At 49.7% G+C, this 57,671-nt stretch carries 55 protein-coding genes and 1 other annotated feature (2 of these 56 only partly in view); of the genes, 48 read left to right on the plus strand and 7 right to left on the minus strand.

Going from position 1 to position 57,671, the window contains the following annotated elements:
* From WH45_RS14110 to WH45_RS14240, 27 genes are all read left to right on the plus strand, one after another.
* Nucleotides 1-188, plus strand: the final stretch of a protein-coding gene (locus WH45_RS14110) for a UbiX family flavin prenyltransferase (protein WP_235338376.1). The gene continues 487 nt to the left of window position 1, outside the view; 188 of the gene's 675 nt are visible here — the last part of the coding sequence; its start codon lies off the left edge, out of view; the stop codon is at nucleotides 186-188.
* Nucleotides 181-1,044 carry a menaquinone biosynthesis protein gene (locus WH45_RS14115; protein WP_046215012.1) on the plus strand — a complete coding sequence of 288 codons (864 nt, stop codon included), beginning with the start codon at nucleotides 181-183 and terminating at the stop codon, nucleotides 1,042-1,044. The genes WH45_RS14110 and WH45_RS14115 overlap by 8 nt, the downstream gene beginning before the upstream one ends.
* Nucleotides 1,041-2,015: a polyprenyl synthetase family protein gene (locus tag WH45_RS14120; RefSeq protein WP_046215013.1), complete on the plus strand. Its 975-nt coding sequence runs from the start codon at nucleotides 1,041-1,043 to the stop codon at nucleotides 2,013-2,015. Before WH45_RS14115 ends, WH45_RS14120 begins: the two co-directional genes overlap by 4 nt.
* Nucleotides 2,016-2,318: 303 nt before the next feature.
* A complete protein-coding gene (gene ndk, locus WH45_RS14125) occupies nucleotides 2,319-2,762 on the plus strand; it encodes a nucleoside-diphosphate kinase (protein ID WP_017814395.1) in 444 nt (147 codons plus the stop codon).
* A gap of 50 nt (nucleotides 2,763-2,812) precedes the next feature.
* On the plus strand, nucleotides 2,813-3,613 hold the full coding sequence (locus tag WH45_RS14130) for a CheR family methyltransferase (RefSeq protein ID WP_046215014.1): 801 nt from the start codon (nucleotides 2,813-2,815) through the stop codon (nucleotides 3,611-3,613).
* A 427-nt stretch (nucleotides 3,614-4,040) separates the two neighbouring features.
* The gene (gene aroC / locus WH45_RS14135; RefSeq protein WP_046215015.1) at nucleotides 4,041-5,210 is read left to right on the plus strand and encodes a chorismate synthase; all 1,170 of its coding nucleotides are present in this window, start codon (nucleotides 4,041-4,043) and stop codon (nucleotides 5,208-5,210) included.
* Between the two features lie 8 nt (nucleotides 5,211-5,218).
* A complete protein-coding gene (gene aroB, locus WH45_RS14140; RefSeq protein ID WP_152663567.1) occupies nucleotides 5,219-6,313 on the plus strand; it encodes a 3-dehydroquinate synthase in 1,095 nt (364 codons plus the stop codon).
* A 4-nt stretch (nucleotides 6,314-6,317) separates the two neighbouring features.
* Nucleotides 6,318-6,686, plus strand: a complete 369-nt coding sequence (aroH, locus tag WH45_RS14145; protein WP_046215017.1) for a chorismate mutase — start codon at nucleotides 6,318-6,320, stop codon at nucleotides 6,684-6,686.
* A gap of 802 nt (nucleotides 6,687-7,488) precedes the next feature.
* Entirely contained in the window at nucleotides 7,489-9,057 is a 1,569-nt protein-coding gene (gene trpE, locus WH45_RS14150) for an anthranilate synthase component I (RefSeq protein WP_046215018.1), read from the plus strand.
* Between the two features lie 100 nt (nucleotides 9,058-9,157).
* Nucleotides 9,158-10,198, plus strand: a complete 1,041-nt coding sequence (trpD, locus tag WH45_RS14155) for an anthranilate phosphoribosyltransferase (protein ID WP_046215019.1) — start codon at nucleotides 9,158-9,160, stop codon at nucleotides 10,196-10,198.
* Nucleotides 10,188-11,024, plus strand: a complete 837-nt coding sequence (gene trpC, locus WH45_RS14160; protein ID WP_046215020.1) for an indole-3-glycerol phosphate synthase TrpC — start codon at nucleotides 10,188-10,190, stop codon at nucleotides 11,022-11,024. Before trpD ends, trpC begins: the two co-directional genes overlap by 11 nt.
* Nucleotides 11,025-11,064: 40 nt before the next feature.
* Nucleotides 11,065-11,766 (plus strand): phosphoribosylanthranilate isomerase, encoded by a 702-nt coding sequence (locus tag WH45_RS14165; protein ID WP_268748575.1) that lies wholly within the window; start codon nucleotides 11,065-11,067, stop codon nucleotides 11,764-11,766.
* A complete protein-coding gene (gene trpB, locus WH45_RS14170) occupies nucleotides 11,766-12,962 on the plus strand; it encodes a tryptophan synthase subunit beta (protein WP_046215022.1) in 1,197 nt (398 codons plus the stop codon). The genes WH45_RS14165 and trpB overlap by 1 nt, the downstream gene beginning before the upstream one ends.
* The gene (trpA, locus tag WH45_RS14175) at nucleotides 12,959-13,792 is read left to right on the plus strand and encodes a tryptophan synthase subunit alpha (RefSeq protein WP_046215023.1); all 834 of its coding nucleotides are present in this window, start codon (nucleotides 12,959-12,961) and stop codon (nucleotides 13,790-13,792) included. Before trpB ends, trpA begins: the two co-directional genes overlap by 4 nt.
* Before the next feature lie 286 nt (nucleotides 13,793-14,078).
* Complete coding sequence (hisC, locus tag WH45_RS14180) at nucleotides 14,079-15,176, plus strand: histidinol-phosphate transaminase (RefSeq protein ID WP_046215024.1); 1,098 nt, start codon at nucleotides 14,079-14,081, stop codon at nucleotides 15,174-15,176.
* A gap of 183 nt (nucleotides 15,177-15,359) precedes the next feature.
* On the plus strand, nucleotides 15,360-16,460 hold the full coding sequence (locus WH45_RS14185) for a prephenate dehydrogenase (protein ID WP_046215025.1): 1,101 nt from the start codon (nucleotides 15,360-15,362) through the stop codon (nucleotides 16,458-16,460).
* 368 nt (nucleotides 16,461-16,828) lie between these two features.
* Nucleotides 16,829-17,239 (plus strand): DUF2243 domain-containing protein, encoded by a 411-nt coding sequence (locus WH45_RS14190; RefSeq protein WP_407668029.1) that lies wholly within the window; start codon nucleotides 16,829-16,831, stop codon nucleotides 17,237-17,239.
* Nucleotides 17,240-17,356: 117 nt separating this feature from the next.
* The gene (locus WH45_RS14195; RefSeq protein ID WP_046215027.1) at nucleotides 17,357-18,160 is read left to right on the plus strand and encodes a cytochrome c oxidase assembly protein; all 804 of its coding nucleotides are present in this window, start codon (nucleotides 17,357-17,359) and stop codon (nucleotides 18,158-18,160) included.
* A gap of 942 nt (nucleotides 18,161-19,102) precedes the next feature.
* Nucleotides 19,103-19,699, plus strand: a complete 597-nt coding sequence (locus WH45_RS14200) for an RNA polymerase sigma factor (RefSeq protein WP_046215028.1) — start codon at nucleotides 19,103-19,105, stop codon at nucleotides 19,697-19,699.
* Complete coding sequence (locus WH45_RS14205; RefSeq protein ID WP_046215029.1) at nucleotides 19,696-20,322, plus strand: anti-sigma factor; 627 nt, start codon at nucleotides 19,696-19,698, stop codon at nucleotides 20,320-20,322. Before WH45_RS14200 ends, WH45_RS14205 begins: the two co-directional genes overlap by 4 nt.
* A gap of 151 nt (nucleotides 20,323-20,473) precedes the next feature.
* Nucleotides 20,474-21,049 carry a histidine phosphatase family protein gene (locus tag WH45_RS14210; protein ID WP_046215205.1) on the plus strand — a complete coding sequence of 192 codons (576 nt, stop codon included), beginning with the start codon at nucleotides 20,474-20,476 and terminating at the stop codon, nucleotides 21,047-21,049.
* 240 nt (nucleotides 21,050-21,289) lie between these two features.
* Nucleotides 21,290-21,796 carry a gamma carbonic anhydrase family protein gene (locus WH45_RS14215; protein ID WP_046215030.1) on the plus strand — a complete coding sequence of 169 codons (507 nt, stop codon included), beginning with the start codon at nucleotides 21,290-21,292 and terminating at the stop codon, nucleotides 21,794-21,796.
* Nucleotides 21,797-21,819: 23 nt separating this feature from the next.
* Entirely contained in the window at nucleotides 21,820-22,059 is a 240-nt protein-coding gene (locus WH45_RS14220) for an IDEAL domain-containing protein (protein WP_046215031.1), read from the plus strand.
* Nucleotides 22,060-22,297: 238 nt separating this feature from the next.
* Nucleotides 22,298-22,936 (plus strand): DUF1405 domain-containing protein, encoded by a 639-nt coding sequence (locus WH45_RS14225; protein ID WP_046215032.1) that lies wholly within the window; start codon nucleotides 22,298-22,300, stop codon nucleotides 22,934-22,936.
* A gap of 61 nt (nucleotides 22,937-22,997) precedes the next feature.
* Nucleotides 22,998-23,999, plus strand: a complete 1,002-nt coding sequence (locus tag WH45_RS14230; protein ID WP_082096796.1) for an NAD(P)-dependent alcohol dehydrogenase — start codon at nucleotides 22,998-23,000, stop codon at nucleotides 23,997-23,999.
* A gap of 176 nt (nucleotides 24,000-24,175) precedes the next feature.
* Complete coding sequence (locus WH45_RS14235; protein ID WP_152663558.1) at nucleotides 24,176-24,712, plus strand: sigma-70 family RNA polymerase sigma factor; 537 nt, start codon at nucleotides 24,176-24,178, stop codon at nucleotides 24,710-24,712.
* On the plus strand, nucleotides 24,705-26,267 hold the full coding sequence (locus WH45_RS14240; protein WP_052723786.1) for a DUF4179 domain-containing protein: 1,563 nt from the start codon (nucleotides 24,705-24,707) through the stop codon (nucleotides 26,265-26,267). The genes WH45_RS14235 and WH45_RS14240 overlap by 8 nt, the downstream gene beginning before the upstream one ends.
* Nucleotides 26,268-26,472: 205 nt before the next feature.
* Here the strand turns inward: WH45_RS14240 and WH45_RS14245 are convergent, their stop codons facing one another.
* Entirely contained in the window at nucleotides 26,473-27,348 is an 876-nt protein-coding gene (locus tag WH45_RS14245; RefSeq protein WP_046215034.1) for a YitT family protein, read from the minus strand.
* A 299-nt stretch (nucleotides 27,349-27,647) separates the two neighbouring features.
* Here WH45_RS14245 and WH45_RS14250 point away from each other — a divergent pair, with 299 nt between their 5' ends.
* From WH45_RS14250 to WH45_RS14355, 21 genes are all read left to right on the plus strand, one after another.
* The gene (locus tag WH45_RS14250) at nucleotides 27,648-27,998 is read left to right on the plus strand and encodes a nucleotide pyrophosphohydrolase (protein ID WP_046215035.1); all 351 of its coding nucleotides are present in this window, start codon (nucleotides 27,648-27,650) and stop codon (nucleotides 27,996-27,998) included.
* Between the two features lie 100 nt (nucleotides 27,999-28,098).
* A complete protein-coding gene (gene dapB / locus WH45_RS14255; protein WP_046215036.1) occupies nucleotides 28,099-28,902 on the plus strand; it encodes a 4-hydroxy-tetrahydrodipicolinate reductase in 804 nt (267 codons plus the stop codon).
* A gap of 102 nt (nucleotides 28,903-29,004) precedes the next feature.
* The gene (gene mgsA / locus WH45_RS14260; protein ID WP_046215037.1) at nucleotides 29,005-29,430 is read left to right on the plus strand and encodes a methylglyoxal synthase; all 426 of its coding nucleotides are present in this window, start codon (nucleotides 29,005-29,007) and stop codon (nucleotides 29,428-29,430) included.
* The gene (gene bshB1, locus WH45_RS14265) at nucleotides 29,427-30,128 is read left to right on the plus strand and encodes a bacillithiol biosynthesis deacetylase BshB1 (protein ID WP_046215038.1); all 702 of its coding nucleotides are present in this window, start codon (nucleotides 29,427-29,429) and stop codon (nucleotides 30,126-30,128) included. Before mgsA ends, bshB1 begins: the two co-directional genes overlap by 4 nt.
* Before the next feature lie 134 nt (nucleotides 30,129-30,262).
* The gene (gene bshA / locus WH45_RS14270) at nucleotides 30,263-31,423 is read left to right on the plus strand and encodes an N-acetyl-alpha-D-glucosaminyl L-malate synthase BshA (protein WP_046215039.1); all 1,161 of its coding nucleotides are present in this window, start codon (nucleotides 30,263-30,265) and stop codon (nucleotides 31,421-31,423) included.
* A 12-nt stretch (nucleotides 31,424-31,435) separates the two neighbouring features.
* Nucleotides 31,436-32,701 carry a CCA tRNA nucleotidyltransferase gene (locus WH45_RS14275; protein WP_046215040.1) on the plus strand — a complete coding sequence of 422 codons (1,266 nt, stop codon included), beginning with the start codon at nucleotides 31,436-31,438 and terminating at the stop codon, nucleotides 32,699-32,701.
* Nucleotides 32,698-33,675: a biotin--[acetyl-CoA-carboxylase] ligase gene (locus WH45_RS14280; RefSeq protein ID WP_200897704.1), complete on the plus strand. Its 978-nt coding sequence runs from the start codon at nucleotides 32,698-32,700 to the stop codon at nucleotides 33,673-33,675. Before WH45_RS14275 ends, WH45_RS14280 begins: the two co-directional genes overlap by 4 nt.
* A 654-nt stretch (nucleotides 33,676-34,329) precedes the next feature.
* Nucleotides 34,330-35,202: a 3-methyl-2-oxobutanoate hydroxymethyltransferase gene (gene panB, locus WH45_RS14285; protein ID WP_046215042.1), complete on the plus strand. Its 873-nt coding sequence runs from the start codon at nucleotides 34,330-34,332 to the stop codon at nucleotides 35,200-35,202.
* Nucleotides 35,199-36,104 carry a pantoate--beta-alanine ligase gene (gene panC, locus WH45_RS14290; RefSeq protein WP_046215043.1) on the plus strand — a complete coding sequence of 302 codons (906 nt, stop codon included), beginning with the start codon at nucleotides 35,199-35,201 and terminating at the stop codon, nucleotides 36,102-36,104. Before panB ends, panC begins: the two co-directional genes overlap by 4 nt.
* A complete protein-coding gene (panD, locus tag WH45_RS14295; RefSeq protein ID WP_046215044.1) occupies nucleotides 36,097-36,480 on the plus strand; it encodes an aspartate 1-decarboxylase in 384 nt (127 codons plus the stop codon). Before panC ends, panD begins: the two co-directional genes overlap by 8 nt.
* Nucleotides 36,481-36,984: 504 nt before the next feature.
* Complete coding sequence (gene dinG, locus WH45_RS14300; protein ID WP_046215045.1) at nucleotides 36,985-39,879, plus strand: ATP-dependent DNA helicase DinG; 2,895 nt, start codon at nucleotides 36,985-36,987, stop codon at nucleotides 39,877-39,879.
* A complete protein-coding gene (locus WH45_RS14305) occupies nucleotides 39,876-40,535 on the plus strand; it encodes a redox-sensing transcriptional repressor Rex (RefSeq protein ID WP_046215046.1) in 660 nt (219 codons plus the stop codon). Before dinG ends, WH45_RS14305 begins: the two co-directional genes overlap by 4 nt.
* Nucleotides 40,516-41,823: an amidohydrolase gene (locus WH45_RS14310; RefSeq protein ID WP_046215047.1), complete on the plus strand. Its 1,308-nt coding sequence runs from the start codon at nucleotides 40,516-40,518 to the stop codon at nucleotides 41,821-41,823. The genes WH45_RS14305 and WH45_RS14310 overlap by 20 nt, the downstream gene beginning before the upstream one ends.
* Before the next feature lie 30 nt (nucleotides 41,824-41,853).
* On the plus strand, nucleotides 41,854-42,390 hold the full coding sequence (locus WH45_RS14315) for a cell wall elongation regulator TseB-like domain-containing protein (RefSeq protein ID WP_046215048.1): 537 nt from the start codon (nucleotides 41,854-41,856) through the stop codon (nucleotides 42,388-42,390).
* Nucleotides 42,391-43,091: 701 nt separating this feature from the next.
* Nucleotides 43,092-43,619: a hypothetical protein gene (locus WH45_RS14325; protein ID WP_046215050.1), complete on the plus strand. Its 528-nt coding sequence runs from the start codon at nucleotides 43,092-43,094 to the stop codon at nucleotides 43,617-43,619.
* Entirely contained in the window at nucleotides 43,619-45,121 is a 1,503-nt protein-coding gene (locus tag WH45_RS14330) for an AAA family ATPase (protein ID WP_046215051.1), read from the plus strand. The genes WH45_RS14325 and WH45_RS14330 overlap by 1 nt, the downstream gene beginning before the upstream one ends.
* 267 nt (nucleotides 45,122-45,388) lie before the next feature.
* Complete coding sequence (locus WH45_RS14335; protein ID WP_046215052.1) at nucleotides 45,389-46,261, plus strand: 3-hydroxyacyl-CoA dehydrogenase family protein; 873 nt, start codon at nucleotides 45,389-45,391, stop codon at nucleotides 46,259-46,261.
* On the plus strand, nucleotides 46,258-47,457 hold the full coding sequence (locus tag WH45_RS14340) for an acetate/propionate family kinase (RefSeq protein WP_046215053.1): 1,200 nt from the start codon (nucleotides 46,258-46,260) through the stop codon (nucleotides 47,455-47,457). Before WH45_RS14335 ends, WH45_RS14340 begins: the two co-directional genes overlap by 4 nt.
* A 38-nt stretch (nucleotides 47,458-47,495) precedes the next feature.
* Nucleotides 47,496-48,788 carry an asparagine--tRNA ligase gene (asnS, locus tag WH45_RS14345; protein WP_046215054.1) on the plus strand — a complete coding sequence of 431 codons (1,293 nt, stop codon included), beginning with the start codon at nucleotides 47,496-47,498 and terminating at the stop codon, nucleotides 48,786-48,788.
* A 51-nt stretch (nucleotides 48,789-48,839) separates the two neighbouring features.
* Nucleotides 48,840-49,535 (plus strand): DnaD domain-containing protein, encoded by a 696-nt coding sequence (locus WH45_RS14350; protein ID WP_046215055.1) that lies wholly within the window; start codon nucleotides 48,840-48,842, stop codon nucleotides 49,533-49,535.
* Between the two features lie 1,177 nt (nucleotides 49,536-50,712).
* Entirely contained in the window at nucleotides 50,713-51,129 is a 417-nt protein-coding gene (locus tag WH45_RS14355) for a LysM peptidoglycan-binding domain-containing protein (protein WP_046215056.1), read from the plus strand.
* 334 nt (nucleotides 51,130-51,463) lie between these two features.
* Here the strand turns inward: WH45_RS14355 and mtnB are convergent, their stop codons facing one another.
* The 6 genes from mtnB to proB all read right to left on the minus strand — a co-directional run bounded on the left by mtnB (nucleotide 51,464) and on the right by proB (nucleotide 57,438).
* The gene (mtnB, locus tag WH45_RS14360) at nucleotides 51,464-52,111 is read right to left on the minus strand and encodes a methylthioribulose 1-phosphate dehydratase (protein ID WP_046215057.1); all 648 of its coding nucleotides are present in this window, start codon (nucleotides 52,109-52,111) and stop codon (nucleotides 51,464-51,466) included.
* On the minus strand, nucleotides 52,108-52,782 hold the full coding sequence (locus WH45_RS14365) for a 2-hydroxy-3-keto-5-methylthiopentenyl-1-phosphate phosphatase (RefSeq protein ID WP_046215058.1): 675 nt from the start codon (nucleotides 52,780-52,782) through the stop codon (nucleotides 52,108-52,110). The genes mtnB and WH45_RS14365 overlap by 4 nt, the downstream gene beginning before the upstream one ends.
* Nucleotides 52,779-53,993 carry a 2,3-diketo-5-methylthiopentyl-1-phosphate enolase gene (locus tag WH45_RS14370; RefSeq protein ID WP_046215059.1) on the minus strand — a complete coding sequence of 405 codons (1,215 nt, stop codon included), beginning with the start codon at nucleotides 53,991-53,993 and terminating at the stop codon, nucleotides 52,779-52,781. Before WH45_RS14370 ends, WH45_RS14365 begins: the two co-directional genes overlap by 4 nt.
* A complete protein-coding gene (gene proC, locus WH45_RS14375) occupies nucleotides 53,990-54,859 on the minus strand; it encodes a pyrroline-5-carboxylate reductase (RefSeq protein ID WP_046215060.1) in 870 nt (289 codons plus the stop codon). Before proC ends, WH45_RS14370 begins: the two co-directional genes overlap by 4 nt.
* Before the next feature lie 124 nt (nucleotides 54,860-54,983).
* Nucleotides 54,984-56,231: a glutamate-5-semialdehyde dehydrogenase gene (locus tag WH45_RS14380; protein ID WP_046215061.1), complete on the minus strand. Its 1,248-nt coding sequence runs from the start codon at nucleotides 56,229-56,231 to the stop codon at nucleotides 54,984-54,986.
* A 97-nt stretch (nucleotides 56,232-56,328) separates the two neighbouring features.
* Nucleotides 56,329-57,438 (minus strand): glutamate 5-kinase, encoded by a 1,110-nt coding sequence (gene proB, locus WH45_RS14385; RefSeq protein WP_046215062.1) that lies wholly within the window; start codon nucleotides 57,436-57,438, stop codon nucleotides 56,329-56,331.
* Between the two features lie 58 nt (nucleotides 57,439-57,496).
* Nucleotides 57,497-57,671 (minus strand) — a binding site (T-box leader); it runs 46 nt beyond the window's last position.

Raw genomic sequence — 57,671 nt, forward strand, 5'->3', positions numbered from 1 at the left:
ATGCGATCCACCTGGAAAATATGCTTAAGCTGGCCCGTATGGGAGTCAGTATCATTCCGGCGATGCCGGCTTTTTATTACCGCCCTCAGACACTGGAAGATGCCGTCGACTTTATGGTTGGCAAAGTGCTCGATATTCTCGATATTGAGCATCATTTATTTGAACGATGGGGGAATAACAGTGAGTAAGTTTGAATTGCCGATCAAAATTGGTAAAATTGAATATACAAATGATTGGCCCATTTATCAGAACTTTGATCCGACGCAGCTGTCTGTACCGGCTGTTATCCACAGCGATCTTCCGGCTAACCTGAACCGCGGTCTGCTGGAAGACCGTCTGTATATTACACCGGTATCTTCTTTTGCTTATGGAACACGTTCTAATGATTTCTGGCTGCTGCCGGATCTTTCGGTAAGTGCCCGCAATGCGGTCGGATCGATTCTTCTGTTTTCCAGAAAGCCGGTAGCGGAACTGGGAAGTGGAACGATCGCGCTGACAAATACATCAGCCACATCCATTAATCTGCTCAAAATTATTCTGGATAAGCGTTATGGTTACAAACCGGCATACATATCCATGGATCCGGATCTGGATCAAATGATGGAGAGCTGTGATGCCGCACTGCTGATCGGTGATCATGCGATTGCTGCTGCACAGCGGGAGACAGGGTATATCATTACCGATCTGGGACTGGAATGGAAACAGTGGACCGGACTGAGCATGACATTTGCTGTCTGGGCGGTGAACAAGCAGTTTGCTGCAGCGTATCCGGAGCTGGTAAGCGAAATTGGCGAGCAGCTGCGCATCAGCAAGCAGCGCAGTGTAGCTGATCTGAATCCGGTTATTCATGAAGCACGCCAGAAAATGGGCGGCAGTCATGAATACTGGGAGCACTACTTCCGGCAATTATGGTATGATTTTGGAGAGCAGGAGCAGCAGGGCCTCGCTTTGTATTTTAAATATGCCTATGAGCTGGGTTTGCTGGATCACGAAGTGAATATGGAATTATGGACTGACAATACGATGACACGGGTGAACGAATGAAACTACTGGACATTTTCGGGACACTAAAAAAAGATATGAACGTAATTGAACGTGAGCTCAGCCGCAGCATCGATACCGAGCATGCGCTGCTCAATGAAACTTCACTTCATTTGTTGAAAGCGGGAGGAAAGCGGCTTCGTCCCGCTTTTGTGCTGCTTGGAGGCAAGTATGGCAATTATGATCTGGAACGGCTGAGCAATGTAGCCGTCCCGCTCGAACTGATTCATATGGCTTCCCTGGTGCATGATGATGTTATCGACGATGCACAGACGCGCCGCGGACAGCTGACCGTCAAATCCAAATGGGATAACCGGATTGCCATGTATACCGGTGACTATATTTATGCCAAGGCACTGGCTATTGTAGCCAGACTGGAAAATCCGGAGATTCATCGTGTACTCGCCAAGGCAATGGTACAGATGTCCATCGGTGAGATGGAGCAGATCCGCGACTTTTTCAATACGGATCAGACGATTCGCCGTTATCTGCTGCGGATTCGCCGCAAAACGGCACTGCTGATTGCGATCAGCTGCCAGCTGGGCGGACTGGCTGCGGATGCACCGCGTGAAGTTACACGCCAGCTGTACCGCTACGGCTATAATGTAGGTATGGCGTTTCAGATTCGTGACGACGTGCTTGATCTATGCGGTACGGAAAAACAAATCGGCAAGCCTCCGGGCAGTGATCTGCGTCAGGGCAATATTACGCTGCCGGTGCTGTATGCTCTGCAGGATAATTCGCTGAGAGAGCCGCTGTTGGCCGAGATCAACCGGATTCATCAGGCGAATGGGGAGACGGACGTCAAGCAGGCTGTTCAGATGGTCCGCGGCAGCCAGGGAATCGAACAGGCTGAAGTGCTGGCAGATCGATATATTCAAAAGGCGATGGATGCGCTGAAGCAGCTTCCATCCGGCAAAACACAAAAGCATTTGCAGGAAATAGCGCATTTTGTTGCTAAGCGCTCCCATTAATGTTGTGAATTTCAAAAACATTTCTCGACAAGAACTAACAGACAGACCACCTCCGGTCGATATATAAGTTACGAAGTATGTGAATGGCTTTCCGCTAACCGCATCAAAGGCTGGTTGCTTGTCGGAAATCAGGCACATAACGAGTATTGTACTTTTTGAGGGTAGTATTTTATCAAAAAATGTCGGAAACGTATATGATGGTGTTTCTTTCTGTAATTCACACTTTCTGTTAGAATACACAAGTGGGCATCTTGAAATTGCTCCGATAGCAGATCACTTTGTAGATAACAGGAGAGTGAATCAATGGAACGCACATTTTTGATGATTAAACCTGATGGAGTACAGCGGGGGTTAATGGGACGCATTATCAGCCGCTTCGAAGACAAAGGATTCAAATTGATCGGAGGCAAGTTTCTTATTCCGACGGAAGAGCAGGCCAAGCGGCATTATGCCGAGCATGAAGGCAAAGTGTTCTACGGAGAACTCATTGACTTTATTACTTCAGGACCGGTCTTTGCCATGGTATGGGAAGGCGATGATGTCATCACATTATCCCGTACACTGATGGGCAAAACCAAAGTCACTGAAGCACTGCCCGGTACAATCCGTGGGGATTTCGCTGCTCACACTCCTTTCAATCTGATTCATGGCTCCGATGCGCCCGAGAGTGCAGAACGAGAGATCGCGAACTTTTTCACTCCAGACGAGTTAAGCGTTTACGAAAAAAACATTTCCGTCTGGCTCTAAACATACCCTCGCATGGACTACACTCAATATGAAATCAAGGAAGTGATGCCATGCTTACAAATGATGCCGTTCAACCAGACTCGGACTATACAGGTTTCATCAAAAAAGTGAAAGATAGTACGGGCATTGACTTAGCACAGTATAAGGAAGCACAAATGAAGCGCAGACTGACAACGCTGCGTACCAAAAACGGTTTTGCCACATTCTCTGCATTTTTCGATGCCATGCTCAAAGACAAAGCATTATTTTATGAGTTCCTCGATCGGATGACGATCAACGTATCCGAGTTCTGGCGTAACCCGAACCGCTGGGAAGTGCTGCGTGACAGCATTTTGCCGCAGCTGCAAAAGAGTGGCAAGAACCTCAAAGTATGGAGTGCTGCCTGCTCGACAGGTGAAGAGCCTTATACCATCGCTACGATTTTGGCCGATAAAAATATTCTGTCTTCAACGACCCTGCATGCGACTGACATTGATGATGGTGCCCTGGAAAAAGCCAAAAAAGGACTTTATCTGGAACGCTCGCTCAAAGATGTACCAGCGGATGTAGCCAAACGTCATTTCACACCAAATGGTCATATGTTTGCTGTAAATGACAACCTCAAGAAGGCTGTGCAGTTCCGCAAGGGAAATCTGCTGACAGATACGTTTGAAACCGGATATGACCTGATTGTATGTCGTAATGTCATGATTTATTTCACTGAAGAAGCCAAAAGCATGCTGTACCATAAGTTCGCGGCGAGTCTGCGTCCGGGCGGCGTATTGTTTGTAGGCAGTACGGAGCAGATTTTCTCTCCGGCACAATACGGATTTGATTCATCCGAGACGTTCTTTTATCACAAAAACGGCTGATTGCAGCCGTAGTGGAAGAATGGTAAATGTAGCTGCATGGGGGGAACCGGCAGTATGCAGCAATATAGGGCCAGTACGGGCAGTTAGATCATGCCCTCTGGCCGGCAAAGGTATTGCTGAGCGGTGAATTACTTATAGCTCTACTAACCAGAAATACAAGAAAGTCTGCTGCTTCGCGGTATTATGATCCGCTGAGGATGGCAGAGTCTATCAATATCGAAGATAATGCACAAAACACGCAGTCTGTTTTGCTCCGGCAGCAGACGGCGTGTTTTTGTTATACAGAGCCGGAAATATTCTCTTTTCCATATGAAAATGCAATGCTTGACGTTCCTTGTCAAATGGATAAAGGCTGTACTATAATAAGCAAAGGTAATTACGGATTTTAGCGATGCACAGTTTAACAGTTTAAAGGGGGAACGCAAAAATGAGTATACGTTACTTAACAGCAGGGGAGACTCACGGACCCCAGCTGACTGCGATTATTGAGGGGCTGCCGAGCGAACTGCAGCTTGATTTTGAGGAATTGAATTTCCAACTGGCACGCCGCCAAAAAGGCTATGGCCGCGGCCGCCGGATGCAAATTGAAAAAGATACAGCGGATATCGTAGGCGGTGTTCGTCATGGATATACGACGGGCGCACCGGTTGCACTCGTTGTTGCCAACAATGACTGGAAGCACTGGACCAAAATTATGAATATCGAGCCAATGGAAGGAACGGATGAAGAGAAGCGCCGCGTCCATCGCCCGCGTCCCGGTCACGCCGATCTGAATGGCGGACTCAAGTATAACCATAAGGATCTGCGTAATGTACTGGAGCGCTCCAGCGCCCGCGAGACAGCGATTCGCGTGGCGGTAGGTGCAGTAGCACGCCAATTCCTGGCTTCCTTTGGCATCAAGGTTGGTGGACAGGTAATTCGGATCGGTGAGATCGAAGCGCCGCCGAACAATCTGCCGCTTGATGAGCTGGTAGCACGTACGGAAGAATCGTCAGTACGCGTGGTCGACAAGGAAACCGAACAAAAAATGGAAGCCTACATCGACCAGATCAAAAAAGAAGGCGACTCCATCGGTGGCATCGTGGAATGCATTATCGAAGGTGTCCCGGTTGGACTGGGCAGCTATGTGCAGTATGACCGCAAGCTGGATGCACGAATCGCCCAGGCAGTCATGTCGATCAATGCCTTCAAAGGTGTGGAGATTGGCATCGGATTCGAGGCTGGACATATCCGCGGCTCCCAGGTACATGATGAGATTATGTACAACGAGGAACGTGGCTATCACCGGGCGACCAATCGTCTGGGTGGATTCGAAGGCGGCATGACCAACGGTATGCCAATCGTCGTACGCGGCGTCATGAAGCCGATCCCGACGCTGTACAAGCCGCTGCAGAGCGTGGATATTGATACGAAAGAACCATTTACCGCTCAAGTGGAACGCTCGGATGCATGTGCGGTTCCGGCTGCCAGCGTAGTGATGGAGAGTGTGGTCGCCTGGGAAGTAGCCAAGGCTTTCCTGGAAAAATTCGGTGGTGACTCGATGACAGAAATCCGCAAAAACCTGGAAAACTACCAGGCTCAGGTGGATGAATACTAATGAGTGATATCCGGATCGTCGACGTTCAACTTGGCGAACGTTCGTATCCCATTTACATTGGCGAAGGATTGCTTCAACAGGCGGGCAGCTATCTGGAAAAGCATCAGCTGTCCAAGCAGAGTCCGCTGCTGATCGTTACGGATGAAAAAGTGGCTGATCCGTATTTGAGTATAGTGGAGCAGTCTCTGACTGCTTCCGGATTTAAAGTGGTTACAGCGATTGTGGGGTCCGGTGAGACTTCCAAATCGCTGTCCGTATTTGAAGCGGTAATGACCAAAGCGATTGAAGGCGGTCTGGACCGCAAATCTGCAGTCATCGCACTGGGCGGAGGCGTTGTGGGCGATCTTGCCGGTTTTGTGGCTGGAACGTACATGAGAGGCATTCGCTTTATCCAGATGCCGACCACGGTACTGGCGCATGACAGCAGCGTCGGCGGCAAGGTTGGAATCAACCATTCCCTTGCCAAAAATATGATCGGTGTCTTCCATCAGCCGGAGCTTGTGCTGTATGACCTTTCTGCGCTGAAAACTCTTCCGGCACGTGAAGTGTATGCAGGACTCGCCGAGATGGTGAAGCACGGACTGATCTGGGATCGTGAATTTGCCTACTGGTGTCTGGAACATGCCGAAGAGCTAAAGTCTGTGGATATGCAGGCCATGGGTTACGGTTTGGAAAAAGGCTGTTCGATCAAAGCGGCAGTGGTGTCGCAGGATGAACGGGAAAATGATCTGCGCGCTATCCTTAATCTGGGTCATACGATCGGTCATGCGATTGAAGCGGTAGCCGGCTACGGCGAGATTATTCATGGTGAAGCTATTTCGATCGGGATGGTCGGTTCGGCTCTGATCGGTGAAGCATTGGGTGCAGAGCCGGGATTGGTCGATACGACCCGGGAAATGCTGCAGTCGCTTGGACTGCCTACCGTACTGCCGGAGCATCTGAGTGTGGACCGGATCATGAAGGCGATGATGCATGACAAGAAGTTCCAGGAAGGGCAGATGACCTTTGTAGTACCGCTGGAGATTGGCAAAGTGGAGATTAACCGCAATGTCGATTACGATCTGGTTCGCAGGACCGTTGAGCTTTTAAAGAAAGAGGTGTAGAACCATGTACGTACGAGGTATTCGCGGAGCCACTACAGTGGCCCGCAACGACCGCCAGGAAATTCTGGATGAGACGCTGGTACTGCTGCGGGAAATTGTGGCCCGTAATGAGTTTGAACCGGAAGATATCAGCAGCATCTGGATCACAATGACACCTGATCTGGATGCGGTCTTCCCGGCTCTGGCAATCCGCGAGATGGAGGGCTGGAATATGGTTCCGCTGATGTGTGCACTGGAAGTGCCGGTACAGGGTAGTCTGCCCATGTGTATCCGGCTAATGCTGCATATCAATACGACCAAGACCCAGCAGGAGATCCGGCATGTCTACCTGAATGAAGCCAAGCGGCTGCGGCCGGATCTGGCTACTTCCTGAGCAGACAGGGAATGATGTATTGTTGAACATCATCGACTACCTATAACAGATCAATGATAGAGCAAAACAGCATAGAGGAACGATACAAAAGCAAAGGCATCTCTCTGTCTTTGCTTTTTCACTTTAAAGCGTTAAAATAATTTACATATCCCAAAAGTTATTTAGGCATCATGAAATATATAGTGGATATAAAAATAAATTTTTGATATAGGACTTTGAGCTTGATATCAGGACTTTGAGGATGAAGCAAATGAATGATATCCAGTGTACAATCATCTTTTTCACTGTAAGGGTTGCGTCAGCTGCTCGTTGTAGGGTATAGTATACAACAAGATTAATAAGCAGTATGAGCCGTGTATTGAGATGAGATGCAATTGAGTAGAGAAGAGTATAGATGAGAAGAAAACGTAAGCCCTATCGGCGGACAGTATGGATAAACCGCATATGCAGAGTAGATCAGCAGATGATGGTTGTCCCGGTCGTGTGTCCGTAGCGATTACAGGTGCGATGGCGTTTTAAGAGCAGAACCGGAAAATGAATGAATCCGCAGAGCAGGCCGCTTTCCAGAGGGAGAGAGCTGCTTTTGCCATAATCGTATCGATCACTGTCACAGGACAGGATGATACGTTCAATTACCGGGGAAGCGGGAAATGGATGAATATGTCTGTTTCTTACATTTGTACAATTTATACCAATAGCAGCCTTCATGCGTCATTACGCGTGAAGGCTTTTTTTGTTATCCGGCGTGTCATTATCAAATTCAAACGAACTATCCCTATACGAGACAAAGGAGCGGATACTTATGATTCAACCACAGGTAGAGCAAGTGATCGCAATGGCAGGTCAATATAATCTGGTTCCTATTACCAAGCGGCTGCTGGGAGATATGGAGACACCGATCCGGATTTTCCAGCGTTACGCGGATCATAAGCGAGCCTTTCTGCTGGAGAGTGTGGAAGGTGGCAGCAAATGGGCACGGTATTCCTTTATCGGCAGTGACCCATTCCTGATGATCTCCGGCAAGCAGGGACAGATCACACTGGAAGTGAACGGCGAGAAAAAGGCCTTAATCGGCAAGCCGGTAGAGCAGCTCAAAGCGCTGCTGCGCCGCTACCGCAGTCCCAAGCTGGACACATTGCCTCCTTTTACAGGCGGAGCGATCGGATTCTTCGGCTATGATCTGCTGCAGTATTACGAGAGGCTGCCGGCTCACCGGGTGGATGATATGGGCATGGACGATATTCAGTTTATGTTTTGCGATCAGATTGTGGTCTTTGACCATGTGAAGCAGCATATCCTGCTCGTCAGCAATGTGCACATTCCCGAGGGAGCAGATGATCAGCAGATCCGCAAAGCCTATGACCAGGCTTCACGCAAGCTGGAAAGTATGGAACTGCTGCTGCACAATCAGCCGCCAGTCAGCACAGCAGGACGCGCTCCGGTATCCGAAGATATCGAGATGGGCGAGATTCAGTCGAATATGACCAAGGAACAATATCTGGGCGGAGTAAGCCGGGCCAAAGAATATATCCGGGCCGGAGACATTTTTCAGGTGGTGCTGTCCCAGCGCTTCCATATTGAAACTGAGGTTGCTCCGCTGGAAGTGTACCGGGTACTGCGAACGATGAACCCTTCGCCATATATGTATTACCTGAAAATGGATGACGAGATTATCGTCGGGACCTCGCCGGAAGCGCTCGTCAAAGTGGAAGGCGACCGGCTGCAGACCCGTCCTATCGCCGGTACGCGGCCGAGAGGTAAGACAGAGGCGGAAGATCAGGCACTGGCCGAGGAGCTGCTGCAGGATGAGAAAGAGCGGGCAGAACATCTAATGCTCGTCGATCTGGGACGGAATGATCTGGGACGTGTATCCGAATACGGTACGGTCAAGACCGATTCTTTTATGCAGATCGAGAAATACTCGCATGTCATGCATATCGTGTCCAATGTATCGGGCCAACTGAGCAAGGACAAAGATTTCTTTGATGCGTTTCTCTCCTGTCTGCCAGCGGGGACGGTATCCGGCGCACCGAAGCTGCGGGCGATGGAAATTATCGCAGAGATCGAGAATGAAGCACGCGGTGCGTATGCCGGTGCCATCGGATATCTGGGCTTTTCCGGAAATATGGATGCATGCATCACGATCCGGACGATTATTTTCAAACATGGTCGTGCCTATGTGCAGGCCGGAGCCGGTATCGTCTGGGACTCCATTGCGGAAAATGAATATGAGGAAACAGTCAACAAAGCCAAAGGGATGCTCAAATCGATCCGGGTAGCGGAAGCGATGTTCCCGCCCCAAGCAAAGCAGCAGGATACGGTGACCAATCAGGATTATCTGTATGGCTACGAGCCGGTACCACTAAAATAAAACACGAGTTGATAACGTGATTTCGATATAGCATGAAAATGAATTTATACGTCTACAGTTATGGTATTTTACAGTAGCAGAATTCAAAGGAGGAGACGATATGCATACATCAGCAACGATGCAGCAGGCCATTACCAAAGTCATTCAGGGAGAGCATTTGCAGCGGGAAGAAGCGAACCGTGTGATGAGTACCATTATGAGCGGGGAAGCGACACCTTCGCAGATCGGCGGGCTGCTCACAGCGCTGCGGGTCAAGGGAGAGACTGTGGAAGAGATTGCAGGCTTTGCCGAAGCGATGCGCATGAGTGGCGGACGGGTGCCGGTATTGTCCTCCAATCTGCTGGATACGTGCGGTACAGGCGGATCGGGCATTCACAAGTTTAACATTTCCACCGTATCGGCTATTATTGCTTCATCGGTATCGGTACGTGTAGCCAAGCATGGCAACCGGTCGGCTTCCGGCAAGGCAGGCAGTGCGGATGTGCTGGAAGCACTCGGGGTCAATATCGGACTGAATGCCGATCAGGCGGCCCGCTGTCTCGATGAGATCGGCATCTGCTTCCTGTTTGCCCAGGTATTCCATCCATCAATGAAGCACGCCGCCGCCACCAGACGCGAACTAGGCGTACGCACGGTCTTCAATATGCTGGGGCCGCTGACCAATCCGGCAGGCGCAGACCGCCAGCTGATCGGATTGTATGATGGCAGCAAAATCGAGACGGTCGCCGAGACGCTGAATCTGCTGGGACTCAAGCGTGCGATGGTCGTCGCCAGTCATGACGGACTGGATGAGATCAGCATTGCCGCTCCTACACGGATCGCCGAGCTGCGGGACGGACAGGTGCAGACGTATGAAGTGAATCCGCATGATTTTGGATTGGATATGCATCCGCTGGAACATATGCTTGGTGGAGATGCACTGCAAAATGCAGATATTATCCGCCGGGTACTGCATGGAGAGAAAGGTGCTTATCGTGATGTTGTACTGGCCAACACGGCAGCCTGCATTTACCTGGCCGGACAGGCCGATCATCTGGCAGAAGGTGCAGCCATTGCTGCGGCAGCCATCGATTCCGGGGCAGCAGCTCACAAGCTGGAACAACTAATTCAGACAACGGAGGCATATAGCTATGTATCTTGATCGTATCGTCGTAACCAAACAAAGTGAAGTGGAACAGTTAGCCAGCCGGTTCTCGTTGGCAGAAGCAGAGCGTCAGATATCCGCCATGCCTGCAACGCGTGGATTCCGGGATGCACTGACCAAGACACCAAATCGCAGCCTCGGTCTGATTGCCGAAGTAAAAAAAGCTTCACCGTCCAAAGGGCTGATTCGTCCGGACTTTCATCCGGTACATATCGCTCGTGCCTATGAAGAGGCTGGAGCCGATTGCATTTCGATATTGACCGATGTGCAGTATTTCCAGGGAAATAACAGCTATCTGACCGAGATTCGTGAAGCGATTCAGCTGCCGCTGCTGCGCAAGGACTTTATTATCGATGAACGGCAGATCTACGAAGCGCGTCTGATCGGAGCAGATGCGATTCTGCTGATTGCAGCCATTTTGACACCTGCACAGATTCGTGACTACCTGAGACTGGCTGTATCACTCGGACTGGATGTACTGATCGAGGTACATGATCGTCATGAACTGGAGATTGTACTGGCAGCCGAGGGAGCGGTAGAACATGGATTAATCGGTGTGAATAACCGCGATCTCAAGACTTTCGAGACTACGCTGACAACGACCGCAGAGCTGATCAAGCTGCTGCCTGAAGGAGTGCCTTTAATTAGCGAGAGTGGGATTATGTCACCGGATGATATCCGTTATGTAGCTGAAGCGGGAGCTGCCGGCGTGCTAGTTGGAGAATATTTTATGCGACAGGATGATATTGCCCAGGCGGTCCGAACCCTCATGCAACCTGCGCAGTCTCGTTTGCAGTCTGCTGCCGAGGATTCCCATGAATAATCAGCAGTCACAATCTGCTTTTTCCCATCCTGATCCTGCTATAAATGAGAGCGGAAAACACAATGGTAAAGCAGAAACGAGGATAAAAATTTGTGGACTTCAAAGCGTTGAAGTGCTAAAATCTATGATACCGTTACCCGTCGATTATATCGGGTTTGTGTTCGCAAAAAGCAAGCGTCAGATCACACCACAGCAGGCAGCCGGATTGATCGGAGTGCTGCAGCAGTGGCCCGATGGAAAGCGTCCACAGAGTGCAGGAGTGTTTGTGAATCCGACGATGGATGAACTGGGTGCTGTCATGAGCACTGCTCCACTGGATGTGATCCAGCTGCATGGCCAGGAGACACCGGAATTTTGCCAGCAGGTACGTGAGGTGTTGGATGTGCAGGTATTCAAGGTAATCTCCCTTGGCGGCAATCCGCAGCAGCCCGAGTTGGATGCTGCTGCTCAATTGGAAATGTATGAAGGCAGCGTAGACGCCTTTTTATTAGATACGTATGACCCTCTGTATGGAGGAGGCTCCGGCAAGACATTTGCCTGGGACCGGATTCGTGCTTACCATGACTGGACCGCAGCGCGGAATATCCCGCTGTTTGTCGCGGGAGGACTGAACCCGGATAATGTGAATGCACTGCTGTCCGGCTATCCGCTGGAAGGTATTGATGTGTCCAGCGGCGTCGAGACGGATGGAACCAAGGATATTGCAAAAATCAAATCGTTTGTGGAAAGGGCGAGATCATAATGACAACACTACCTGATGCAAAAGGAAGATTTGGAGACTTCGGCGGACGCTATGTGCCGGAGACGCTAATGAACGCACTGATTGAGCTCGAAGAATCTTACCGCAGATATGCGGCTGACGATGAATTTAATGCAGAGGTTGCCTATCTGCTCAAAGAATATTCCGGACGCGAGACCCCGCTTTATTATGCAGAGAGACTGACCGAACAGCTGGGCGGTCCAAAAATCTATCTCAAGCGTGAGGATCTCAACCATACCGGCGCTCACAAAATCAACAATGCGATCGGCCAGGGTGTACTTGCCAAGCGCATGGGCAAGCAAAAAGTAATCGCCGAAACAGGAGCCGGACAGCATGGCGTTGCGACAGCCACGGTCGCAGCACTGCTCGGTCTGGAATGTAAAGTATTCATGGGTGAAGAGGATATTAAGCGTCAGCAGCTCAATGTATTCCGCATGAACATGCTGGGCGCCGAAGTCGTACCGGTTACCTCGGGCAGCCGTACACTCAAGGACGCAGGCAATGAAGCGCTGCGCTACTGGGTCAGCAATGTGGACGATACGTTCTACATTCTCGGCTCTGCCGTCGGTCCTCATCCGTATCCGATGATGGTGCGTAACTTCCAGCGGGTGATCGGCGACGAGACCCGCCGTCAGATTCTGGAAAAGGAAAACCGTCTGCCGCATACCGTGGTAGCGGCTATCGGCGGCGGCAGCAATGCGATCGGCATGTTCTATCCATTTGTGGAAGATAAGGAAGTACGCCTGATCGGTGTGGAAGCGGCCGGCCGGGGTATTGATACTCCACTGCATGCAGCCACGATGAGCCTCGGTACCAAAGGCGTATTTCAGGGCTCGATGAGCTATCTGCTGCAGGATCAGCATGGACAGGTGCAGGAAGCACACTCTATTTCAGCCGGACTGGATTATCCCGGTGTCGGCCCGGAGCATTCGTATCTCAAGGATATTGAGCGTGCCCAGTACGTGCCGATCACTGACCAGGAAGCATTGGATGCACTCAAGCTGCTGTGCCGGACCGAAGGCATCATTCCAGCACTTGAATCCGCTCATGCCATTGCCCATACCGTCAAGCTCGCCAAGGAAATGACAGCGGATCAGTTGCTGGTCATCTGCCTGTCGGGACGCGGTGACAAGGATGTCGAATCCATTATGAGATATGAACGGGAGGGGTCGCTATGAGTATTACAGGACAGAGCCAGAACCGGATGGATGTTACATTTTCCGAACTTCGGGAAAAGGGCGGCACCGCGCTGATTCCTTTCCTAACGGTAGGTGATCCCGATCCGCAGACGACCGTCGATATTATCGTCGAGCTGCAGGCGGCCGGAGCACATATCCTGGAGCTTGGCGTTCCGTACTCTGACCCGCTGGCGGATGGTCCGGTGATCCAGCGCGCATCCCAGCGTTCACTGACTCATCGGGTGACGATTGATACCTGTCTGGAAGTCGCCGAGCAGGCGCGCAGCCGCGGAGTGACGATGCCTTTTATCCTGTTCACCTATTACAATCCGATCCTGCAGTATGGACTGGACCGCTTCTTCGAGCAGATGCAGCATTATGATATCAGCGGCATGATCATACCGGATCTGCCGGTGGAAGAATCCGAAGAGATGCGCAGCCGCTCCAGAGCAGCAGGTGTCAGCCTCGTACCGCTCGTGGCACCTACTTCGGAAGAACGGATTGCTTCCATTCTGGATGGGGCACAGGGGTTTGTGTACTGCGTCTCTTCGCTCGGTGTAACCGGTGAGCGTGCTTCTTTCCATAACAATGTGGAGCAATTTATCCGTAATGTCAAAGCAAACACGGATCTGCCGGTAGCGGTCGGGTTTGGCATTTCCAGTCATGAGCAGGTACGTAAATTTTCCGAGTTCTGCGACGGCGTAGTGGTGGGCAGCGCAATTGTGCGTCAGATCGAGTCCCAGATTCCGCTGCTTACCGACCCGGAGCGCAAAGCCGATGGGCTGCGGCAGATCCGGAATTTTGTATCCGAATTGATCGGATCGGAATAAGCGATTACGGTCTGTCATGGCGATCTTACCAGGTACCGTTACTGTCTGATCATCATCAATAAAATAACAGATTGCTGTCATGATCATGCAGTGGAGAACAGAGTTTTTGCTCCGGCTGCATTCATGAAACAGTAACCGTCATGCTGTACCAGCGGATGGGATCATATCGGATCAGCGTGAAACAGGTTTTCCGCGGAAACGATGGATTCCGTCCGCTAATTCTGTATAATGAAATGAATACGCAGCAGAAAAGAAACCGTACAAAGTCCGAAGGAGTGGTCCCGAAATGAAACCGAAATCCCGTATTGTCAATATTCCCGTCTACCAGCCAGGCAAGCCGATTGAAGAGGTGAAGCGCGAGCTTGGATTGACTGAAGTGACCAAGCTGGCTTCCAACGAGAATCCGTATGGTTCAGCACCTTCCGTACAGCAGGCGATTGCGGCAGAACTGTCCCAGCTGCACCTGTATCCGGATGGCGGCGCTGTCGAGCTGACTGCCGAGCTGGCAGCTTCGCTTGGCGTGCAGTCCGAGCAGATCATCTTCGGCTGTGGTTCCGATGAGATCATTGCTCTGATTACACGTGCTTTCCTGGAGCCGGGTGATGAGACCATCATGGCCGACCAGACATTCTCTGTGTATAAGAGCAACGCAGATATCGAGGGTGCTGCTGTTCACGAAGTGTCGCTCAAGGATGGCGTGCATGATCTTTCGGCGATGCTGGAGCAAATCAATGACCGTACCAAAATTGTCTGGGTATGCAATCCGAACAACCCGACAGGTACGATTGTGGATGAAGCCGAGCTGGTGCAATTCCTCGATCAGGTACCGGCGCATGTGCTGGTTGTACTGGATGAAGCCTATTACGAGTATGTAGTGGACGGCGCCTACCCGCAGAGCATCCCAATGCTGGATCAATATCCGAATCTGGTCATTCTGCGCACATTTTCCAAAATCTACGGTCTGGCTGCACTGCGCATCGGCTACGGAGTCGGTGGAGCAGATGTGATCAAGCTGATCAACCAGGTGCGTGAACCGTTCAACACATCACGGATCGGACAGGCTGCAGCTCGTCAGGCGCTGAGAGACCAGGCTTTTGTCGATGAATGCCGTACCAAGAACCGTGAAGGCATTGAGTACCTGACAGGACATTTTGATCGTCTGGGCCTCTCTTATTTCCCGAGCCAGACGAACTTCATCATGGTCGATACCGGGCATCCGGCAATGGAAGTATTCCAGGCCATGCTGAGCCGCGGCGTCATTATCCGTGCCGGTCATCACAAATATCCGAGCTATATCCGTGTGACCGTTGGAACACCGCGCGAGAATGAGATTTTCATCCATGCACTGGAAGAGGCACTGCAGGAACGTACTGCCTCCGTATAAGACTGAGGTACTGCGTTAAGTAGGCTGTATAAAAGGGAACAGGCGGATTTCCTCCGGCAGAGAAGTTGGCAGGCGAATCCGCTGCTCACCTGTAACCAGGGATTATGGTGCTTTAAAGCATCTATGCAGCATATCATTTGGCGTACAAAGCAATCTAATCAATGAAGAATGAGTGGGATAATTATGACAACAAAAATTGCAATCTTCGGCGTAGGGCTAATCGGCGGTTCACTCGCGCTTTGCTTTAAAGGCAAGCCGGGTCTGCATGTGACCGGTTATACGCACCTGCCGGAATTGATACATACCTTCCAGGAGCGGCAGGTTGTCGATCATGCAACGCTATCGGTAGAGGAAGCAGCATTGGAAGCGGACTTTATATTCCTCTGTGTACCGGTCAGTCTGCTCGGAACCTATCTGGAGCAGCTGAGCCGTCTGCCGCTCAAGCCAGGCTGCATCATTACCGATGTAGGCAGTACCAAGGGATCGATCACAGCCTGTGCCGATCAGCTGCAGCTGCGTGAGGATGTGCATTTCATCGGCGGTCATCCAATGGCAGGATCGGAACGCTCCGGAGTAGGGGCCGCTTCCTATCTGCTGTTTGAAAATGCCTACTATGTGCTGACTCCGCCGGCTCAGGTACCCCAACCTGTGTACGAACGTCTGGCTGATCTGCTGACACAGCATACCCGTGCCCAGATTATCAAAGTCGAGCCGCTGATGCATGACGAGATTGTCGGGGCGATCAGCCATTTGCCGCATGTGATTGCGGTTGCGCTGGTCAACCAGATTCGCAGCTATAATGAAGGCAATCCATTATACCGGATGCTGGCAGCAGGAGGATTCCGAGATATTACCCGGATTGCGTCCAGTGACCCGATCGTATGGCGGGATATTCTGCTCAATAACCGTCATATTGTGCTGCAGCTGCTGCAGGACTGGAATGAAGGAGTGGAGCAGTTTATCGGTCTGCTGGAGAGTCAGGATGCGCGTGGTATCGAAGAGCAGTTTGAAAAAGCGGGTGCTTTCCGCGATGAGCTGCCCGAGCGTCGCAAGGGCATGATCGCCAAACTGTATGATCTGTACCTCGATGTACCGGATCATCCCGGTATTATTGGCAAAATTACGACCGAAATCGGTAACCGCGGCATCAACATCAGCAACGTACAGATTATCGAGAGCCGGGAGGATGTGCCGGGCGTCATGCGCCTGTCTTTCCGCAATGAGCATGATATGGAGCAGGCGAAGGCAATGCTCCAGCAAAGTGAATACTCCGTATTTGTCTGAGAAACGACAGTTGTTCAGCAGGGAAGCACTGTTAACCATAACTGCTGTCTTACGGCTGTGTCGTTCATCATCTTCAGCACACGGTAACTCGTATCCTTTATAAGGACGTGCTCATGATCTCTAAGAAAGTTATGTCTCTTATTATTTCCGAGAAGGCTGTATCTCACATCATCTCCAGGAACGCTGTGTCATTCACAGCGTTCTTTTTGTTTTTGTTATGCTGGAAAGGGTAATAGGCTGTTGAATGTAAAATATTTACCAATTTATTCACCGGCAAAAATGCCCAAGGAGGAAACAGGATGACATCTCACACACGAGATATCCATGATGACACGGCTGAGCCGCGTCGTATTTACAGCAAGCGCAATATGTGGTCAGGTTTCTTGTTTGGCGTAGGACTGGCGGCTTTTATTGATGAGACGATTTTTCATCAGCTGCTGCACTGGCATCACTTTTACGATTTGTCGACCACAGCGGTCGGACTGGTATCGGATGGATTTTTTCACGCGTTCAGCTGGTTTGCCACGATCGCTTCCCTGTTTCTGTTCGCCGATCTGCGGCGGCGCAAGGCACTCTGGATGACACGCTGGTGGGGCGGCGTTCTGCTCGGAGCAGGGCTGTTCCAGCTGTATGACGGACTGGTACAGCACAAGCTGATGGGGATTCACCAGATTCGGTACAACGTCGATCTGACGCCCTATGACCTGACCTGGAATATTATTGCGGTCATCATGATCATTATCGGCAGCATTCTGGTCTGGCGCACGCGCCGTGCCTGATACCGGTATGCAGGTAGGCTCAAAACTCCAAGGCTTCAAGGCTCCGCTAATAACTTCCCTGCCAGCACCGATTGATCAGGCTGGCAGGCTATTTAGGATGAAAGGGGAAAAGGGAAGATGGAACATTCAATGGGACATGGAGGCACTTCGGCATCGATTGCAGTGGAATTGATCTGCACACTGATCTATGCGGCTGCAATATTGGGCTATACGCTGATGGGACTGCTCTCCAGCCGAAATTATAAATCCTGGCCGCTATACCGTTACCTCTGCTGGTATGCAGGCTGTACCTGTGCAGTAATCGTCATTATCGGGCCGTTCGCAGCAGCAGCGCACAGCGATTTTCGCATACATATGATCGGTCATCTGCTGCTCGGAATGCTGGGTCCACTGCTGATGGCTATAGCTGCTCCGGTTACACTGCTGCTGCGCAGTCTGCCGGTGAGCCGGGCACGGGGGCTGAGCAGCTTCCTGCGCAGTCCGTATCCTGCGCTGGTCTGTCACCCGATTGTGGCAGCTCTGCTGAATACCGGTGGTCTGTGGCTGCTGTATACGACTCCGCTCTACACATGGATGCACCAGTACACCGCAGTTAACCTGCTGGTTCATCTGCATATTCTGCTGGCAGGGTATGTATTCACCATTTCCATGCTGTATATCGATCCGGTAGCTCATAGGTATGGCTATGTGTACCGGGCGATCGTGGCTATTATAGCTGCGGCTCTGCACGGCATGCTGTCCAAATACATTTATATTCATCCTCCGGCAGGCATACCGGCGGGGGACGCGGAGACAGGGGCAATGTGGATGTACTATGGCGGGGATCTGGTTCAGCTGATCATTATCGGGCTGTTTTGTTACCGATGGTACCGGGATGCACGTCCACGGAAGCTGGTTGTATCGACTGCTTTGGATAGCTGATTCCAAAGCGGTCATCACTTGGAAGTACACGTATACATTAAGTGGATATCACATTAATTTTAAAAAAATGTAAATTTACCAAAAAAGATTAGCTAAAAGGGTTGACTTAATGAAAGCGCATACAGTATACTGTAACTACAGTATGGTTTCTCTCCACTCCTATCCAATAACTGGAGTTTCTGAAATATGAAACTCGAACCGCTAACTTATGTTAGCGGTTTCTTTTTTTGTCCGAACAGTTATTTAGCGAACTTTGAATTGCAGCAGCTTTGTATGGTATAACAGATAAGGGAGTTTTCGTCTGCCGTTATCCAGTAGGGAATTCAGCCTTTGATGGAACCGATCTTGCAGCACCTACATAATCGATTTGGGATGTATACATAAATAATTGCACCTGGTTCCAGAAAAACATCGTTTCATCCCATCCCTTGACTGCGGATAACGAGGCACAGCAGAAGGGATAGCAGGAGAGTAAGCGTTTTTTTCAACCGTACAGGATTAATTAGATGGCTGGATCAGCAACCTTTTAACTTTGCCATCCGTCTAAAAGTCAGGTATGATATAAAGGTTGCACTTGTGCAGTGCCATGAAATGAATCGGTTTGGCTCCGTACCGACGGCTCATTTCCATGAATCGGCCTGGCCGGCAAACGATCTGCTGGCAAGTGATTATTCTGAACGTATTCAAGCGGCCGCGAAGCTGCATTTGAAAAATATAAGCAAGATGTCCCTTCTGTCCGGTCAGCCTGATTGAGGCTGAGCCCATTATTCCAGTCGCTCGTTCGGTTCTCCGAACAAGCCTACCATCCATATAAAATCAGTGAATTGTTGTCAGCTGCGGAAAATGTTATAAACACCGCAACTTTTGCCGTCCTATCCGGTATTATCTAATACATAAGGAATGGGAAGATGCGGCGGCAACAATGAGGAGGGTCGCATTTCAATGACAGATTCCCTGTTAATTCAGGAAATTAAAAACGGTGATGTGGAGCTGTATTCTGAGCTGATGCGCCGTTATCAGCGCAAGATTCTGGCGTTTATCTATCATATGCTCAAAAGCTCCAATCTCGAAATTATGGCAGAAGACCTGTGCTCGGAGACGTTCTACAAGGCTTACAAAAGCCTGCATTCCTTCCGTGAAGTGGATGCTTCGTTCTCCACCTGGCTGTATACAATCGCACGCAATACCGTCCTGAGCGAACTGCGCAAGCAGAAAAACGGCAGTATTCCTCTGGAAGAGAGCGGCTACACTCCGGTGGCACCGAACAGTATGGTGCCCGAGCAGGCTGTACTGCGCGGAGAACGCGTCCAGATGGTGCGGGAAGCGATTGACCAGCTGCCTGAAAAACAACGATCTGCTTTGATCCTCCGCGAATACGATCAGCTGGACTATCAGGAAATTGCTGATATCCTCTGTCAAAGTGTAAGCTCCGTCAAATCTCTATTGTTCCGGGCAAGAGCGAGCGTAAAAACACGGCTAGAGCCGTATTATTATGACTCGGTCTACAATCAGCCTAGTGAAGGGATGAAGAGAAAATGAATTGCAGAGAGGCCGAAGAGCTGTTCGGGATCTATTGGGACCTGACACCGGATGATCCACGCCGGTTGGCACTGGACGAACATGTTCGGGAGTGTCCTGACTGCGCGGCAGAATTTGAAGTGTGGAAAGAAAGTCATGAACTGATTCAGGCGGAAACAGCACAATTGGAAGATATGCCGACCATGACGATCCGCGCCGAAAATATAAACCGGAACGTTATGGACCGGATTTATGCCGAATCGCCGTGGCTGGTACAGACGGATGTAAAGCGTGGACCTATCTCGCGTTTGTTTCGCCGTCGTCTGTCCGTCTGGATCTCCTCGCTCATTGCGGTCTTTATATGCAGTTCCATTTACTTGACACTCGATATGACAGGCACGTTTGAACAGCAGCCGCAACCGGAAAGGGTTATCGGCATTGTGCCTACTGCTGTGGCTACAGGCGATGATAGTACCGTTGTGTATTCGTCGCTTCATTTTGCCGGATCGGAACGGGGATTGATCGATCCGCTGGTGATTCCGATGAATCCGAGCCATCCGCAGTACTGGATGATTTTGTCGCTTGTCGGCATGCTGCTGGCGCTGGTCTCCCTGCGCTGGCTCGCCCGGACCAAACATCAATAATAAACACAAAGATGCACAGCCTGTAGGCAAATTCCGCAATTGGACGGATGCCGGCAGGCTTTTATTTATGTTATGCTGTAGATATTCATAGTCAGTACATAGCAGCGATCGCAGCATGCGTGAGCAGTCGGAGAAAGGGTGTAAAGGAAAGATGCGGATCGGATTAATCAGGCACGGCTTGACCGACTGGAATGCGCTGGGGCGTATTCAGGGGCACAGCGATATTCCATTAAACGAGGAAGGGAGGAGACAAGCGTCACGGTTGGCGGAACGACTCGCGGTAGAGCCGATTCACTGGGACCATATTATTTCCAGCAGTCTGCAGCGTGCTCATGAGACCGCGCAGATTATCGCACAGCGGCTGGACATCCCACTTCTGGAACCGGATGAGCGCCTCAAGGAAAGAGGCTTCGGTCAGGTGGAAGGATTAACCTGGACCGAACGTGAAGCCAAGTGGGGTACAGATTGGGAGACGCTGGAGCTGGGGCAGGAAAAGGTCGAGCTGCTTCAGGAACGCGGAATGAGCTTTCTCAATTCCACCTGGGAACAGTTCCCCAACCATAATATTCTTGTCGTTAGTCATGGCGGTTTCCTCTCGCATCTGTTCACTTTGCTGCTGCAAGAGCAGCATAGAGAGCGAATCGGCAATTTGTCACTGACTGTTCTGGAACGGGAAGCCCAAGAATGGAAGGCTTTGCTGTATAATAATACGGATCATCTTCAGTAATGAGGTATGATGTGATATATGGACGCAAATGGAAGCATGGTCACGATTGAGGCTGGTTGGAGAACCGTCACGCGTGCTCATTGGTCTATATTGAGGTATACCGATAGGAGAAAAGAGTCGGAGATAAGAGGCTCCAGCATAAAGTTTACAGCATTGTCATTATTTTTTATCACTTTTTTTGTGAAATTGCTGATGCGCTTACACATCTTTTGGTTAAAATCCAGATAAGGAGCGGATAACATGTTATTGCCCTACCACAATCAATGGCCGATTGTACACAAAAATACATTCATCGCTGAGGGTGCCAAGCTGATCGGAGACGTGAAGCTGGGCGAGGACAGTAGCGTATGGTTTAATACCGTACTGCGCGGAGATCTCGCTCCGGTAATCATTGGTGACCGATGTAATGTACAAGATCTGGCTGTAGGACATGTACATGAGATTCACCCCTTAATTATTGAAAATGATGTTTCCGTCGGACACTCTGCTATTGTTCACGGCTGCCGGATCGGTCAAGGCTCCTTGATCGGAATGGGTGCCATTTTGCTGAACGGAGTAGAGGTTGGTGAATATTCGTTAATTGGTGCAGGTTCAATTGTCACAGAGAATAACAAAATTCCACCTTATACTCTTGCACTCGGTTCACCGGCACGTGTAATCCGCGAACTAACCGAAGCTGATCTGCAGCGAATGGCCAGGACTACACAGAGCTATGTGGATAAAGGAAGAGAGTTCAGGAATCCATGAATAGCATTATGGAGGTGCGCCCTATGTACAAGATGAAAGTAACCTATGAGGTCATGTTGGGTTTGGCAGCTGAGATGGTATGGGACCAAGTACTTCGCGAACATCGGATTGAGGAACTGAACACACTTATTGATCGGGCGCTTGCCGACAGAGATGAAGAATCTTTTCAGAAGTGGACTAATGAATTGCGTTCATTAGCGCCGGCTATTGAAGTCGAACTGCCAGAAGTGGAGCATTATGAACGTAAATCATTATCTCACTAAGACGATATGTATTTATCATTTTATCCTATAAAAGTCTGCCGTGATCTGTGGCAGACTTTTTTGATGCCATTTTTTGATCGTATGTACTCCTGACGGCTGACTTGAAAGGGAAAAGGCAGAATAGCGCTTGCTTGTTAGCATACTTACTTTTAAACTAGTAGAGATTATGTCCGGAATGGGCGGTATTCGGCAATACGATGCCATGCCTTCGGCTGGATAGAGATAAAGGAGAATGGAAATGCCGATTTCTTATTTATGGAGCAGAATGTTCCTGACGGATCGCCGGCTGTTGTGGCTGCTGCTCATCTGCAATGCGCTGGGGACGATTTACGGATACATATGGTATGGTGCACAGATGGAATATACACTGGAACGCTGGCCATCCTGGATGGTTATATTTGTTCCGGACAGCCCGACAGCGAGCCTGTTTTTCAGTATTGCACTGGTCTTTCTGATGTTTCCGCCGCGCAGTGAATGGCTGCAGATCGTGCGCAAGCTTTTTGAAGCACTAGCCGTCGTTACGTCGGTCAAGTATGGCGTCTGGGCGGTTGTCATGATATTCTGGGGGCAGGCGCTGGGCGATACACTGGTGTGGGAAGACTGGATGTTGACCTTTTCCCATCTGGCGATGGCGATCGAATCGCTGCTGTTTGTCCGCTTTTTCCTGTTCGGCTGGAAATCATTGATTATTGCGCTCGGCTGGACATTGCTCAACGATTATATGGATTACAGTCAGGGCATTTATCCGTGGCTGACGGAAGAACTGGTCAAACGGCTGAATCAGGTACGGAATTTCACAGTAACATTGACGGTACTATCTGCACTGGTTGGAGGTCTTGCTCTATGGCAGGCTCGCCGTGAACGCAAACGGCTCTAGCTGATCGTAAGGAAGAATTCTGGCCCTGCACACTCATGCGGAATCGGATGGAGGTCTTCAAATGGAAGCGGCAACCGGCAAAATGATGGCTCTGGTGTACGATACCTATGGCATGTCCGATGTTCTTTATGTGGAAGAAATGGAAATTCCTCAGGCACGCGATCATGAAATACTGATCAGAGTGTATGCTGCATCAGTGAATTCCTGGGATTGGGACCTCCTGCGCGGCAAGCCATTTGCCAATCGGATTGGTCGGCCCTACAAGCCGCGTTACCGTATACTGGGCGCCGATGTGGCAGGACAAGTTATCTCGGTAGGTGCTGCTGTAAGCAAGTTCCAACAGGGAGATAGAGTGTTTGGCGACATTTCCGGGTGCGGGTGGGGCGGATTTGCGGAGTATGTATGTGCCCATGAAGACGCGTTGACATTGATGCCAGAGGATCTTGAATTTGAGCAGGCAGCGGCTATTCCACAAGCGGCTGTGCTGGCTCTGCAGGGATTGCGTGATCAAGGAAAGCTTGCCAAAGATCATCATGTACTGATCAATGGTGCAGGCGGCGGTGTGGGTACATTCGGTATTCAATATGCCAAATGGCTCGGAGCTGAAGTGACCGGCGTGGACAGCATGGAAAAGCTGGATCTGCTGAGCAGGCTCGGAGCGGATCATGTGCTCGATTATACACGCAGCGATTTCACTGGAAATGGTCAGCAGTATGATGTCATCCTCGATGTAATCGGGAATCGTTCGATTTTTGATATCAAAAAAGCACTCCGACCCGGCGGTACATACGTGATTATCGGGGGGACTACATTCCGGATTCTTGAAGCGCTTGCGGCATCTCCATGGATCGGCTGGTTGGAGAAAAAGAAAGTAAAGCTGCTGATTCATAAACCGAATCATGATGATCAGCTTGTCTGGAAGTCGCTGGTGGAGACAGGCCGGATTACACCTGTGATCGATCGGAAGTATTCATTACAAGAGGGAGCCCAAGCATTACGGTATTTCGGTGAAGGTCGTATGCTGGGCAAGGTCATCATTACGATGAAGTCGGATGTTCACTGACAATCCAGTTTTCAAAAATCCGCTTAAAGCCGCCTGTGCAAGGCGGTTTTTTATTTTGACTGAATATTCGCTGGTTGGTATGACACGATTCCGGCTGGATGGAATAAAAATATAAATTCAGTGAACCGGATGACCTTCTGCTGCATCTTATATAAAGAAAGAGTACAGAGGGAGGAATGAATGGTGTGAATCTGACTGAAGAAGTAAGACTGGCACAGGGAGGCAGCAAGGAAGCATTTATCCGGTTGATTCATGATCTGGAGATGAATCTGTACCGGCTCGCCCGCTCCATGCTTGGCAGTGAGGACGATTGTGCGGATGCCATACAGGAGACCATTGTAAAAGCATATATGTCACTCTCTCAGCTGCGAAGGCCCGGAGCTTTCAAATCCTGGATCTACCGCATTCTGATCAATGAGTGTTATACCATTTTGCGCAGACAGCAGCGGATGATGGTCACCGGGGAAGAGATTAGCATTACCGATGTACATAATCATTATAAACGGATAGATCTGCTGGAGGTTGTGGATCAATTGGAGCATGAGCTGCGCACCGTCGTGATCCTGTACTACTTTGAAGATATGCCAGTACGGGATATTGCAGAACTGCTGGACATCTCTGCCGGTACGGTCAAGTCCCGCTTGTATCGCGCCCGCGCAGTACTTGCAGCCAAGCTGGAACCAGAGACGGAAGGGAGAGTACGCTATGAATGATCCACTGGATCGTCAGCTGAGAGAAAAAGCCAAGCAGAGCGCTCTGGAAATGCCTGAAGTGATTCGGCAGCGTATTGATCAGACACTCGCTGGTCTGCCGGATAATGCTGATATCAAAGATTCCAATCAGTCTGCAAAATACTCCAATACCAATACATACATATTTCCAAAATGGGCTATTAGTGTGGTTGTGGTTGCTGGCCTGATTGCCGGTATTACCTGGTACAAGATGCCCGTTTTTGCGGATATTGTACGTTCCCTGTTCAGTCAAAAGAATGCACCGGATAGCGGGCTGTTACATGCACAGGAACTTGGGCTTGTTCAACATCCTAATATTGAAATGAAAAATAATGGCTATACGATAAAGGTTGATGAAGCCGTTGCCGATCCAACCCGTGCGATCATGGCACTTGAAATTTATGGCCCCGATGGAAGAATGAATTCCAATTTGTTTTTGAATTATGAAGCTATTGTGATTAAAGATGATAAAGGGAAAACGGTGGGAACCATGTACGATATTGGCGGAACCACCGACTTTTATTATATGTGGGCTGTATTTGACGAACCCCTTCAGACAAAGAATATTACGATAGAAGCGAATATTACCAGCTTGAAAGAAGCATATACCCATAACATCATACAAGGGAACTGGAAATTCCAATTTACGATTGACTTAGATAAAGCAAACAAACAGACCAGAATCATTCCGATCATAGGAAACTATACGTCGCCTGATGGAATGAGCATAAGCTTAAAACGTATTACACGTATGGTTCAGGGAGTACGGCTGGAATTGGATACTCAATTATCTAAAAAAGCACTGGAGCGCTCTCCAGGAGAACTGTGGAAAGAGCAGGAAATCCGATTCCATATTGAGGATAGGTCGGGGAATCATATTGTAAATGTAAGTTCTGCTGATCCTAATCCGAATGTATTAACTTCTCAGCATATTGCAGGTGAAAAGACTGGAGAAATGCACTGGAGCTATACATTCAGTGATTTGCCTGTCGATCAACCCTATTATTTGGTATTAGACGGGTATCTGGTAAAAGAACGTGATGGACATGCTCTGACATTTGACCCGGCTCATGTCAATTATCCCTTGTCTTTCGATTCTATGGGAGATCAGCTAAAGTTGGGGAAATATGAAGTCAATCATGAAGGAGATGACCTATCCAAATCGTTGGAGGGAAGCTTGCCTGTAATCGGTAAGGTCAAGAACGGTATGGATAGTTATGAATATACAGCGATAGATGAATATGGAAACACATATAAAGTAGATGGAAAAGGCAGCTATAAATCAACCTCTGATAAAAATAGTGCCGGTATCGAGCTGGATCAGTTCAAGAGTAAAGATGATGATATGGGCTATGAACTCCGTATATTCGGATTGGATAGAGTACCTGAAAAGCTTACACTCATTCGCACAACGACCAAGCGTTGGTATGGAAATACCAATTGGAAGATTAAAATACAGGAAACCAAAAACACAATCAACAAAAAGGAAAAGCAGGAAAAGTACAAGCTGAAAATAGACAGGCAAACTACAGAGTAACAGTCATATCCAGCAGCAGAAAAAGCACTGAACAATTCGTTCAGTGCTTTTGTCATATAAAGAATTCACCTATCCTTAGCGAATGTTTTTCGGGTTTCATTGATATGTTTCCCAGTGCTAATATACATATTGGCACTGTATGACCCCGATTCTGGATAAATACCCTATATATTGCCGCTCCATACGTCCAGATATTTAACTCGTCTCAGTGATGCAGCTCTTCCCGGAACCCTTCCCCATGCACATCATTCACTTCATTAATAATCACAAATGCCCGCGGGTCCACCGATTTCACAATTGTATGTACCCGCCGGATCTCCTGACGGGAGACGACGCAGTAGGCGACTTCCTTGGCCTGCTTGGAATAGGCGCCAATCGCAGGGATCAGCGTCACGCCGCGATCCATTTCTTTCATAATAATCTCGGCAATCTCCCCGGCATGATCGCTGATGATCGTAAATGCTTTGCCGGAATAAGCGCCTTCTTGGATAAAGTCAATAATCTTGGTGGCAATAAATACCGTTACCAGCGTGTACAGCACCAGCTCCTTGGAAATAAAGAACAGGGAACCGCCAATAATGATAATGTCCAGCACCAGCATAATCTGGCCGATACTCCAGCCGAATGCCCGGTTCAGAATTGTCGCGATAATATCCGAGCCACCCGTCGTCCCGCCGAACCGGAATACGATCCCCAGCCCAATTCCCAGCGTTACGCCTGCGTACAATACAGCCAGAATATAATCATGCTGCGTCTGGAATGGCACAATCCAGCCCATATCGATCAGCCGCTCGAACAGCCACAGGAAAAAGGTCAGCGCAGCGATTCCTACCCCGGTGTAAATCATCTTTCGCCGACCGAGCATTTTGAGTCCGATCAGAAACAGTGGAATATTAATGATTAATGTGGACAGCGAAGGCGAGATGCCAAAGGAATAATTCAGCAAAATGGTAATTCCGGTAACGCCGCCTTCCATAAGTTTATTCGGAATAATAAAATACAACAAACCAAAGGCGTAGACGCCCGCACCGAACAGAATCGGCAAAATAACCCTGAATTGCCGCCAAAATTGTTGTACCATGATGTGAATACCTCCATTGGAATAGTCAAGGATAAAGGGAAATAGGTACAGTAAAAAGGATTTGTTTTCAAAATCGCTTTAGGATAACATGGTAATGACATATTCAATTGACACCATATCGCAGAATGGTACATACAGAATGATATCAAATCCCGGTTGCAGCCCGGCCCATTCTTAACTATATGGGGGAGTCATGAATTCGGCAATAGGCAGTATTGGCGGCTTTCCGGAGCGTATACATACCTATACACCATTTGTAATTTTTATACTATTTATCTGGAATTTACGGAGGGATTGAAATGACAGAAAAATCACTTGCGGAAATGCAAAGAGAGGTAGACGCCTACATTTCTCAGTTCAAGGAAGGATACTTTTCCCCGCTGGCCATGTTGGCGCGAATGTCGGAGGAAGTCGGTGAACTGGCGCGTGAAGTAAACCATTCCTTTGGCGAGAAGCCCAAAAAAAGCGACGAAGACGATAATTCGATCGAACTGGAACTTGGCGATATCCTGTTTATTACGATTTGTTTTGCCAATTCGCTCGGGATTGATCTGGCGGAGGCTCATGATAAAGTAATGCATAAATTTAATACCCGGGACAAAGACCGCTGGACACGCATTGATGCGAAATCGGACGGAGACAGTCAGTAAATGCAGCCGAATGATAAAGTACTGGCTCATTTGACGGATACACACTTATAATAAGTATCTATATAATGATAATGAATAGCAGCGGTAAAGGAGATTAGTCATGGACAAACCGATTCGTGTAATTGTAGCCGGCGCCGGAGGGCGTATGGGCAAGGAAGTTGTAAAGCTGGCGCTTGGCGATCAGGAGTTGGAACTCGCAGCTGCTGTCGGACGCTCCGATGCAGGCAAGGATGCCGGAGAAATGGTAGGAATGGGAACAGCGGGTGTGCTGGTGACAGCTGATCTGCAGGAAGCACTCTCTGCCGTGCAGGCGGATGTGCTGGTCGATTTTACAAACCCTGAATTTGCCTATGAACATGCCAATCTGGCGATTGCAGCAGGTGTGCGTCCCGTGATGGGAACGACCGGCTATACACCCGAGCAGATTGAAGAATTGAACACCAAATGTGAGCAGGCCGGCATTGGCGGCTTGATCGCTCCGAACTTCTCTATTGGCGCTATTTTGCTGATGCGCTTCTCGGCGCTGGCAGCCAAGCATTTCCCGCATCTGGAGATTATCGAGTATCACGGTGACCAGAAGCTGGATGCGCCTTCAGGAACCGCGGTAAAGACAGCGGAGATGATCTCCGAAGTGCGTGAATCCATGAAGCAGGGCAATCCGAACGAAAAGGAAACCATTGCCGGCTCACGTGGTGGAGAGTACGATGGATTCCGCATTCACAGCGTACGTCTGCCCGGAGTATTTGCCCAGCAGGAAGTGATCTTTGGCAGCTTTGGCCAGTCACTCAAAATTCGTCATGATTCCTATGAGCGCGCAGGTTATATGCCAGGCGTGAAAATTGGGGTACAAAAGGTTATGGAATATACCGGTATGGTATACGGGTTTGAACGATTCGTCGACTAAGCGGAAAGTAAATCTTCCAGTGATCTGCCTGTGTATCTCGTAGGGGTCGCTGAACAGTTAGTGAATATACCGATAAATAGATAAATGATGGGAGAGATGTCTGTGTTTCAGATTGCTTTTATCGCGCATGATCGTAAAAAGGATGAAATGGTTAACTTTGTAACGGCCTATGAGCATGTATTCCAGGGCCACCAGTTGTATTCCACCGGTACAACCGGACTGCGGATCATGGAACAGACGGAACTAAAAATTCACCGCTTTATGTCTGGTCCGCTGGGCGGTGACCAGCAGATCGGTGCACTCGTTGCCCAGAACCAGCTGGATCTGATCATTTTCCTGCGTGATCCATTGATGGCGCAGCCGCATGAACCCGATATTACGGCACTGCTGCGTATCTGCGACGTGCAGGGTATTCCGGTAGCGACCAATATTGCGACTGCCGAGATTCTGGTTAAAGCGCTGGATCGTGGAGATTTCGCCTGGCGTGAGCTGCCGGACAAGTACAAACCGGTGGAGGATATGAAATGATTGAGTCGCTGGACATTCTGATCTTCGGCGCTCATGCGGATGACGCGGAGATCGGGATGGCCGGAACGATTATCAAGCATACCGCAGCGGGTCTGCGGGTAGGCATCTGCGAACTAACCGAAGCGGAAATGTCTTCCAACGGTACGGTCGAGCTGCGCAAGCAGGAGGCGGCTGCGGCTGCGGAAGTGATGGGCCTTGCCTATCGCAATAATCTGAGGCTGCCGGATCGCGGTCTGGAACGCTCGCGGGAACAGCTGGATGCCATTACAGCGGAGATTCGCCGCTGTGCGCCGAAAATTGTGTTTGCCCCTTACTGGGAAGACCGCCATCCCGATCATATGGTATGCAGCAAGCTGGTGGAAGAAGCGGTATTCAATGCCAAGCTGCGACGCTATATGCCGGAGCTGCCGCCGGTTACCGTGCAGCAGACGTATTATTACTTTATCAATGATCCGGGCCCGGCCAATCTGATGATTGATGTAAGCGAACATTACGAACGCAAAATACAGACGCTGTCCTGCTATGCTTCGCAGTTCGGCGGTCTTGGCAGCGACAGCGATACCGTCGCGACGCCGCTGAATCAGGGCTATGTCGAGCGTGTTCGCTACCGTGATTCACTGGCCGGACAGCGCAGTATGGTTCCGTATGCGGAAGGGTTTGTTACCCGCACTCCGTACGTAGCCGAACGGCTGCTGTAGGCTGTTGCTGTGCAAAGTACAGGGAGCTTGCAGTGATTGGTATTTGGACGGAAACAGGGTATATAAAAGATATATTTTCATATAAACATACAGATATACATTAATGGATGATTAGAGGAAGGGAGACTGCCCTTATGGACAAGATGCTGAAAATTGGCATCACTTGTTATCCGTCACTTGGCGGTTCCGGCGTCGTGGCGACCGAACTTGGCAAGCTGCTTGCCGAAAAAGGGCATGAAGTGCATTTTATTTCGCATAGTGTCCCTTTTCGTCTGGGAACGTTTCACAAAAATATTTTCTATCATGAAGTCGAGGTTAACGACTATTATGTATTCAAGTATCCACCATATGATCTGACACTGGCGAATAAAATGGCCCAGGTGGCCAAAATGCAGCAGCTGGATGTGCTGCATGTGCATTATGCGGTACCACATGCAGTGTGTGCCTTTCTGGCCAAACAGATGATCGGTGACCATCTCAAAGTGGTAACCACACTGCACGGGACAGACATTACCGTGCTGGCTCAGGACGAATCGCTCAAGGACCTGATTCGTCTGGCGATCAACGAAAGTGATGCAGTGACAGCCGTCTCCAAGGATCTGATCCGGGAGACGCATGAGCTGCTCGATATAACGCGTGATATTGATCTCACGTACAATTTTGTGGACAAACGGGTATATTATCCGCGGGAAACGGCCCAGCTATGCGAAGATTTCGGATTTGGGGATGACCGGATCATTATGCATATCTCCAACTTCCGTCCGGTCAAGCGTGTCAGCGATGTAGTCGATACCTTTGCCAGAATCAATGCCGAGATTCCTTCACGGCTGCTGTTTGTCGGCGAAGGCCCGGATCTGCCGAAGATCCAGTGGCAGATTCAGGAACTGGGGTTGACGGATCGTGTACATTTCCTTGGCAAGCAGGACGATATTCCGCAGGTAATCTCGCTGGCCGACATTCTCATGCTGCCTTCCGAAAAGGAAAGCTTTGGCCTGGTGGCGCTGGAAGCGATGGCCTGCGGCGTACCGACGATCGGATCACAGGCCGGCGGCATTCCCGAGCTGGTCGTTCATGGAGAGACCGGCTATCTGGCACAGATCGGGGATACGGAAGCGATGGCAGGCTATGCACTGCAGCTGCTGCGTGATCCCCTGCTGATGCAGCGGGTACGTGAACAATGTATCCAGCGGGCCCAGACGGAATTCAGCAATGAAGCGATGTTAAATAAATACGAACAAATCTATTACCGCGTACTGGGCCGCGAGATGTCCCATACTTCTGCGGTACAGGGTTGAGAGGAATAAGCAATGGATTGGAAATGGATTGATCCACAGATGGCGGAGCAGGGTATATCTCTGCTCCGCCATCTGGTTGAACAGGGATATGAAGGTTATTTTGTCGGTGGCTGTGTCCGGGATGAGCTGATGGGCCGTCCGGTAAATGATATGGATATAGCGACCAATGCCACACCCGAGCAGGTAATGGCTTTATTTGAACATACCATTCCCACGGGAATCGCTCATGGAACGATCACTGTCATTATGAATGGTGAGCATTTCGAAGTGACTACATACCGCACGGAGAGTGATTATACCGATCACCGGCGTCCGGAGCAGGTGCAGTTTGTCAGCGATCTGTATGAAGACCTGCGGCGCCGGGATTTTACGATGAATGCAATCGCCCGCGGCATCGACGGCAGCTATGTCGATCCGTTCCATGGCAGGGAAGATCTGGAGCAGGGCATAATCCGCTGCGTCGGTGACCCGGAGGAGCGGTTTGAGGAAGATGCGCTGCGTATGCTGCGCGGTATCCGTTTCTCGGCGGTATTTGATTTTACGATTGAAAAGGCGACCTGGCAGGCACTGCTGCACCGCCGCTCGCTGATCAGCTATATTGCAGCCGAGCGTATCCGGGTCGAAATGGAGAAAATGATCGCCGGTCCTCACCCGTTCAAAGGTATCCGGCTGCTGCAGGAGAGTGAACTGGTACCATACATGAAAATACAGGTGCCCTGCCCGCCGAAGCAGCCGGAGCTGCTGAACCGGTTGGCGGATGTGCCAGCTTCGCCTGCCGCATTGCGATGGACGCTTATGATCATGGCGCTGGGACTGGATAGTGACCGTATGAAGCCTTATATGAAGGAATGGACCTTTTCCAATGCCTTTATGGATCAGGTATCCCGTCTGCTGCGTATGAATGATCGACTGCTTACTGCTTCCGCAGCCGGGGAATCTCTGTACGAGATCTATGTCTCCGCAGTTATCGATTATGGATGCGAGGCAGCCCTGCAGTGGCGGCAGCTCTATCCGGTTCTGCCGGAACAGGAACAGCGGCAGCTTGCGGTTGCCGCGCAGCATGCCCAGGAGTGGCTGGATGGAATGAGCATATTCGGCCTTGGGGATGTACAGATCAATGGACAGGAGATACTCGCAGCCCTGCAGGCCAAGGGGGGGCCATGGCTGGGTAAATTGATGAACAGTATTCTGCTGGCAGCGGCTACCGGTCAGCTGGATAATGAAAGGGAAGCGATTCTGGAATATGCCCGTCAGCGGTACGAAGAGAGGGAAGACTGATGCGTGATGAACAACTGCTGGCGCTCCTGACCGAGCGTCCAGGTGAATATATATCCGGAGAAGAGATCAGCCGCCGGATGGCCGTCAGCCGAACCGCCGTATGGAAAGGCATTAACCGACTCAAGGAGCAGGGATACGAGTTCGAATCGGTCACCCGCAAAGGCTACCGGATCACCCGTTATCCGGATCGGTTCGATGAAGTCTCCCTGCGTATGCGTCTGGGCGAAGTGACCTCATGGGGAGAGCCCTTGCACTTATTCCCGTCGATCGGTTCCACACAGGATATCGCCCGTACATTGGCCGAACAGGGCGCACCTGAGGGGACACTGGTCATTGCGGAAGAGCAGACCAAGGGGCGCGGCAGACAGGGACGCCACTGGCATTCCCCTCCGGGCCGCGGCATCTGGATGAGCCTGATTATGCGTCCGGTGCAGCCGCTGCAGTATACCCCGCAGCTGACCCTGCTGGCGGCAGTCGCCGTCTGCCGGGCACTGCGCAGTGTCAGCAGCCTGAATATCGGTATCAAATGGCCGAATGATCTGCTGATCGACGGGCGCAAAGTATGCGGCATTCTCGTTGAATCCGCTGCCGAGGATGGGTATGTGCGTCACGCGATTGCCGGAATCGGCATCGACGTCAATCTGGCGACCGAAGACCTGCCGGAAGAACTGCAGTCTATTGCCACATCGCTGCGTATGGAAAGCGGCGGCGAGCCGCTGGATCGTACCGTGGTAGTGGCAGCGGTCGTACAGGAACTGGAAGCGATGTACCGGCTGTACAGCGAGCAGGGATTTGCGGCGATTGCTGCGTTGTGGGAAGCGCTGGCTTTCTCCATGGGTCAGCATTTGACCGTTCATACTCCGCAGGGCGTGATAAACGGAACAGCGACAGGGCTTGGAAGCAACGGTGAACTGCTGCTTCAGCAGGAGGATGGTACTATTTTGCCGGTATACTCGGGTGAAATTAATCTCTAACCGGGCAAGCAGAGGCATCAGAGCTACCAAAAGCACTCCAACATTATAAAAGCACCCAAATACCAGTGGCGCTGAAAGTCTTCAAGCACCAAAAACACTCAGGCGCTAGAGGCAATAAAGGTACCGGTAAAAGCACTGGAGGACTGAGCAGAATGCAAGGGGATATATCAGTATTTGGAATCTATATCCCCGGTAGGTAAGTAATAAAATGTAATTAACTTTAAATAGTGAAATTGTGGAACGACTCTGGTATACTAGCAGGGAAGACGGTATCGGCATGACCGAACCGTACTTTATGATGTTAACTTGGTGTAAGCTGGCAGGCGAGCACCGTCAGAGGATATGGAGTCGTGCCGAGCGATTTGGCCGTGTGGACAATTATGTCCGGCAGCCTATAGGCAGCAGCTCTGTACCGTCCGGGATCTATTTTTCCGGCTGATCTGTATTCTGCCCTACTATATGTATCCTGCGGGATACCCATACGAAGCGAGGTGTTGGCTAACTTCAATTCTGCTCTGAGCCATGAAATGGACCGAGACAGGAGAGACGATCGCAAAGTGACTCTTTTTTGGACTCAGGACCTTTTTAGTGATCAACTAAAAGGTTTTTTATTTTGTCCAAATACTATATTGATTAGAAGGAGCTTGATGTCACATGGCAGCCAAAACGCCGCTGAATATTGTAAAAATGAAAAAAATGAAAAAGGAAGGCGATCCGATTACGATGGTGACCGCCTATGATTATCCGACAGCACAGCTGGCTGAAGAAGCCGGCGTAGAGATGCTGCTGATCGGAGATTCACTGGGAAATGTAGTGCTGGGATATGATTCCACCATCCCGGTAACGGTGGATGATATCGTCTACCATTCCCGTGCGGTTGCAAGGGGAGCACAGTCTACCTTTATCGTGGCGGATCTGCCGTTCATGACATATCACGGAAGTATAGATGAGACCCTGCGCAGCGTGAAGCGCATTATGCAGGAAGGACATGCTCACGCTGTGAAACTGGAAGGCGGAGCAGAAATCGCGGATACCGTAGCAGCTATCACGCGTGCTGGTGTACCGGTGCTGGCTCATATTGGTCTGACACCGCAATCGGTGCATCAGATTGGCGGATACCGTGTACAGGGCAAAGATGAGCAGGATGCCCAGCGTCTGCTGAATGATGCACGGGCGCTGGAAGCCGCAGGTGCATTTGGCGTCGTACTGGAGCTGGTCACCGAAGATACGGCAGCAATGATTACCGGCCAGCTGTCCATCCCGACGATCGGTATTGGAGCAGGCCGCGGTTGTGATGGTCAGGTGCTCGTATTCCATGATGTGGTCAAATACACATCGTCCTACCGCGAGAAGCGTTTTGTCAAAACGTATGCCGATATCGGAGCTACGATCCGCACGGCTCTCGAAGAGTATGTAAATGAAGTCAAAACCCGTGCTTTCCCGGCGGAGCAGCATGCTTTTAATCCGGATCAGGAAGCACTCGATTCCTTATATGGAGCCAAACGGAAAGGAGAGGAACAGGCGTGAAGGTACTACACAGCATCGCAGAGATTCGTCAGGAAGTGAAAAACCTCCGCAAGCAGCGCTCTCAGAATGACCATGAAGCAACCGTCGGTCTGGTGCCTACCATGGGATTCCTGCATGAAGGTCATGCCAGCCTGATGCGCAAAGCCAAACAGACCAGCGATATTGTGGTCATCAGCATTTTCGTCAATCCGATCCAGTTTGGACCGAATGAAGATTTCGAGCGTTATCCACGTGACGAACAGCGCGATCTGGCGCTGGCTGAAGCGGAAGGCGTGGATATCGTCTTCCTGCCGACCGTAGAGGTGATGTATCCATCACCGACCAAGACGCATGTCACTGTAGCGGAGCTGACCGATACACTGTGCGGGGCATCTCGTCCCGGTCACTTTGACGGCGTATCGACCGTGGTGACCAAGCTGTTCAATATCGTCAAACCGGACCATGCCTTTTTCGGAGCCAAAGACGCCCAGCAGGTCGCGGTCATTACCCAGATGGTGAATGATCTGAACATGGATATCGAGATTGTTCCTTGTCCGATTATTCGCGAAGAAGATGGACTGGCACTCAGCTCGCGCAATGTCTACCTTTCCAGGGAAGAACGCGCGCAGGCGCTCGTATTATCCCGTTCCCTGCGTCTGGCACGTGAGCAGATTGCGGAGAATGATACAATGACAGCCGGTCAGGTACGCGAACTGCTGCGCCGCGAGATTGGCACTTCTCCGATAGCGGTAATCGATTATGCGGAGATTCTGTCTTTCCCGCAGCTGGAAGTGCTGGCTGACAATATGGTACTGCATGAACTGAACCAGGAAGTGATCATGGCGCTGGCTGTTAAATTTGGCCCAACCCGTCTGATTGACAACGTAATCATGGAAACGAAAGGTGTGTCCCTTCATGTATAGAACAATGATGAAATCCAAAATCCACCGTGCCACAGTTACAGAGGCCAATCTGAACTATGTCGGCAGCATTACGATCGACGAAGATCTGATGGAAGCGGCGGATCTGCTTGAAAATGAAAAAGTACAGATCGTCAACAACAACAATGGTGCCCGTCTGGAAACATACGTCATTACCGGCCCGCGCGGCAGCGGCGTTGTCTGCCTGAATGGTGCAGCCGCACGTCTCGTACAGCCTGGCGATACCGTAATCATTATTTCGTATGCGATGATGAGCAGTGAAGAGCTGCAGACACATCGCCCAACCGTTGTCTTTGTGGATGAACAAAACAAGCCGGTCATGGAAGCGCACAAGGAAGTTCACGCAACCATTATGTAATGGGAAAGATACAAAACGGCTCATGAGCTGAGCCTGCAGCTGGCCCAAAGGTCTTTTACTGCGAGGCAGCGGAGCGATGTCAGCGATGAGCATATGTTCCAAAATGAACAACAGCCTGCCGGTAGGATTGCCGGCAGGTTTTTTCACCCACTCTGGATTTCCGGAAAAGAAACCGGAACCATGATAATTACCGGTGGAAGCCGGTGAAATGGATAATATGCGTAGGCGAACCCGGCGAAATCATGTATAATAAAAGAAACATAACGCCTAAGCAAGGTGATACCGCGTGCCTGTCAAACACGTCATGTATCACCTTTTTTATGTATATAAAGGATAACCCGGGCGGCCGGGAGAGAGATTGCCGTGCAGCCGTACAGGCTGTATGCAGGATGCGGCAGTTCCCGTCACCTCGCCACGTTTTCAAAACCGCCTCGTTCTGGTATGCTGATAGGTGAACATTTTGACATCAGGTGTGACGACTGCAAGGAAAGGATTTAGACATCCATGAAATTTGCCGTACTGGATTTTGAGACAACAGGAACCCAGTCCTCGGATGATATCATTCAGGTGGGTCTTGCTGTTATAGATCATGATTTAACCATTACACAGGTATACAGCTCCATGGTCAAACCCGGAGGCAAGATTCCTCCGTTTATTACCGGACTCACCGGTATTCGCAATGAAGATGTGGCAGATGCTCCCGAACTGGATGACGTCATGCTGGAGATGATACCGCTGCTGGAAGATGCCGTACTGGTCGGGCATAATGTAGCCTTTGACCTGGGATTTCTGCAGCGTGCGCTGGACCGTACCGGTTATTTGCCATTTACCGGCAGAGTGCTGGATACGATGGATTTCCTGCGTATTTTTTTCCCGAATCTGCCGAGCTATCAGCTCAGCATGGTCAGCAGTTCATTGGGGTTCGAGCATGATCGTCCCCATCAGGCAGACAGCGATGCATTGGCGACAGCTTATGTGTTCCTCAAATGCATCGAAGAGCTGGATGGTCTGCCGCTAATTACCGTGCAGCGTCTATCCGAGCTGTTTGATAACCAGGACAGTGATCTGGGCTGGTATTTTGACGGTGTGCGTATGCAGCGTGAAGCGCAGCCTTCCCAGGATCTCGATGAGCATCGCTTTTATCGTCAGCTGGCCCTCAAGGTAGGCGACTGGATGGATATCCCGTCCGCCGAGGAAGCGCGCGAAGGCATGCCGCTTGCGGATGTCTCCTTTGATGAGTTCCTAGAGCAGGTCAAGGACAATCTGCGCAAGCTGCTGCCCGATTATGAAGAACGTGAGCCGCAGAATCATATGTTTGATGAAGTGGTGCGTGCGCTTACGGATGAGAAGCATTTACTGATCGAGGCAGGAACGGGAACCGGCAAATCGCTCGGTTATCTACTGCCTTCCATTTACCATAGCGTCAAAAACAGCGAGAGAGTCATGGTCAGCACGCATACGATTAATTTGCAGGAACAGCTGCGCGAACGGGATGTTCCGCTGCTCACTCAGGTCATTCCGTTTGCTTTTCGTGCTGCTGTATTCAAGGGACGACAGCATTATTTGTGTCTGCGCAAATTTGAGCATAAAATAAATACAAAGGAATTCCAGAGTCCCAAGGAAGATGTGCTGATCGCAGCACAGATGATCGTCTGGCTGACAGCAACCGAGACCGGGGACGATGAAGAGCTCAATATGGGGAACCGAGGCGGCGATTTCTGGGAAACGGTCGCCAGCGACACGGATTCCTGTCTTGGACGCGCCTGTCCATGGTTCCGGCAGTGCTTTTATCACCGGGCCAAGCATGAAGCCGGTGCAGCCGATGTGGTCATTACCAATCATTCCAAGCTGTTTACCGATATCAAGGCTGGCCACCAGCTGCTGCCTGCCTATGAACATCTGGTTATCGATGAAGCCCATCATCTGGAAGATGTGGCCGGCAAGCATCTGGGCATGCACATGAAATATTTCACATTGGTTCATCCGATGCTTCGTCTGTTCAAGGACAGCAAGACCGGCCAGCTGGCGATTCTGCGTCAGCAGCTGGGCTCTTCGGGCAGTGAACGCGGTATGGAATGGGCAATTGCAATCGATAATCTGTATCCAGAATTGACGGATGTCAAGGAAGACTGGGATAAGCTGAGTGAGCTGCTGTTCGCCCTGCTGCCGCAGCGCAGTGATGCGGCTCCCGGTGAAGCGGCACAGTTCACGCTTCGCCTGCTTCCGCAAAAGAAACCGGACGAATGGGCCGAAATTACCGAGCTGGAGAACCGGATTCATATCGGTCTCAGCCAGATTATCCGCAAGGGTGAGCAGGTGATGAGCAAGATCAAGGAATCGGACGAGGTTCTGGATAGTGATGGACTGGTAACGGATGTGTCCGGACTGTTCAAGGATCTGACCGGCGTACGCGATGATCTTCGCCATTTTATCAAGCTGGACAGCGACGATACGGTATACTGGTACGAAGCCAATGGTAACTACCGCAGCAAGTCGCTGCAGATGTATGCCGTTCCGGTCGACGTGAGCCAGCAGCTCAAGGAGCATTTCTTTGACAAAAAGAAAAGTATTGTGCTGACATCGGCAACGCTGTCGATCGACAAGAACTTCCAGTATATGATCGAGCAGCTGGGACTGAAAGATGCCGAGCAGGAAGGCAAGCTGAACACCGTCATGCTGGAATCGCCGTTCAACTATAGAGAGCAGTCGCTCGTATTGATCCCGAGGGATTTCCCGAGCGTCAAAGGCAGCGTGGGCGATGAGCACTTTGTCAGCATGCTGGCCCGATCACTTGCGGATGCCGCCGAGGCTACGCGTGGACGCATGCTCGTCTTATTTACTTCTTACCGGATGCTCAAGCAGGTGTATGAGCCTCTGAAGGAGAAATTATCACAGAGTGATATTGCCGTCTTCGGACAGGGAGTGGATGGAGGCAGCCGCACCAAGCTGACCCGCCGCTTCCAGGAGCATCCGGCCTGCGTACTGCTGGGGACGAGCAGCTTCTGGGAAGGTGTCGATATTCCCGGAGAGGCACTGACCTGTCTGGCAATTGTGCGACTGCCTTTCCAGCCGCCAAACCATCCGCTGGTAGAAGCCAAAAGCGAACGGCTCAAAAAAGAAAAGAAAAATCCATTTATGAAATTATCTGTACCACAGGCAGTTATCCGGTTCAAACAGGGCTTTGGCAGACTGGTCCGGACAGCGAATGACCGCGGTATTGTGCTGATTTATGATACCCGGGTCATCGAGTCGTATTACGGCAAGCATTTCCTCTACTCGCTGCCCGGTCCGAAAATGGAACATATGCCTACCGAGCAAATGGTTCCTCGTATTGCACAGTGGCTGAGCCATCGTGAGAACGAAAAGGATGCTGCACATCAAGAGGGGGAGCAAGCATGAAATCCGACAAAATATCAGAAGCGGTCGTGCGAAGATTACCTGTCTACCTGAGATATCTGAATGAGCTTCATACCCGCGAGGTACCGACCGTATCCTCGCAGGAACTGGGGCAAAAGCTGGACCTGAATCCGGCCCAGATCCGCAAGGATCTCGCCTACTTCGGTGACTTTGGTCGCAAGGGAATCGGGTATGACGTATCCTATCTGATCGAGAAGATCCGTCATATTCTCAAACTGGATCAGCAAATCAATGTAGCGCTGATCGGAGCGGGTAATCTGGGACACGCGCTTTCCAACTATAATGCCTATCTGCAGGAGACGATGAAGATCGTAGCGATCTTTGATTCGTATACGCCCAAGGTAGGCACACAGATCAACACACTGACCGTACAGCCGATCGATGAGCTGTCCGATACCGTTCAGGCCAAGCATATCCGGGTCGGCATCATTACCGTTCCCAATACCGAAGCCCAGCGTGTTGCCGATCAGCTGATCGAAGCAGGCATCGAGGCCATTTTGAACTTTGCACCGATTATTCTGAAGACACCACCGCATGTACGTGTGCATACGGCAGATTTTACTACCGATCTGCTCAGTCTGGCCTACTACCTTGAAGACGGAAAGGAATTAGAGACGAATGAACAATTCACCGAGTAAATGGATGATCAAAAACGGGATATTTGCAGCTTCCCATGGAGAAAAAGCAGTACTCTACGGCCATATGGTCATCGAGAATGATATCATTACCTATCTGGGCGAGGAGGAGCCTGCCGACCAGGAAGGAATGACCATCGTAGATGGCAGGCACCAGTTCTTCATTCCGGGTCTGGTTAACAGCCATGGTCATGCGGCCATGTCCCTGCTCCGCGGATATGGCGACGATCTGGCTCTTCAAGTGTGGCTGCAGGAGAAAATGTGGCCGATGGAAGCCAAATTTACGAGCGATGATGTCTATACCGGTACAGCACTCTCCGTACTGGAAATGCTCAAAGGCGGTACAACTACTTTCCTCGATATGTATGACCGTTCCGAACGTGTGGCCGAAGTGGTCGAACAGTCGGGAATGCGCGCGGTACTGATGCGTGGTGTAATCGGTCTGTGCTCCGAAGAAGAACAAAACGAGAAGCTGAATCAGGCGGTACAGTTCGTACGCGACTGGCACGGCCAAGCCAACGGACGCATCACGACAATGATGTCTCCACATGCGCCGTATACATGCCCGCCGGCATTTATTGAGAAATTCGTGCAGGCTGCACATGATCTCGATGTGCCGCTGCATACACATATGTCCGAGACGATCGCCGAAGTGGAGCAGAACGTACGCGACTACGGTCTGCGTCCGGTAGCCCATCTGGAGAAACTCGGTGTATTTACCCGTCCGACGCTGCTGGCACATGCCGTGCATCTGACGGATGAAGAAATTCAGACACTGGCTGCCCACAAAGCAACCATTTCACATAATCCGGGCAGCAACCTGAAGCTGGCGAGCGGGGTAGCCCGTGTGCCTGATCTGCTGCGTGCAGGTGTAGTCGTATCTCTCGGTACCGATGGACCAGCCAGCAACAACAACCTGGATATGTTCGAAGAAATGCGTCTGGCCGCTCTTATTCACAAAGGCGTATCCGGTGATCCTACAGCAGTACCGGCGCTGGAAGCTCTGCGCATGGGTACCGAATATGGTGCCAAATCCGTATTCCTCGATAATACAGGCGTGTTTGCGGTAGGCATGAAAGCGGACATTACCTCCCTGAATATCGATCAGCCGCATTTCCTGCCGTTTACGGACTTTATCTCTCATACGGTATATTCCGCGAGCGCCAAGGACGTACTGCATGTCTGGGTAGATGGCAAGCAGCTGATCAAGGATGGCGTATCGCTGACGCTGGATGAAGAGAAAATCCGCCGCGAAGCACAGCTTGCTTTTGAAGGTTTGCTTACACGCTAACCGGAAGTTGAACAGAAAGGATGGCGTGTCTTGCGAAATTTGGGAAGTGGCAAGTGGATAGCGATTATTATTACGGTAGTAGGTCTGATTGTACTGTGCGTGAACCAGTTCTATGTGCATGTTATGGCCAAGCCATGGAGTCATGAAAAGGAAGCGCTGGAGATTGCCCAGAAGCAGGCGAATCTGACTTCACTGACACGGACATATCAGTCGGTCTGGAATGAGAAATCGATCTACTGGGTCGTGCAGGGACAGAACGATCAGCAGCAGGAAGTCATGGTCTGGGTGAAGTTTAACAAAGATGGCACTCCGGTACAGGGAGCCAATGCTGTACATGTAGAGAAAATAGCCGGAACGATGAAAGTGCAGCAGGCCGAGCAGCTGGTGCAAAGCGATCTGCCGGGCGCTGAAGTCGTTCGTGCCATACCGGGTTCATACAACGGCAAATATGCCTGGCAGGTTTTTGCCAAATCCGGTGATCATTATTATTATATATTCTACAATTTCCGTGACGGCACCAAGCTGGGTGGACCGATGGAACTGCCAAATACCCTGACCGGTACTTAGAATAGTGGACGAAGAGCAGGGGACGGATCATGAATGATCCAGCCTGGGCGTACAAGAGCTAATTGTATGTGTAATTATAGAAAAAGCGACCGCAGGGAGTACCCACTCCTGTACGGTCGCTTTTTTTATGGATTTTATGAATTACTTTTCATGCCTTATAGCTTGAACTGGTACACCGTTTCCTGCAGCTTTGGCTATATTCTGCTGCGTAGCGGTATGGGTAGTGCTTTCTTCGGGGAAAGCTTGGGTAAACTTGCAGCAGGTGATCGAAAAGCGGTAGTATAGTAATAAGCTTTTTTAATTAATGATTAGATCAAATTATATCTGGAAAGAGAACGTATTTATTTCCAGGCGCAGACTAACAATACCATTAGATAATGTTCTAAGTTACCGTTATAACAACGATTTCTGTTCATATATTCGACAAAATAACAAAAAATCCGAAAAGGTTCGTTTGCATTGAAGCATACGTACAATTTCGGATTTTACAATATCATTTATTATGTAAAAAAAGTTCATAGAGTTGCCTTAAAATGGAGAAAATGGGTATGATATACTTCAATTATCTACAATTTGTGTAAATTATTTTTGGGAATTGCAAAAAAACCTGTCGTTTTTGGGTTACCGAAAGGCCATTGTCTGCCGAAATAAAGTTATATGAAAAATAACTGCACCATGTATATACACAGAGGAGGACATGCATGAAACTTCGGGCGCTGCCTGTTATGATTACCGTGGTCGTTTCAATTGCCGTACTGTTTGGGGGTTGGTTTACGTATCGTCAGCTCACCCTTCATAACCCGCTTATGAAAATTGTCCAGTCTTATCCAGGTGTGAACTCCGCTCAGGTTACTATTAACCAGAAAGAAGTTGCTTTGAAACTCGATTTAAAACCGGAAGCGGATTTGGGAGCTCTCGTTCAGCAAATCCACAAACAAAGCACTGATATTCTGGGCACACGCACTCTTAAATTAGAAGTGGTTGACCATTCGGATGACAAGCTGAATCAGATCTGGGAGAATGCGATGTTTCCTGTATCCCAGGCAATGGCTAACCGTGAATATACTGAAATACCAAAGACTCTTGAAGAAATCGCCAAGCTGAACAATGGTGTTCAAGCTAAGGCAGAAATGGATGACCTCAATGTCTATGTATCACTCAGCAACGGCAAAGCCAGCAAATTTCTTATTCTGCCGCGCAGCACTCAAGCTACAGGAGGAAATGCCTAATGCCTAAATGGACCAAAGAAGTTGTTATCGGATTTGTCCCTGTCCTGCTCATTTTCCTGTTATACGTTGGATATAATATATTGCCTCTGCTGCTGCTGGTAGCTGTAGTCGGTGGAATCCTGTTCTTCATGCAGGCACGCGGCGGACTCGCTGTCGGCGCCAGCCAGGAACGCAACCGCAAAAAGAACGGTCCGGTCAAGCTGACTTTTGAACAAATCGGCGGTCAAGACAACGCCAAGCGCGAACTGCGTGAAGCGCTCGATTTCCTTGTACGTCATGATGAAATTAATAAATTCGGTATCCGCCCGCTCAAGGGTATCCTGCTGACAGGCCCTCCGGGAACCGGTAAAACCCTGATGGCCAAAGCGGCTGCACATTATACAAACTCTGTTTTCGTCAGCGCTTCGGGTAGTGAATTTGTGGAAATGTATGTTGGTGTCGGCGCAGGACGTATCCGCGATCTGTTCAAGGATGCACGTACCCGTGCGGCCAAGGAAAATAAACAAAGCGCGATTATCTTTATCGATGAGATTGATGTAATCGGCGGCAAGCGTGAAGGCGGACAGCAGCGTGAGTATGATCAGACGCTGAACCAATTACTGACCGAGATGGATGGTATCTACAGCAACGAAGCGCCACGCATTCTGATTATCGCTGCTACTAACCGTAAGGAAATGCTGGACAGTGCACTGCTGCGTCCGGGTCGTTTTGACCGTCATATCCAGGTCGATCTGCCGGACAAAAAAGGCCGCAAGCATATTTTGGAACTGCACGCTGCCAACAAGCCAATGGGTCCTGAAACCAATCTGGACAAACTGGCTGAAGAAGCTTACGGATTCTCCGGTGCACAGCTGGAGAGCGTAATGAATGAAGCTGCTATCTATGCGATGCGTCAGGATGAAGAAATGATCAGCCAGCGCCATATGTCGATGGCGATTGATAAAGTCATGATGGGTGAGAAGACAGACCGCGAATCCAGTGCAGAAGAGAAACAGCGCGTTGCCATTCACGAACTGGGTCATGCCATTATGGCAGAGGTTGTCCGTCCGAATAGCGTCGGTCAGGTTGCTCTGAGCCCGCGCGGTCAGGCACTCGGTTATGTTCGTCACAATCCGCAGCAGGAACAGTACCTGTACACCAAGCCTTTCCTGGAAGAGCAGATCATGATCGCGCTCGCTGGTGCAGCTGCCGAAGAAATGTATTATGAAGGCCGCAGCACAGGTTCGAGAGGTGACTTCGACCAGGCGCTGAACATTGTGCAAAATATGGTTGAAGCCGGTCTGACCAAGCTCGGTATCGTTACAATTAACATGGTTCCCAAAGAACTGCTGATGAAAGAAAGCAATGCAATTCTGGAAGAACTCGGTGAGCGTACCCGCAAGTTGCTGGAGGAACGCCGCCACATTTTCGACAGCTCCCTTGACATTTTATTACAGGAAGAAATCCTCTCGGGTGAGCAATTCCGCGAACAATTCAAGAAAAGTTCAAATGTACCAGCTTAATTCAAAAAGCTGGTACTTTTTTTTTACTTTTTGCCTGTGCTACGGTATTATTAGATGTTGGAGATTATATAGAAGCCCGGCATTTTTCATCATTACATTTCTTATGCTTGGCATGGTTGAAATAGACGAAAACAATCGTTTGTCTCGTTCTGTTTTGCTTTAAATAGAGCTTGGGAAGAATATGAAAGTGTGAAGGGCCAGATGGTATCCGGCTAGAATATTTAGCTTATATACCGTACTGAATATTGGAAGGGTGGAATAGAAAGCATGAATTTTAAAAAAGTCGGCGTTATCGGCGGCGGTACAATGGGTCAGGGCATTGCAGAAATGCTGGCCAAAAAAGGTATCGAGGTGCTGTTGGTTGAGAAAACTCCAGAAAAACTGGACAATGCATGGAGCATGATTGAGACCAGTCTGGACAAGCAAATGGAAAAATGGGCACTGACCCAGGCGGAGAAAAAGCTTATTCTCGGCAAAATCCAAAAAGTGACCCACTTTGCCGATCTCGGTTCCTGTGATCTCGTTATCGAGACGATCAGCGAAGATCCGGAAGCGAAAAAAGAAGTGTTTGCACAGCTGGATCAGGTCTGCTCCAGCAGCGTTATCCTGGCGAGTAACACATCCACGCTCAGCTTGACCGAGCTGGCCAGCTCCACCAAATATCCGGAACGCGTCATCGGACTTCACTTTATTTATCCGGTATCCAAAATCGACCTCGTTGAAATTATCCGCGGTCTGCGCACTTCCGACCAAACATTTGACCAAACCAAAAACTTCGTGGAAGAGACAGTGGAAAAAAGAGGAATCATGGTCTATGAATCCCCTGGTTTCGTAACGAGCCGTATCATCTGTCTGCTGATCAATGAAGCGCTGCATGTGCTTGAAGAAGGCGTAGCTTCTGCCGAAGATATCGACGATGCTATGCGTGTTGGTTACCAGTTCCAATACGGACCACTGGAAATGGCTGACCGCTTCGGTCTGGATTCCGTCAATGCCGCCCTGGAGCGTATGTTCCGCGAGTATGGCGAGCTAAAATACCGCCCGGCAATCATTTTGAAAAAAATGGTGCGTGCAGGCAGTCTTGGCGTGAAAACAGGCGAAGGATTCTTCAAGTATGACAAGGATGGTGACCGGATATGAAAGTACTCGTAATTAACTCAGGCAGTTCTTCACTCAAATACCAGCTGTATGATATGACCGATGAATCCGTTCTGGCCAAAGGTTTGGTCGAGCGGATCGGGATGGACTCTTCCATTCTGACGCACAAGCCGACAGGCAAAGAGGAAGTTACCGAAGTTAGCGAAATTCTCGAACACAACACAGCGATCCGCAAAGTTATCGAGAAGCTGACCGACAAAACACATGGTGTACTGGAAAGCGTAAGTGAAATTAATGCTGTCGGCCATCGCGTCGTACACGGCGGCGAGTTCTTCAAAGAATCCGCTATCGTGGACCAGCAGGCCAAAAAGGACATCCGTGCCCTGATCGATCTGGCGCCGCTGCATAACCCGGCTGCCATCATGGGTATCGATGCTTCCGAAGTCAATATGCCAGGCGTACCGCAGGTCGTTGTATTTGATACGGCGTTCCACCAGACGATGCCTGAAAAAGCGTATCTGTACGCTATTCCACGTGTACTTTACAACAAATACAAAGTACGTCGCTACGGTTTCCATGGCACATCCCATTATTATGTAAGCCATGCAGCAGCCGATTTCCTGGGCAAGCCGCTGGAAGATCTCAAAGTGATTACGGCTCACATCGGTAACGGCGGAAGTCTGACAGCCGTACAGGGTGGTATCTCTGTAGATACTTCCATGGGTATGACTCCACTGGAAGGTCTGATGATGGGTACGCGCAGTGGCGATCTGGATCCGGCGATCGTTCCTTATGTAATGAACAAGGAAGAGCTGACAGTAAGCGAAGTGAATCTGATGCTGAACAAGCACAGTGGTCTGCAGGCGATCTCCGGTATCAGCAGTGATATGCGCGAGATTACTGATGGTCTGGAAAAAGGCGATCCTCATTCCACACTGGCATTTGAAATGTACGAATACCGTCTGCGTAAATACATCGGTTCCTATGCAGCAGCGATGAATGGCGTAGATGTACTTGTATTTACAGCCGGTGTAGGCGAGAACTCTGCAATCGTACGTAAATCCGTTTGTGAGAACCTGAGCTATCTGGGTGTCGAGATCGACGAAGAACTGAACAAAGTACGCTCCGGCGATCCGCGCCGCATTTCCACACCGAATTCCAAAGTAGAAGTGCTGGTTGTACCTACCAATGAAGAGCTCGTTATCGCACGTGATACCTACAAACTCATCAACAAGTAAGAACAACAGCATGGTATAGACAAGGGGAGAATGAAAGAATGTCCACTAAAACCGTTATTAAAAAAGTCAATGAGCATATTGGCGAAACCGTAACGATTGGAGCATGGATTAACAACAAACGTTCCAGCGGCAAAATTCAATTTTTGCAGCTGCGTGACGGTACAGGCTATATCCAGGGCGTTGTCGTGAAAAGCGAAGTTCCGGAAAGCGTCTGGAACGATGCTAAAAGTCTGACCCAGGAGAGTTCCCTGTACGTAACCGGCGTGGTTCGTGAAGAGCCGCGCAGTAAATCGGGCTATGAGATGACTGTAACCGGCATCGAAGTGATCCATATCACGTCTGAATACCCGATTACACCCAAAGAGCATGGCATAGATTTCCTGATGGATCATCGTCACCTGTGGCTGCGTTCCAACCGTCAGCGTGCGGTTATGGTTATTCGTGCGGAGATTATCCGTGCGGTGCAGGAATATTTCAATACGAACGGCTTTACCAAAGTCGATCCGCCAATCCTGACGCCTTCCGCGGCAGAAGACACCACAGAACTGTTCCATATCAAATATTTTGATGAGGATGCCTACCTGACACAGAGCGGCCAGCTGTATATGGAAGCTGCTGCAATGGCGCTGGGTAAAGTCTATTCCTTCGGTCCTACATTCCGCGCCGAAAAATCCAAAACCCGTCGTCACCTGATCGAGTTCTGGATGATCGAGCCGGAAATGGCTTTCACAACGCATGAAGAAAGTCTGGAAGTACAGGAGCAATTTGTATCTCATGTGGTACAATCCGTACTCAAAAACTGTCGTGCCGAGCTGGAGACCCTGGAACGCGATGTAACCAAGCTGGAAAACATCGTGGGTCCATTCCCGCGTATCACATACGATGAAGCGATTGAATTCCTCAAAGGTAAAGGCTTTGATATTCCATGGGGCGATGATTTCGGTGCGCCGCATGAGACAGCTATTGCAGAAGCATATGACAAACCGGTCTTTATTACCCACTATCCAAAAGACATCAAGGCTTTCTACATGAAACCTGATCCAGAGCGTCCGGAAGTGGTGCTGTGTGCGGATATGATCGCTCCTGAAGGTTATGGAGAGATTATTGGCGGCTCGCAGCGTATCGACGATCCGGCATTGATGGAGCAGCGCTTCCAGGAACATAACCTGGGCGAAGCCTATCAGTGGTACATGGATCTGCGTACTTACGGAACGGTTCCTCACTCTGGCTTTGGACTGGGACTGGAACGTACAGTAGCATGGATCTGTGGTCTGGATCACGTTCGTGAGACGATTGCTTTCCCTCGTATGCTGTACCGTCTGTATCCATAATTTCTGTACCGACACATGACTCAGGGTGGACGTATCGAAAGGATGGTTAAAATGGGCGGAGAACAATGGAAAGCATGGGCGAAAGGCGCTGCGTATACGATGGGCATGCAGACAGCCAATATACCTTATGCGCTGCTGAAGTATTATCAGGCGCTGGATCTGGATGATGCTGAAGCGATGCTGCTGCTGCAGCTGCTGTCTTTCCGTCAGGTGGAGCATAATGAATTTCCAACGCTGGAAGAGCTGGAATGGAGAACGGGTGCAGCACCGGGAATGATCGCTGCCCGTATCCAGAAGCTGATGAAGGCTGGATTTATTGTGATTGAAGATGAACAGGACCCAATGACAGGCATCCGCTACGAGCGGTATGACCTGAGCGGCTTGTATGAGAAACTGGGCACCATTCTGGCCTCCGAGCAGCAGGAGCGGATTACGGCGATCAGTCAGCCGCCTGCTGCTGCAGTTAGCCAGGCAAGCAAGGAAGAAGAACGGGAACGTAATCTTTTTATTATTTTCGAAAAGGAATTCGCCCGTCCGCTGTCTCCGATGGAATGCGAGACCATCTCCGGCTGGCTGGATCAGGACCGATATCCGGAAGAACTGATCTTAATGGCGCTCAAAGAGTCTGTATTCGCCGGTAAGCTGCATTTCCGGTATATTGACCGTATTTTACTGGAATGGAACCGGAACCGTGTACGCACGGTTGAGGACGCCCGGGCCTACACCCAGAAGTTCCGTCAGCGTTAAGCGGCAGATCTGCTGGATAATAGACCTGGGCTGTAGAGAAAAGTCCTGCAGGACGAGCTCACAACCAGTGAATGACAAGGCTAAATGATAAAAAGGCTGTTTTCAGGAGTCAGATTCCTGAGAGCAGCCTTTTTGCTATGTATCATGAAAGAATGGGATGGTAAGAGCTAAAGAGCTAAAAGTCAGTAATAACTGTCGTCTATTCATATCATTGTAGACTATGTATAACACACAATAACCTTGCATAAAGCAGAGCGAGAAAACATACATCATAGTAAATGGTTAGGCTAAATAGATCATTTGGCAAAGCAAATTCAGCAAAAAAATAAACACTTTAAAATATTTTTTCGGAATATTTTTTTGTATTGTATAACATTATTTAACTTTAAATTAAAATAGTGTTATAAATCTGATTATGAATAATTATTTATTTTATCGTATAAATATTGTAATTGGGAATTATGATAAACACCAATTCAGAAATTATTTTTGCAAATGCATAATTAATAATTTACTCATAAACATAGAATCAAAATATATATATGTTAGTTTATATAACATCATGAAATGACACCTGTTATTATAAAGTACGTGAAAATTCAGAATGATTCTGAAAAAGGAACATTTTTTTAGGTAAAAATCTTTTCATAGCAAGTTATTTAGGGAAGCTATATAAATATAAGGTGTTTATAAAGTAATGACTATCTATAATTATTGATTCAATTAGTAAGCAAATAATATTAAATCGAACAGAAAAATTGTCAAAATAGCTAACATAATAGAAAATAGGATACAAATTGTGAACAACAAGTGACACAAACAGATTTGTAAACGGAAAATGAAACAATATGCATCCAAAATAAAGAATTGTAAAATCTATGTAAAATGTAAGCGTAACAATAAATAGGTTAGCATATAGTCATATTTGAATTTAATTTTACAAAATCATATCCGTATTGATTTCATTAGGCTTGCAATTTATTTGAAATAGGAGTAAAGTAACTTTTGCCCTTAATAAACAAGTACCGGTTGTTTGAAAAAAGTGTGCTGGAGCTTATATTTATTCATCAGCGCATCTCATCTACCAGAGTACACAGTAAGATAAGCATCAGGATTGGCTGCAGGAGTTTACTTAAATATCGATGTAAAAAAACATAATTAGAGGAGAGTTAAAACCATGAACGCAAAAATTCAAAAAGTGTTATTGTCCACAGTAGTAGCAGCAGGTATGGGAACTGTTGCAATCGGAGGAACTCACGCTTTCGCAGCATCCGATAAATCCAACCACGACAAAAACAAAGACAGAGCAGAAGCTGTTGCTGATAATGCTGCTTTCCTGGCTGCACAAGAAGCTCAATTCAACGCCCTGTTCGGTACTAAAGAAGATACAACTACAAAAGAAGAAGCAGCTGCCCCAACAACCGAGACAACTGCTCCAACCAAAACAGAAGCTAAACAAGATATCGTTGTTGTTGTTCCACAAGGTGCCAGCCTGACTGAAATCGCTGCTCAATACGGTGTAACTGTAGACGAACTGGTTGCTGCCAACAACCTGCTGCCTGCTGGTTACCAACTGACTGTTCCACAAAAATAAGAATTATTCACTGATCGGCCAAGAAAAGTGTAATTGTTCAGAGAATAAATTGGACTCATTTGCTGCCACAAATGGGTTCATGATCTGAAACTTATTTTGTGCAACACGCAATTTCAGATGTGCAGAATCAACGTGATACTGTACGTCTGTTTTTATAATTTAATTCAGTATACGGGTATTTGTTGCAAAGGGCAATAATAAAATAGTTTTTTATACAATAAAAGCTGACATTCTAAAAAATGTCAGCTTTTTTGTGCGCTTTCATTGCGCTAAAACCGAACGTACATTATGAAAAAAAATCATTCGTTCGGCTTTATTGTTCTGGAACAACTGCTCAGGATTTGCGCAGCAGCAGATCTCGGTAAATATATTCAAAAATAAACTCAAATGCTTCAAGATGGCGCTTGGCTTCAAAGGCATTTTTCCCCCAGGCGTAAATACCATGACCACGCAGCAGAATACCGGGAATGGACGGGTTTAATACACCGGACACCAGCTCAGCGATTCTGGGGATCTCGGCATAGTTGGGTAATACCGGAATCGTAATTGCCGCATTTTCCTCCCAGATGTTAAAAGCCTTGATCAGTTCCAGCCCCTGGATCGGAACCGCCCCTTGCTCACCGAAATATTCGCTGACCAGATTGTTAAATACGGTATGCACATGGAATACGGCTCCGCAGCCTGTTTCCCGATAGATCTCGCAGTGGATCAGTGTCTCTGCGCTCGGCTTGAGACCGGTTGTCTCGCATGGACGGCCGTCCTGATCGACGAACAGGAAGTCGGACGGCGTACTGACCGATTTGTCCTTGCCGCTGGCGGTAATCGCAAAGTGGAAGTTATCCGGGGTATAGTCGCCTACACGCAGCGACAGATTGCCGCTTGTACCGGGAAACCAGTGGCGGGCAGCAAACTGTTCCTTGATGCCGCTCAGCTCTTGCAGTGCAGCCTGTTTTTGCTCAAGAGGTATGTTCACAAAGCTCATGAGTGAATCGCTCCTATTCTTTGTCGGAAATCGTTAATAATATCATGGAATGTCTGGAACGGGACATGGGGTACGCCCAGCTCCTGGCATTTCTCTGTCAGTACTGAACGCGAGTAGACCAGATCAGCGATCCGTGCACCTTCAAAGTCAGTCAGACTGTCACCGATCAGAATGCGCTCATATCGCTCAGGCGGAAATTCACGCATGACGGTCGTTTTGCACATACCGCAATCGTTCTGGCAGTGCTCGTCACATGGATGCGGCCATAGAATCTCGATATGTTCTCCGGAAAAGTCGGCGCTGTTGCAGAAGATATGCTCTTCCGGGATACCGAATGGCTCCAGCAGCGGTTTGAGGAAGAAATCGATTCCTCCGCTGGTGACATAGTATGGAATCTGATGCTCACGCACCAGATTCAAAAACTCCTGGAACCCTTCGCGAATGCCCGCATGAGTCATGACGAACTCGACAATTTCGTCTTTGCTGGAAGAAGGCATCAGCGCGAACATGGCACCTACTCCATCGCGGATGGAACGTTTCTGGGCGACGACTTCCTGCATGATGGATTCATAGCCCGGCGGAGAGAAATGCTTCATAATCGCGACAATATTGTCGGTATTGGTAATCGTACCGTCAAAGTCGCAAAAAATAACCGGCTGTCTGGATGTCATTGCTCTGCCCCCCAGATCTCAATTGCCTGAGCCAGTTCGGTATGTCCCTGAACCGCATAATCTGCCAGGGATACACCGGCCAGCGCGGCATCAATCGCCTGCTGGAAGGCTCTTCCGCCTGCACTGGCGCCGCCTGGATGGCCGTGAATACCGCCGCCCGCATTGATGATCACATCGGTGCCAAAGTCTTTGAGAATCAATGGCACAAGCCCTGGATGAATGCCCGCAGATGGAACCGGGAAGCTCTGCTTGTACGGCAGGCTGCCGGTAATGAGCTGCTCACGGATTGCCATATTTTCCTCGCGCGGCATCGTTACCGATCCATACGGAGAAGGGAACAGCACCAGATCCGCTCCTGCCAATCGCATCAGCTGCCCGAGCAGTACCGAAGCGGAGATACCATAGTAAGGGGATGGGTAATAGGCACCTGCAAGTGCAGGGTGAGCCATGATCGGAATGTTGATCTCCGGATCGGCGCTCAGCTCGGACAATACGTCATAGCCATAAGACAGCACATTGAGCAGCAGGGCATTGGCACCGGCATCAATTGCTTTTTTGGCCTGTTCTTTCAATTGGAAAGTATGACCGGTCAGATTGGCGGCATACAGCACTTTTTTGCCGGTCTCGGCTTGAGCGGCTTCAGCAGCCTGCCGACAGGCGGCTACACGCTTCTCGATCGGTGTCAGTTCATTTTCGAACAGGATCTCGTCATCCTTGATCAGATCTACACCGCCGAGTGCCTGAGCGCTGAACTGGCGGGTCAATTCATCCAGATCATGACCGATTACCGATTTGAAAATACTCATTAACAGTGGACGTTCCGGTACACCCAGCAATTGACGTACACCCTGAATGCCGAATTTTGGTCCTTTAAAATGACTCAGGAAGGGCTCGGAGAACTCCAAATGGGTCAGCTTGATACGTCCGTCCATGGAAATCTTGCCAAATACAGTAACGAGCAGCGCAGGAATATCACTGCTGAAATTGGCATCCGGATAAGCGATACGCACATCGGCATAACGCTCACCTCCGGCTGGCTCGTGTACTTCAACCGAGATAACCTCGCCCAGATGCTTTTTCATCGATTCCTGCTTGGCGGCAGGCAGTTCGGTCCAGCTGCCGACGGTCATGCCGATCGCGATAGACTGGGCCTTTTTGTGGAAATCCGCTTTGTCATCATAAAGTCGGTAAGAGGCGATACAGTAGCTCATGAATTTTCCTCCTTTAATACGGCTCCCATCTCGCGAGAGCGTTCTGTACAGCGCTGAATCGCACGAACAATGGTATTTTTCATGTGTTCTTCTTCAAATACCTTCACAGCCGCAGCGGTCGCGCCATTCGGGGACGTGACCTTGGCTCGCAGATCAGCCGGGTCTTCGCCTGTCTGCTGCACCATGTGGGCTGCGCCGATTGCGGTCTGCACCGTCAATTCACGTGCCTGCTCTGGTGTCAGTCCGCCCTCGATACCCGCCTGGATCATCGCTTCCATCATATAGTATATATAAGCGGGACCACTTCCGGAAATACCGGTCAGCGTCTCCATCTGGTTTTCCTCGATTTCCGTAACCGTGCCAACAGCTTCAAACAGATGACGCACAAGCTTTCTTGCGTCGGCAGATACTTCATCCGAGAAGACGATGCCTGTCGCGCCAAGACCGATGGTGCTGGACGTATTCGGCATGGTACGTGCGACAGGCTGAGCCTGACCGAGCAGATGCTGAATACTTTCAACGGAAAGCCCGGCAATGACAGAGACGAGCAGCTGGTCGGGACTGAGCAGCGGGCCGAGTCCCCGCAGCGCTTCTGCTGCATCGGCTGGCTTCATCGCCAGAATGATAATTTTGGAAGTGCGCAGTACATTTTCGCGTTCCGACTCATGGCCGATTACCGATACACCGTAGCGCTGAATCAGATAATGAAGCCGTTCCTGATTACCACGGTTGAGCATCGTAACCTGTCCCGGTACGACAACCGAGCGGTGTACCAATCCTCGCAGAATAGCTTCAGCCATCGAACCTGCGCCATAAAAGCAAATCGGTTCCTGAATAAGTGTTTGTTGCTGTGCTGAGTGACCCATAATTGATTTCATCCTTTCTCTATGACCTGTATAAGCAGATCATCTTGCATGCATTTCATACGTGTATACAATAGTGGAATTTGAAAATATCCAAATCATTGCTGTTCATTGACGGATTGGCCGTTTATTGACGAATCTGTCCGTTGCCGTAGATCCGGTATTTGGTGGAAGTGAGTGCAGGCAGTCCCATAGGGCCGCGGGCATGAAGCTTCTGTGTGCTGATGCCAATCTCTGCACCAAAGCCAAATTCAAATCCATCGGTAAACCGGGTAGAGGCATTGTGATAGACGGCTGCCGCATCCACTTCCTGCATAAAGCGGGCTGCATGGGCTTCATCGCGGGTAACGATACATTCGGAATGCTTGGTGCTGTAGGTGGCGATATGCTGGAGCGCTTCATCCAGACTGCTCACCAATTTGATATTCAGAATATAGTCATTGTACTCGGTCGCATAATCCTGCTCGGTCGCTATTTCCGCCCAAGGCAGCAGCTCACGCGTAAGCGGACAACCGCGAACTTCTACCTGATGCTGACGCAGTGCTTCAGCCAGCTGGAGGAACGCTTGCTGGTCATAGTCGGTATGAACGAGCAGTGTCTCCATCGAGTTGCAGACCGAAGGACGCTGCACTTTGGCATTGAGCGCGATATCGCGGGCCATATCTGCATCCGCCGAAGCATCGATAAATGTATGGCAGATTCCCGCGCCTGTCTCGATCACCGGTACGGTGGAGTTCTGAACCACATTTTGGATCAATGAGCTGCCACCGCGCGGAATAATCACATCGATCAGACCATTGAGGCGCATCAATTCATTCACAGAAGCCCGGTCGGCATCTTCAATCAGCTGAAGGGCTTCTTTTGGCATGGCAGAGCGTTCCAGCGCTTCGTGCAGCACTTCGATAATTTTGCGGTTGGAAGACAATGCCGCAGACCCGCCGCGCAGAACGACAGCATTGCCTGTTTTGAGTGATAAACCGGCGGCATCCACGGTAACGTTCGGGCGTGCTTCATAAATAATACCGATAACCCCGAGCGGCACACGGATTTTCTCAATAATTAATCCGTTCGGACGTTCCATCGTCTCCAGCAGGGTACCAACCGGATCGTCCAGATCGGCAATCTGGCGCAGCGCCGAAGCGATTGCTTCGATACGTGTATAATCAAGACGCAGACGGTCAAGCATGGACTCGGAAGTCCCTTCACGCCGTCCTCGTTCAATATCTTCATGATTGGCTATCATAATAACTTCTGCCTGATGAACCAGCGCTTCAGCCATAAGCAGCAGCGCTTCATTTTTGTCAGATGTACTCAGATTGGCGAGCGCACCGGCAGCCTGACGGGCCAGTGTAGCTTTGGCAACAACTTCACTCATTGGAAATCCCTCCTGATTGGAATGTTTATATGGGTTTGATTATTTTTTTATGAAAATGATGAACTGCAGTCATCCAGCGATACTCCATAATCTCTGCTTAAAGTGAAATCCACTCATCCCGGTGAATGGCTTCCAGGTGATGAATATCCTGAATACCGAGTCTGGCAGCAATCTCAGTACTGGGCAGTCCGGCGATCTGCAGCAGTTGATCATGATCATAGTTGACGATGCCGCGTCCCAGTGTCTCTCTCTGCAGATTCTGTACTTCGACGACATCGCCGCTGTGAAACTGGCCCTCTACCTGGCGAATGCCAACGGGCAGCAGACTGCGTCCATCGTGCAGCAGTGCTTTTTCGGCCCCCTGGTCCACGATCAGCGTACCGAGCGGGATAGAGAGGAAGCCGAGCCACTGTTTTTTCATCGGCAGGGAAGAGCTCTGGGTTGTAAAATAAGTACCTTTTCCGGTACCACGGGCTGCATTCAGCAGATCACCGGCATCGCGTACCTGACCGACAAATACCGGCACCCCGCCGCGGGTAGCGATTTTGGCTGCATCGACTTTGGAGCGCATACCGCCTGTACCAACAGCCGAGCCTGCGCCGCCGGCCATCGCATAGATTTCATCCGTAATCTCATCGATTCGTTCGTACCGCACCGCATTCGGGTCTTTGCGCGGATCGGCTGTGTATAATCCATCCATATCGGTAAGAATAAGCAGATTGGACGCTTTGGCCAGATTGGCAACGAGAGCGGATAAGGTATCATTATCACCGAATTTGAGTTCATCTACTGATACGGTATCATTTTCGTTGATAATCGGGATTACGCCCTGTTTGATCAGCTCTTCGATCGTCATGCTGGCATTGGCGGCCCGTTTGCGATGATTAAAGTCGCTGCGGGTCAGCAAAATCTGGGCACTGACAATGCCGTGCCTGCCAAACGCCTCCTGATAATCACGCATCAGCAGCGCCTGACCGACCGAGGCGGCAGCCTGCTTTTCGTGCAGCAGCTTGGGACGTACGCTGTAGCCGATTTCCCGGAAGCCTGCCGCCACTGCACCCGAGGTGACCAGCAGTACGGCATATCCGGCCTGCTGCAGGGCAGCGATTTCTGCTGCAAAAAAATTCACTGCTTCATGATTAAGTCCACCCTGGGGACCTGTCAGCGAGCTGCTGCCGATTTTGACGACAATACGCTGTTGTACCATTGTTTGTTCACTCCTTTAATTCATAAAAAAAGACCTTCATCCCCTGTATCTGTTGATACAAAAGGACGAAAGTCTGTACTTCCGCGGTACCACCTTTGTTGACAGAAAATGCTTCTGTCCGGCTCCAATCCCGGATAACGGTGGGGGACCGTTCAGCGTTTGGGCGCTGAATGCTCGGGGGCAGGTTCGGCAAAGGCAAACGGTGAATCCTTTCAGCCCGTGGGATTCACTCT

This window comes from Paenibacillus wulumuqiensis, assembly GCF_000971965.1.
Lineage (GTDB): Bacteria > Bacillota > Bacilli > Paenibacillales > Paenibacillaceae > Saccharibacillus > Saccharibacillus wulumuqiensis.

Excerpts from the sequence above, each read along its gene's own strand:
- WH45_RS14120 (WP_046215013.1), top strand. The coding sequence starts at position 1,041 with ATGAAACTACTGGACATTTTCGGGACACTAAAAAAAGATATGAACGTA.
- ndk (WP_017814395.1), top strand. The coding sequence starts at position 2,319 with ATGGAACGCACATTTTTGATGATTAAACCTGATGGAGTACAGCGGGGG.
- WH45_RS14130 (WP_046215014.1), top strand. The coding sequence starts at position 2,813 with ATGCTTACAAATGATGCCGTTCAACCAGACTCGGACTATACAGGTTTC.
- aroC (WP_046215015.1), top strand. The coding sequence starts at position 4,041 with ATGAGTATACGTTACTTAACAGCAGGGGAGACTCACGGACCCCAGCTG.
- aroH (WP_046215017.1), top strand. The coding sequence starts at position 6,318 with ATGTACGTACGAGGTATTCGCGGAGCCACTACAGTGGCCCGCAACGAC.
- trpE (WP_046215018.1), top strand. The coding sequence starts at position 7,489 with ATGATTCAACCACAGGTAGAGCAAGTGATCGCAATGGCAGGTCAATAT.
- trpD (WP_046215019.1), top strand. The coding sequence starts at position 9,158 with ATGCATACATCAGCAACGATGCAGCAGGCCATTACCAAAGTCATTCAG.
- trpC (WP_046215020.1), top strand. The coding sequence starts at position 10,188 with ATGTATCTTGATCGTATCGTCGTAACCAAACAAAGTGAAGTGGAACAG.
- trpB (WP_046215022.1), top strand. The coding sequence starts at position 11,766 with ATGACAACACTACCTGATGCAAAAGGAAGATTTGGAGACTTCGGCGGA.
- trpA (WP_046215023.1), top strand. The coding sequence starts at position 12,959 with ATGAGTATTACAGGACAGAGCCAGAACCGGATGGATGTTACATTTTCC.
- hisC (WP_046215024.1), top strand. The coding sequence starts at position 14,079 with ATGAAACCGAAATCCCGTATTGTCAATATTCCCGTCTACCAGCCAGGC.
- WH45_RS14185 (WP_046215025.1), top strand. The coding sequence starts at position 15,360 with ATGACAACAAAAATTGCAATCTTCGGCGTAGGGCTAATCGGCGGTTCA.
- WH45_RS14190 (WP_407668029.1), top strand. The coding sequence starts at position 16,829 with ATGTGGTCAGGTTTCTTGTTTGGCGTAGGACTGGCGGCTTTTATTGAT.
- WH45_RS14195 (WP_046215027.1), top strand. The coding sequence starts at position 17,357 with ATGGAACATTCAATGGGACATGGAGGCACTTCGGCATCGATTGCAGTG.
- WH45_RS14200 (WP_046215028.1), top strand. The coding sequence starts at position 19,103 with ATGACAGATTCCCTGTTAATTCAGGAAATTAAAAACGGTGATGTGGAG.
- WH45_RS14205 (WP_046215029.1), top strand. The coding sequence starts at position 19,696 with ATGAATTGCAGAGAGGCCGAAGAGCTGTTCGGGATCTATTGGGACCTG.
- WH45_RS14210 (WP_046215205.1), top strand. The coding sequence starts at position 20,474 with ATGCGGATCGGATTAATCAGGCACGGCTTGACCGACTGGAATGCGCTG.
- WH45_RS14215 (WP_046215030.1), top strand. The coding sequence starts at position 21,290 with ATGTTATTGCCCTACCACAATCAATGGCCGATTGTACACAAAAATACA.
- WH45_RS14220 (WP_046215031.1), top strand. The coding sequence starts at position 21,820 with ATGTACAAGATGAAAGTAACCTATGAGGTCATGTTGGGTTTGGCAGCT.
- WH45_RS14225 (WP_046215032.1), top strand. The coding sequence starts at position 22,298 with ATGCCGATTTCTTATTTATGGAGCAGAATGTTCCTGACGGATCGCCGG.
- WH45_RS14230 (WP_082096796.1), top strand. The coding sequence starts at position 22,998 with ATGGAAGCGGCAACCGGCAAAATGATGGCTCTGGTGTACGATACCTAT.
- WH45_RS14235 (WP_152663558.1), top strand. The coding sequence starts at position 24,176 with ATGAATGGTGTGAATCTGACTGAAGAAGTAAGACTGGCACAGGGAGGC.
- WH45_RS14240 (WP_052723786.1), top strand. The coding sequence starts at position 24,705 with ATGAATGATCCACTGGATCGTCAGCTGAGAGAAAAAGCCAAGCAGAGC.
- WH45_RS14245 (WP_046215034.1), bottom strand. The coding sequence starts at position 27,348 with ATGGTACAACAATTTTGGCGGCAATTCAGGGTTATTTTGCCGATTCTG.
- WH45_RS14250 (WP_046215035.1), top strand. The coding sequence starts at position 27,648 with ATGACAGAAAAATCACTTGCGGAAATGCAAAGAGAGGTAGACGCCTAC.
- dapB (WP_046215036.1), top strand. The coding sequence starts at position 28,099 with ATGGACAAACCGATTCGTGTAATTGTAGCCGGCGCCGGAGGGCGTATG.
- bshB1 (WP_046215038.1), top strand. The coding sequence starts at position 29,427 with ATGATTGAGTCGCTGGACATTCTGATCTTCGGCGCTCATGCGGATGAC.
- bshA (WP_046215039.1), top strand. The coding sequence starts at position 30,263 with ATGGACAAGATGCTGAAAATTGGCATCACTTGTTATCCGTCACTTGGC.
- WH45_RS14275 (WP_046215040.1), top strand. The coding sequence starts at position 31,436 with ATGGATTGGAAATGGATTGATCCACAGATGGCGGAGCAGGGTATATCT.
- panB (WP_046215042.1), top strand. The coding sequence starts at position 34,330 with ATGGCAGCCAAAACGCCGCTGAATATTGTAAAAATGAAAAAAATGAAA.
- panD (WP_046215044.1), top strand. The coding sequence starts at position 36,097 with ATGTATAGAACAATGATGAAATCCAAAATCCACCGTGCCACAGTTACA.
- dinG (WP_046215045.1), top strand. The coding sequence starts at position 36,985 with ATGAAATTTGCCGTACTGGATTTTGAGACAACAGGAACCCAGTCCTCG.
- WH45_RS14305 (WP_046215046.1), top strand. The coding sequence starts at position 39,876 with ATGAAATCCGACAAAATATCAGAAGCGGTCGTGCGAAGATTACCTGTC.
- WH45_RS14310 (WP_046215047.1), top strand. The coding sequence starts at position 40,516 with ATGAACAATTCACCGAGTAAATGGATGATCAAAAACGGGATATTTGCA.
- WH45_RS14325 (WP_046215050.1), top strand. The coding sequence starts at position 43,092 with ATGAAACTTCGGGCGCTGCCTGTTATGATTACCGTGGTCGTTTCAATT.
- WH45_RS14330 (WP_046215051.1), top strand. The coding sequence starts at position 43,619 with ATGCCTAAATGGACCAAAGAAGTTGTTATCGGATTTGTCCCTGTCCTG.
- WH45_RS14335 (WP_046215052.1), top strand. The coding sequence starts at position 45,389 with ATGAATTTTAAAAAAGTCGGCGTTATCGGCGGCGGTACAATGGGTCAG.
- WH45_RS14340 (WP_046215053.1), top strand. The coding sequence starts at position 46,258 with ATGAAAGTACTCGTAATTAACTCAGGCAGTTCTTCACTCAAATACCAG.
- asnS (WP_046215054.1), top strand. The coding sequence starts at position 47,496 with ATGTCCACTAAAACCGTTATTAAAAAAGTCAATGAGCATATTGGCGAA.
- WH45_RS14350 (WP_046215055.1), top strand. The coding sequence starts at position 48,840 with ATGGGCGGAGAACAATGGAAAGCATGGGCGAAAGGCGCTGCGTATACG.
- WH45_RS14355 (WP_046215056.1), top strand. The coding sequence starts at position 50,713 with ATGAACGCAAAAATTCAAAAAGTGTTATTGTCCACAGTAGTAGCAGCA.
- mtnB (WP_046215057.1), bottom strand. The coding sequence starts at position 52,111 with ATGAGCTTTGTGAACATACCTCTTGAGCAAAAACAGGCTGCACTGCAA.
- WH45_RS14365 (WP_046215058.1), bottom strand. The coding sequence starts at position 52,782 with ATGACATCCAGACAGCCGGTTATTTTTTGCGACTTTGACGGTACGATT.
- WH45_RS14370 (WP_046215059.1), bottom strand. The coding sequence starts at position 53,993 with ATGAGCTACTGTATCGCCTCTTACCGACTTTATGATGACAAAGCGGAT.
- proC (WP_046215060.1), bottom strand. The coding sequence starts at position 54,859 with ATGGGTCACTCAGCACAGCAACAAACACTTATTCAGGAACCGATTTGC.
- WH45_RS14380 (WP_046215061.1), bottom strand. The coding sequence starts at position 56,231 with ATGAGTGAAGTTGTTGCCAAAGCTACACTGGCCCGTCAGGCTGCCGGT.
- proB (WP_046215062.1), bottom strand. The coding sequence starts at position 57,438 with ATGGTACAACAGCGTATTGTCGTCAAAATCGGCAGCAGCTCGCTGACA.